This is a genomic window from Enterococcus sp. AZ156 (assembly GCF_051714165.1).
In the GTDB taxonomy this organism is placed as follows: Bacteria; Bacillota; Bacilli; order Lactobacillales; family Enterococcaceae; genus Enterococcus_B; species Enterococcus_B pernyi.
Genome location: NZ_JBIORI010000001.1, coordinates 57672 through 114441, shown reverse-complemented (window position 1 = coordinate 114441; position 56770 = coordinate 57672). Strand labels below are relative to the sequence as shown.

The 56770-nt window shown below is 39.0% G+C and carries 70 protein-coding genes, 1 pseudogene and 1 riboswitch (2 of these 72 only partly in view); of the genes and pseudogenes, 13 read left to right on the top strand and 58 right to left on the bottom strand.

Annotated elements, in window-relative coordinates:
- Positions 1-732 carry the beginning of a DAK2 domain-containing protein gene (locus IGJ95_RS00605; RefSeq protein WP_062805886.1) on the bottom strand. Its footprint begins 951 nt before the window's first position, so only the first 732 of its 1683 coding nucleotides appear in the window; it begins with the start codon at positions 730-732; its stop codon lies off the left edge, out of view.
- A gap of 51 nt (positions 733-783) precedes the next feature.
- Positions 784-1146 carry an Asp23/Gls24 family envelope stress response protein gene (locus IGJ95_RS00600; RefSeq protein WP_010720424.1) on the bottom strand — a complete coding sequence of 121 codons (363 nt, stop codon included), beginning with the start codon at positions 1144-1146 and terminating at the stop codon, positions 784-786.
- Positions 1147-1417: 271 nt separating this feature from the next.
- Between IGJ95_RS00600 and rpmB the strand changes: the two genes are divergently transcribed.
- Together rpmB and IGJ95_RS00590 are read left to right on the top strand one after the other, a co-directional pair.
- A complete protein-coding gene (rpmB, locus tag IGJ95_RS00595) occupies positions 1418-1606 on the top strand; it encodes a 50S ribosomal protein L28 (RefSeq protein WP_010734442.1) in 189 nt (62 codons plus the stop codon).
- Positions 1607-2052: 446 nt separating this feature from the next.
- Positions 2053-4725 carry a YfhO family protein gene (locus IGJ95_RS00590; RefSeq protein ID WP_137071905.1) on the top strand — a complete coding sequence of 891 codons (2673 nt, stop codon included), beginning with the start codon at positions 2053-2055 and terminating at the stop codon, positions 4723-4725.
- 43 nt (positions 4726-4768) lie between these two features.
- On the opposite strand, the gene truA is transcribed toward IGJ95_RS00590, so the two are convergent.
- From truA to rpsL, 37 genes are all read right to left on the bottom strand, one after another.
- A complete protein-coding gene (truA, locus tag IGJ95_RS00585; RefSeq protein ID WP_010734445.1) occupies positions 4769-5515 on the bottom strand; it encodes a tRNA pseudouridine(38-40) synthase TruA in 747 nt (248 codons plus the stop codon).
- A gap of 35 nt (positions 5516-5550) precedes the next feature.
- Positions 5551-6348 (bottom strand): energy-coupling factor transporter transmembrane component T family protein, encoded by a 798-nt coding sequence (locus tag IGJ95_RS00580; RefSeq protein ID WP_010734446.1) that lies wholly within the window; start codon positions 6346-6348, stop codon positions 5551-5553.
- Entirely contained in the window at positions 6338-7207 is an 870-nt protein-coding gene (locus IGJ95_RS00575; protein ID WP_153829983.1) for an energy-coupling factor ABC transporter ATP-binding protein, read from the bottom strand. The genes IGJ95_RS00580 and IGJ95_RS00575 overlap by 11 nt, the downstream gene beginning before the upstream one ends.
- Positions 7183-8022, bottom strand: coding sequence for an energy-coupling factor ABC transporter ATP-binding protein (locus IGJ95_RS00570; RefSeq protein ID WP_010734448.1), 840 nt, complete (start codon positions 8020-8022; stop codon positions 7183-7185). Before IGJ95_RS00570 ends, IGJ95_RS00575 begins: the two co-directional genes overlap by 25 nt.
- A gap of 268 nt (positions 8023-8290) precedes the next feature.
- The gene (rplQ, locus tag IGJ95_RS00565) at positions 8291-8671 is read right to left on the bottom strand and encodes a 50S ribosomal protein L17 (protein ID WP_010734449.1); all 381 of its coding nucleotides are present in this window, start codon (positions 8669-8671) and stop codon (positions 8291-8293) included.
- A 26-nt stretch (positions 8672-8697) separates the two neighbouring features.
- Entirely contained in the window at positions 8698-9636 is a 939-nt protein-coding gene (locus IGJ95_RS00560) for a DNA-directed RNA polymerase subunit alpha (protein WP_005880735.1), read from the bottom strand.
- A gap of 79 nt (positions 9637-9715) precedes the next feature.
- The gene (rpsK, locus tag IGJ95_RS00555; protein ID WP_010734450.1) at positions 9716-10105 is read right to left on the bottom strand and encodes a 30S ribosomal protein S11; all 390 of its coding nucleotides are present in this window, start codon (positions 10103-10105) and stop codon (positions 9716-9718) included.
- Between the two features lie 27 nt (positions 10106-10132).
- Positions 10133-10498: a 30S ribosomal protein S13 gene (gene rpsM / locus IGJ95_RS00550; RefSeq protein WP_010734451.1), complete on the bottom strand. Its 366-nt coding sequence runs from the start codon at positions 10496-10498 to the stop codon at positions 10133-10135.
- Positions 10499-10515: 17 nt separating this feature from the next.
- Entirely contained in the window at positions 10516-10632 is a 117-nt protein-coding gene (gene rpmJ, locus IGJ95_RS00545) for a 50S ribosomal protein L36 (protein ID WP_002288710.1), read from the bottom strand.
- 32 nt (positions 10633-10664) lie between these two features.
- Positions 10665-10883, bottom strand: a complete 219-nt coding sequence (gene infA, locus IGJ95_RS00540) for a translation initiation factor IF-1 (protein ID WP_002288695.1) — start codon at positions 10881-10883, stop codon at positions 10665-10667.
- 190 nt (positions 10884-11073) lie between these two features.
- Positions 11074-11721: an adenylate kinase gene (locus tag IGJ95_RS00535; RefSeq protein WP_023518902.1), complete on the bottom strand. Its 648-nt coding sequence runs from the start codon at positions 11719-11721 to the stop codon at positions 11074-11076.
- Positions 11722-11780: 59 nt separating this feature from the next.
- Positions 11781-13076 carry a preprotein translocase subunit SecY gene (gene secY / locus IGJ95_RS00530; RefSeq protein ID WP_023518901.1) on the bottom strand — a complete coding sequence of 432 codons (1296 nt, stop codon included), beginning with the start codon at positions 13074-13076 and terminating at the stop codon, positions 11781-11783.
- Positions 13076-13516 carry a 50S ribosomal protein L15 gene (gene rplO, locus IGJ95_RS00525; RefSeq protein ID WP_153829984.1) on the bottom strand — a complete coding sequence of 147 codons (441 nt, stop codon included), beginning with the start codon at positions 13514-13516 and terminating at the stop codon, positions 13076-13078. Before rplO ends, secY begins: the two co-directional genes overlap by 1 nt.
- A 48-nt stretch (positions 13517-13564) precedes the next feature.
- Positions 13565-13744, bottom strand: a complete 180-nt coding sequence (gene rpmD, locus IGJ95_RS00520) for a 50S ribosomal protein L30 (protein WP_010734455.1) — start codon at positions 13742-13744, stop codon at positions 13565-13567.
- A 14-nt stretch (positions 13745-13758) separates the two neighbouring features.
- Positions 13759-14259, bottom strand: a complete 501-nt coding sequence (gene rpsE, locus IGJ95_RS00515) for a 30S ribosomal protein S5 (protein ID WP_010734456.1) — start codon at positions 14257-14259, stop codon at positions 13759-13761.
- A gap of 20 nt (positions 14260-14279) precedes the next feature.
- On the bottom strand, positions 14280-14636 hold the full coding sequence (gene rplR / locus IGJ95_RS00510; RefSeq protein WP_010734457.1) for a 50S ribosomal protein L18: 357 nt from the start codon (positions 14634-14636) through the stop codon (positions 14280-14282).
- A gap of 164 nt (positions 14637-14800) precedes the next feature.
- The gene (rplF, locus tag IGJ95_RS00505) at positions 14801-15337 is read right to left on the bottom strand and encodes a 50S ribosomal protein L6 (RefSeq protein WP_010734458.1); all 537 of its coding nucleotides are present in this window, start codon (positions 15335-15337) and stop codon (positions 14801-14803) included.
- A gap of 31 nt (positions 15338-15368) precedes the next feature.
- On the bottom strand, positions 15369-15767 hold the full coding sequence (rpsH, locus tag IGJ95_RS00500) for a 30S ribosomal protein S8 (RefSeq protein ID WP_010734459.1): 399 nt from the start codon (positions 15765-15767) through the stop codon (positions 15369-15371).
- Between the two features lie 36 nt (positions 15768-15803).
- Positions 15804-15989, bottom strand: a complete 186-nt coding sequence (locus IGJ95_RS00495) for a type Z 30S ribosomal protein S14 (protein WP_002356214.1) — start codon at positions 15987-15989, stop codon at positions 15804-15806.
- Positions 15990-16007: 18 nt separating this feature from the next.
- Positions 16008-16547, bottom strand: coding sequence for a 50S ribosomal protein L5 (gene rplE, locus IGJ95_RS00490; RefSeq protein WP_010734460.1), 540 nt, complete (start codon positions 16545-16547; stop codon positions 16008-16010).
- A 28-nt stretch (positions 16548-16575) separates the two neighbouring features.
- Positions 16576-16884 carry a 50S ribosomal protein L24 gene (gene rplX, locus IGJ95_RS00485; RefSeq protein WP_010734461.1) on the bottom strand — a complete coding sequence of 103 codons (309 nt, stop codon included), beginning with the start codon at positions 16882-16884 and terminating at the stop codon, positions 16576-16578.
- A 36-nt stretch (positions 16885-16920) separates the two neighbouring features.
- Positions 16921-17289: a 50S ribosomal protein L14 gene (gene rplN, locus IGJ95_RS00480; protein WP_010734462.1), complete on the bottom strand. Its 369-nt coding sequence runs from the start codon at positions 17287-17289 to the stop codon at positions 16921-16923.
- A gap of 57 nt (positions 17290-17346) precedes the next feature.
- Positions 17347-17613 carry a 30S ribosomal protein S17 gene (gene rpsQ, locus IGJ95_RS00475; protein WP_010734463.1) on the bottom strand — a complete coding sequence of 89 codons (267 nt, stop codon included), beginning with the start codon at positions 17611-17613 and terminating at the stop codon, positions 17347-17349.
- Positions 17614-17637: 24 nt separating this feature from the next.
- Positions 17638-17826, bottom strand: a complete 189-nt coding sequence (gene rpmC, locus IGJ95_RS00470; RefSeq protein WP_002288664.1) for a 50S ribosomal protein L29 — start codon at positions 17824-17826, stop codon at positions 17638-17640.
- Positions 17816-18250 (bottom strand): 50S ribosomal protein L16, encoded by a 435-nt coding sequence (gene rplP, locus IGJ95_RS00465; protein WP_010734464.1) that lies wholly within the window; start codon positions 18248-18250, stop codon positions 17816-17818. The genes rpmC and rplP overlap by 11 nt, the downstream gene beginning before the upstream one ends.
- 2 nt (positions 18251-18252) lie before the next feature.
- Positions 18253-18909, bottom strand: coding sequence for a 30S ribosomal protein S3 (gene rpsC / locus IGJ95_RS00460; RefSeq protein ID WP_010734465.1), 657 nt, complete (start codon positions 18907-18909; stop codon positions 18253-18255).
- Positions 18910-18922: 13 nt separating this feature from the next.
- Positions 18923-19270 (bottom strand): 50S ribosomal protein L22, encoded by a 348-nt coding sequence (rplV, locus tag IGJ95_RS00455; protein ID WP_010734466.1) that lies wholly within the window; start codon positions 19268-19270, stop codon positions 18923-18925.
- A gap of 22 nt (positions 19271-19292) precedes the next feature.
- Positions 19293-19571, bottom strand: coding sequence for a 30S ribosomal protein S19 (gene rpsS / locus IGJ95_RS00450; protein WP_010734467.1), 279 nt, complete (start codon positions 19569-19571; stop codon positions 19293-19295).
- A gap of 42 nt (positions 19572-19613) precedes the next feature.
- Positions 19614-20444 (bottom strand): 50S ribosomal protein L2, encoded by an 831-nt coding sequence (gene rplB, locus IGJ95_RS00445; RefSeq protein ID WP_010734468.1) that lies wholly within the window; start codon positions 20442-20444, stop codon positions 19614-19616.
- Positions 20445-20482: 38 nt separating this feature from the next.
- Positions 20483-20773: a 50S ribosomal protein L23 gene (gene rplW, locus IGJ95_RS00440; protein WP_438761225.1), complete on the bottom strand. Its 291-nt coding sequence runs from the start codon at positions 20771-20773 to the stop codon at positions 20483-20485.
- The gene (gene rplD, locus IGJ95_RS00435; protein ID WP_010734469.1) at positions 20773-21396 is read right to left on the bottom strand and encodes a 50S ribosomal protein L4; all 624 of its coding nucleotides are present in this window, start codon (positions 21394-21396) and stop codon (positions 20773-20775) included. The genes rplW and rplD overlap by 1 nt, the downstream gene beginning before the upstream one ends.
- A 27-nt stretch (positions 21397-21423) precedes the next feature.
- Positions 21424-22053 (bottom strand): 50S ribosomal protein L3, encoded by a 630-nt coding sequence (gene rplC, locus IGJ95_RS00430; RefSeq protein ID WP_010734470.1) that lies wholly within the window; start codon positions 22051-22053, stop codon positions 21424-21426.
- 31 nt (positions 22054-22084) lie between these two features.
- Positions 22085-22393, bottom strand: coding sequence for a 30S ribosomal protein S10 (gene rpsJ, locus IGJ95_RS00425; RefSeq protein WP_010734471.1), 309 nt, complete (start codon positions 22391-22393; stop codon positions 22085-22087).
- A gap of 497 nt (positions 22394-22890) precedes the next feature.
- Positions 22891-24078 (bottom strand): elongation factor Tu, encoded by a 1188-nt coding sequence (tuf, locus tag IGJ95_RS00420; RefSeq protein WP_010734472.1) that lies wholly within the window; start codon positions 24076-24078, stop codon positions 22891-22893.
- A 172-nt stretch (positions 24079-24250) separates the two neighbouring features.
- Positions 24251-26335, bottom strand: a complete 2085-nt coding sequence (gene fusA / locus IGJ95_RS00415; RefSeq protein ID WP_010734473.1) for an elongation factor G — start codon at positions 26333-26335, stop codon at positions 24251-24253.
- Positions 26336-26413: 78 nt separating this feature from the next.
- Positions 26414-26884 (bottom strand): 30S ribosomal protein S7, encoded by a 471-nt coding sequence (rpsG, locus tag IGJ95_RS00410; protein ID WP_010734474.1) that lies wholly within the window; start codon positions 26882-26884, stop codon positions 26414-26416.
- Positions 26885-26975: 91 nt separating this feature from the next.
- A complete protein-coding gene (rpsL, locus tag IGJ95_RS00405; protein ID WP_010734475.1) occupies positions 26976-27389 on the bottom strand; it encodes a 30S ribosomal protein S12 in 414 nt (137 codons plus the stop codon).
- Between the two features lie 306 nt (positions 27390-27695).
- On the opposite strand from rpsL, the gene rpiA reads away from it, so the two are divergent.
- The 3 genes from rpiA to IGJ95_RS00390 all read left to right on the top strand — a co-directional run bounded on the left by rpiA (position 27696) and on the right by IGJ95_RS00390 (position 30038).
- Complete coding sequence (gene rpiA, locus IGJ95_RS00400; RefSeq protein WP_010734476.1) at positions 27696-28379, top strand: ribose-5-phosphate isomerase RpiA; 684 nt, start codon at positions 27696-27698, stop codon at positions 28377-28379.
- Between the two features lie 111 nt (positions 28380-28490).
- The gene (locus tag IGJ95_RS00395; RefSeq protein ID WP_010734477.1) at positions 28491-29075 is read left to right on the top strand and encodes a recombinase family protein; all 585 of its coding nucleotides are present in this window, start codon (positions 28491-28493) and stop codon (positions 29073-29075) included.
- Between the two features lie 276 nt (positions 29076-29351).
- Positions 29352-30038, top strand: a complete 687-nt coding sequence (locus tag IGJ95_RS00390) for a 2,3-diphosphoglycerate-dependent phosphoglycerate mutase (protein WP_010734478.1) — start codon at positions 29352-29354, stop codon at positions 30036-30038.
- A gap of 375 nt (positions 30039-30413) precedes the next feature.
- On the opposite strand, the gene IGJ95_RS00385 is transcribed toward IGJ95_RS00390, so the two are convergent.
- Together IGJ95_RS00385 and IGJ95_RS00380 are read right to left on the bottom strand one after the other, a co-directional pair.
- Positions 30414-30581 (bottom strand): helix-turn-helix transcriptional regulator, encoded by a 168-nt coding sequence (locus IGJ95_RS00385; RefSeq protein WP_375148586.1) that lies wholly within the window; start codon positions 30579-30581, stop codon positions 30414-30416.
- Positions 30575-31003: a response regulator gene (locus IGJ95_RS00380; protein ID WP_010734479.1), complete on the bottom strand. Its 429-nt coding sequence runs from the start codon at positions 31001-31003 to the stop codon at positions 30575-30577. The genes IGJ95_RS00385 and IGJ95_RS00380 overlap by 7 nt, the downstream gene beginning before the upstream one ends.
- Positions 31004-31490: 487 nt before the next feature.
- Between IGJ95_RS00380 and IGJ95_RS00375 the strand changes: the two genes are divergently transcribed.
- Positions 31491-32117: a hypothetical protein gene (locus IGJ95_RS00375; protein ID WP_010734480.1), complete on the top strand. Its 627-nt coding sequence runs from the start codon at positions 31491-31493 to the stop codon at positions 32115-32117.
- Between the two features lie 272 nt (positions 32118-32389).
- On the opposite strand, the gene IGJ95_RS00370 is transcribed toward IGJ95_RS00375, so the two are convergent.
- From IGJ95_RS00370 to IGJ95_RS00310, 13 genes are all read right to left on the bottom strand, one after another.
- Positions 32390-32641 (bottom strand): CPBP family glutamic-type intramembrane protease, encoded by a 252-nt coding sequence (locus tag IGJ95_RS00370; protein WP_080637952.1) that lies wholly within the window; start codon positions 32639-32641, stop codon positions 32390-32392.
- Between the two features lie 824 nt (positions 32642-33465).
- Positions 33466-34173 (bottom strand): purine-nucleoside phosphorylase, encoded by a 708-nt coding sequence (deoD, locus tag IGJ95_RS00365; RefSeq protein WP_010734481.1) that lies wholly within the window; start codon positions 34171-34173, stop codon positions 33466-33468.
- Between the two features lie 23 nt (positions 34174-34196).
- The gene (locus IGJ95_RS00360) at positions 34197-35012 is read right to left on the bottom strand and encodes a purine-nucleoside phosphorylase (RefSeq protein WP_010734482.1); all 816 of its coding nucleotides are present in this window, start codon (positions 35010-35012) and stop codon (positions 34197-34199) included.
- 85 nt (positions 35013-35097) lie between these two features.
- Positions 35098-36264, bottom strand: a complete 1167-nt coding sequence (gene deoB / locus IGJ95_RS00355) for a phosphopentomutase (protein WP_023518897.1) — start codon at positions 36262-36264, stop codon at positions 35098-35100.
- 94 nt (positions 36265-36358) lie between these two features.
- On the bottom strand, positions 36359-37315 hold the full coding sequence (locus tag IGJ95_RS00350; protein WP_010734484.1) for an ABC transporter permease: 957 nt from the start codon (positions 37313-37315) through the stop codon (positions 36359-36361).
- Positions 37315-38448 carry an ABC transporter permease gene (locus IGJ95_RS00345; protein ID WP_010734485.1) on the bottom strand — a complete coding sequence of 378 codons (1134 nt, stop codon included), beginning with the start codon at positions 38446-38448 and terminating at the stop codon, positions 37315-37317. Before IGJ95_RS00345 ends, IGJ95_RS00350 begins: the two co-directional genes overlap by 1 nt.
- Entirely contained in the window at positions 38441-40003 is a 1563-nt protein-coding gene (locus IGJ95_RS00340; RefSeq protein WP_019723072.1) for an ABC transporter ATP-binding protein, read from the bottom strand. Before IGJ95_RS00340 ends, IGJ95_RS00345 begins: the two co-directional genes overlap by 8 nt.
- A gap of 249 nt (positions 40004-40252) precedes the next feature.
- Complete coding sequence (locus IGJ95_RS00335; RefSeq protein ID WP_010734487.1) at positions 40253-41338, bottom strand: BMP family lipoprotein; 1086 nt, start codon at positions 41336-41338, stop codon at positions 40253-40255.
- 63 nt (positions 41339-41401) lie between these two features.
- Complete coding sequence (locus IGJ95_RS00330; protein ID WP_010734488.1) at positions 41402-41800, bottom strand: cytidine deaminase; 399 nt, start codon at positions 41798-41800, stop codon at positions 41402-41404.
- 18 nt (positions 41801-41818) lie between these two features.
- Entirely contained in the window at positions 41819-42481 is a 663-nt protein-coding gene (gene deoC, locus IGJ95_RS00325; RefSeq protein WP_023518895.1) for a deoxyribose-phosphate aldolase, read from the bottom strand.
- A gap of 13 nt (positions 42482-42494) precedes the next feature.
- On the bottom strand, positions 42495-43796 hold the full coding sequence (locus IGJ95_RS00320) for a pyrimidine-nucleoside phosphorylase (RefSeq protein WP_010734490.1): 1302 nt from the start codon (positions 43794-43796) through the stop codon (positions 42495-42497).
- A 141-nt stretch (positions 43797-43937) separates the two neighbouring features.
- Positions 43938-44954 carry a LacI family DNA-binding transcriptional regulator gene (locus IGJ95_RS00315; RefSeq protein ID WP_010734491.1) on the bottom strand — a complete coding sequence of 339 codons (1017 nt, stop codon included), beginning with the start codon at positions 44952-44954 and terminating at the stop codon, positions 43938-43940.
- A gap of 503 nt (positions 44955-45457) precedes the next feature.
- Positions 45458-46063, bottom strand: coding sequence for a class I SAM-dependent methyltransferase (locus IGJ95_RS00310; RefSeq protein ID WP_023518893.1), 606 nt, complete (start codon positions 46061-46063; stop codon positions 45458-45460).
- 330 nt (positions 46064-46393) lie between these two features.
- Positions 46394-46561, top strand: a riboswitch (M-box (ykoK) riboswitch).
- A gap of 406 nt (positions 46562-46967) precedes the next feature.
- On the opposite strand from IGJ95_RS00310, the gene IGJ95_RS00305 reads away from it, so the two are divergent.
- From IGJ95_RS00305 to guaA, 3 genes are all read left to right on the top strand, one after another.
- On the top strand, positions 46968-47894 hold the full coding sequence (locus tag IGJ95_RS00305; protein ID WP_438761222.1) for a LysR family transcriptional regulator: 927 nt from the start codon (positions 46968-46970) through the stop codon (positions 47892-47894).
- Between the two features lie 369 nt (positions 47895-48263).
- A complete protein-coding gene (gene coaA / locus IGJ95_RS00300) occupies positions 48264-49187 on the top strand; it encodes a type I pantothenate kinase (RefSeq protein WP_019723173.1) in 924 nt (307 codons plus the stop codon).
- A gap of 58 nt (positions 49188-49245) precedes the next feature.
- A complete protein-coding gene (guaA, locus tag IGJ95_RS00295) occupies positions 49246-50811 on the top strand; it encodes a glutamine-hydrolyzing GMP synthase (protein ID WP_438761220.1) in 1566 nt (521 codons plus the stop codon).
- Between the two features lie 326 nt (positions 50812-51137).
- Here guaA and IGJ95_RS00290 read toward each other — a convergent pair whose 3' ends face one another.
- Positions 51138-52019: a helix-turn-helix domain-containing protein gene (locus IGJ95_RS00290; protein ID WP_438761218.1), complete on the bottom strand. Its 882-nt coding sequence runs from the start codon at positions 52017-52019 to the stop codon at positions 51138-51140.
- A gap of 317 nt (positions 52020-52336) precedes the next feature.
- Between IGJ95_RS00290 and IGJ95_RS00285 the strand changes: the two genes are divergently transcribed.
- From IGJ95_RS00285 to IGJ95_RS00275, 3 genes are read left to right on the top strand one after another with little or no spacing between them, the layout of a single operon-like run.
- Positions 52337-53182 carry a hypothetical protein gene (locus IGJ95_RS00285; RefSeq protein ID WP_244063149.1) on the top strand — a complete coding sequence of 282 codons (846 nt, stop codon included), beginning with the start codon at positions 52337-52339 and terminating at the stop codon, positions 53180-53182.
- Positions 53183-53186: 4 nt separating this feature from the next.
- Positions 53187-53642, top strand: coding sequence for a thioredoxin family protein (locus IGJ95_RS00280; RefSeq protein WP_153829990.1), 456 nt, complete (start codon positions 53187-53189; stop codon positions 53640-53642).
- Entirely contained in the window at positions 53635-53799 is a 165-nt protein-coding gene (locus IGJ95_RS00275) for a hypothetical protein (protein ID WP_023518887.1), read from the top strand. The genes IGJ95_RS00280 and IGJ95_RS00275 overlap by 8 nt, the downstream gene beginning before the upstream one ends.
- Before the next feature lie 102 nt (positions 53800-53901).
- On the opposite strand, the gene IGJ95_RS00270 is transcribed toward IGJ95_RS00275, so the two are convergent.
- Together IGJ95_RS00270 and IGJ95_RS00265 are read right to left on the bottom strand one after the other, a co-directional pair.
- Positions 53902-54093, bottom strand: coding sequence for a hypothetical protein (locus tag IGJ95_RS00270; RefSeq protein ID WP_153829991.1), 192 nt, complete (start codon positions 54091-54093; stop codon positions 53902-53904).
- Between the two features lie 51 nt (positions 54094-54144).
- Positions 54145-54630 carry a tyrosine-type recombinase/integrase gene (locus tag IGJ95_RS00265; RefSeq protein ID WP_438761215.1) on the bottom strand — a complete coding sequence of 162 codons (486 nt, stop codon included), beginning with the start codon at positions 54628-54630 and terminating at the stop codon, positions 54145-54147.
- Positions 54631-54874: 244 nt separating this feature from the next.
- Between IGJ95_RS00265 and IGJ95_RS00260 the strand changes: the two are divergent.
- Positions 54875-54943, top strand: a pseudogene (locus IGJ95_RS00260) (YjbQ family protein); the annotation flags it as partial.
- A gap of 148 nt (positions 54944-55091) precedes the next feature.
- Here the strand turns inward: IGJ95_RS00260 and yicI are convergent.
- Positions 55092-56770 carry the 3' portion of an alpha-xylosidase gene (gene yicI / locus IGJ95_RS00255; RefSeq protein ID WP_153829993.1) on the bottom strand. The gene runs 583 nt beyond the window's last position, so the window shows 1679 of its 2262 coding nt (coding positions 584-2262); the start codon falls outside the window, past its right edge — the gene reads right to left on this strand; the stop codon is at positions 55092-55094.

Genomic DNA, 56770 nt, shown 5'->3' with positions numbered 1-56770 from the left:
ACCATAATGGATATCCTCAGTTGCTAACTGACCTTGCACACTACGATGATGCTCTGCATTTACCATATCGTCCATTTGAGCAGGAGATGGTTCATAGACCTCGTCTGCTTGGTATTCACCATTCAACGCAGTTAAAAAACCTTCGTATACGAATAATAGTCCTTGACCGCCACTATCAACAACGCCTACTTCTTTTAATACAGGCAATAAATCAGGTGTTTTTGCTAACGCACGTTTCCCACCTTTAACGACCGCAGTCATGACTTCGATCACATCATCTGTTGATTTTGCTTTTTTCTCACCAGCTTTGGCAGCTTCTCTTGCGACTGTCAGGATCGTTCCTTCGACAGGTTTCATTACTGCTTTATAAGCTGTTTCGACCCCATGAGTAAAAGCTGCAGCTAAATCTGTTGCTGTCAAAACAGTCACATCAGGGATTTGTTTTGAAAAACCACGGAACAACTGAGATAAAATAACCCCAGAGTTTCCTCTTGCCCCCATCAATAAACCTTTAGATAACAGCGCTGCTAATTCTCCTACCTTTTCAGAGGTAGAATCAACAACGGCTTTTGCACCACTTGTCATTGATAAATTCATATTGGTACCGGTATCTCCATCGGGAACCGGGAATACATTTAGGGAATTGACGTATTCTGCATTTTTTTGTAGCCGATTCGCACCGGACTGAACCATTTCCTGGAATTGGCTTGCACTAATTTCTGTTACACTCACCTAGATAATCCTCCTTCAGATCGACTGCTGAACAGTCAGCAAGTCTCCTGCCTAGTCTGGCAGTACACGAACACCTTGCACGAAGACATTTACTGAATTGGCTGTAACACCTAGTAAAGTCTCCAAGTTATATTTCACTTTTTCTTGGACATTACGAGAAACTTCTGAAATTTTTGTGCCATAACTAATGATTGTATAAACATCTACTGCGATCCCATTAGCTTCTTGGCGGACAACTACTCCTCTTGAGTAATTTTCTTTACGCAAAATTTCAGTGATATTATCTTTGATTTGATTCTTGCTAGCCATTCCTACAACACCAAATACATCTGTTGCGGCACCACCAACAACTGTTGCGATGACATCATTGGTAATTTCAATGGTTCCAGCTGACGTTTGAATTTTTACAGCCATGAATGAGCCTCCTTAACGGGTAAAATATTCCCATTTTTCTACTATCACATTTTATCATAGCGTCAACCGAAATAAAAGGTTGTTCCCTTAAAGTACTCAAAAACCATTGAAAAAAATTAGGAAAAGACTTTGTTCACGTTACAATTAATCACTGAAAATGTCAATCAATTCTATGAAAATATGCTTGCAAATTCCTACGCCATATGATATGTTATTCTGGTATGAGCTGAATTTACTATTGCTCCAAATCAAGGCAAAGGAGGAAATTTACATGGCAAAAGTTTGTTACTTTACAGGTCGCAAGACAAAAAGTGGAAACAACCGTTCACATGCGATGAACTCAACAAAACGTACAGTTAAACCTAACTTACAAAAAGTTCGCGTATTGATTGACGGCAAACCTAAAAAAGTTTGGGTGTCAACTCGTGCGTTGAAATCAGGAAAAGTTGAACGCGTATAATTGAATGAAATGATTTGAACCGTTCAACAAAATGAACGGTTTTTATTTTTTGCGAATCATTATCAAATGAGAGACATTTCCTCAACTACATGAAACTTAAGAAGAAAAAATAAAAAAGGCTTAAAACAATCAATCACCCAGATAATTGTTTTAAGTCTTCTTTTATGTGCCACTATCCCTCAGATAGTGATAAGTATATGTTTTTTTATAATTGTTACAAATAAAACATAACGTATTTGCAAACGCCTGTCAACACTTTATTTTAAAGTAGAAAGTGTTTTCTTATTTTGTGTTATTTTCTTAATGTAAATGTAATTTAAACTCACAAATGTTATTTAATTTCAAATGTAATTTTTTTATGAATTTGGTTGTATTTTCAGCAAGTAAAATCATGAATGTGATAAACTAATGATAACTTCAAATAGAAATTTGGTGACTGAATTGTAATGAAAACAACATTGAAAAAATTCTTAAAAGAAAACGGCCGCTATGCAGCTGCTAGCTTCTTTATCCCTTTGCTGATTCTTTTATTGGTTTATTTAAGTATCGGTATTTATCCAGGAAGTGATCGGAGCATCTTGGCTAGTGATGCTTTCTCACAATTTTCAAACTTTCATGCAAGCTTCCGTAATATGTTGTTAGGGAAACAAAGCATTTTTTACACGTGGAATGCCTCACTTGGCTTAAATTATCTATCATTGATTTCTTATTATTTAGGTGGACTTTTCACACCACTCGTTTTATTGTTCCCGAATCAATTGATGCCAGATGCCTTGTATCTCATCACCTTACTAAAGGTTGGTTCAGCAGGTTTATCCTTCTGGTTTCTAGCGCGTACCTATCGCATTCCACATTGGGGGCAAGTCGCATTAAGTGTCAGTTATGCGTCGATTTCATTTATCACTGCCCATTCAGAGATCATCATGTGGTTAGACACCTTCGTCTATCTTCCTCTGATCATTTTAGGTATCCATCGTGTGATGGACCAAAAGAAACCTATTTTATTGTTTGTTAGTTACTTGCTTTTGTTCTTATCCAGTTTTTATATGGGCTTCATGGTCGGGGTCTTCTCCTTTTTATACTTTGTTACACGACTACTGACGAATTGGCGGAGGTACAAAGGAACGATTTTACCTTATGGGATCACCTCTTTATTAGCAGGAGGTGCATCGATGGTGATCATCCTGCCTGCCATTCTCGATCTACGTGCCAATGGCGAAGCGTTGACGCAGATCACTTCATTGAAGACGGAAGCAACTTCTTATTTAGATTTATTGATGAAAAACATGGTGGGTGTTTATGACACGACGAAATATGGATCGATCCCATTTATCTATGCTGGGTTGTTTCCTTTAGCATTATGCCTCTTGTATTTTGTCAGTCGCAAATTCCCCTTGAAAAATAAGTTGTTGTTCGGTGGGCTATTCGCGATCTTGATTGCTAGCTTCTATTTCGTTCCTTTGAATTTATTCTGGCATGGGATGCACGCACCAAATATGTTCTTATTCCGTTATGCCTATCTCTTTTCATTTCTCGTACTCTTGTTAGCGGCTCATAGTTGGGAACAGCTACAGGAGAAGGATCAGAAGCGATTGCTAGGCGTCATCATTGTACTAGCGACTGCTTTTGCTACAGCATGGGGAATCAAACCAGATGGCAGTTACACGTATGTCACGCTCACATCCTTTGTTTTGACGTTAGTCTTTTTAGCGCTCTACGCATTGACGATTGGTTTATTCCAACAACACCCATTTGATCTGAAACGTTTGAGTATTCTTCTGTTACTATTGATGACAGCAGAAGCCGCAGTCAATACCAACAGTATGATCCATGGCATTCTCGATGATTGGAATTATGCCTCAAGAAGTTTGTATACCGAACCTTATCCTGAAATCAAAACGTTAGTTGATGCCTCGAAAAAGGATTCCGATACGTTTTATCGATTAGAAAACCTTGATCCTGTTTCACCGAATGATTCGATCAATTATGGTTATAGTGGAATCAGTATGTTCTCCTCAATCAGAAATCGTAACTCTTCCTCTTACTTGGATACTTTAGGCTTCCGTTCTAGAGGAACAAATTTGAACATTCGCTACAATAATAACACCTTGTTGATGGATGGATTTACGGGAATCAAATACAATATTGCTAAAAACGACAGTAGCTTTAATAAATACGGCTTCCAATCCGTCGAACAAACGGACAACTATACTTTGTACGAAAATAGTAATGCTGTGCCATTAGCCTTTAAAGCACCTTTGACGATCAATAAGATCGAACAGCCGATAGGTGATAATCTAACTAGTCAAACAAATTTGATGAATGCTCTTTCTGGGTTGAATCAATCATTCTTTACGTTTTACAAACCAACCCTAAAAAGTCAACAGAACACGAAGATCACAACAACGACAAATGGGGTCACTTATAGTGAAACAGCGAATAATCAACCAAAAGAATTGACTTGGGAAGTCCAAGTACCTGCGAATACCCAAGCATATCTCAGCCTGTTTCCAACGAATTTCGCACAGTTAGAAAGCTCTACAGCAACTATTACCGTCAATGGCGTATCTAGAAAATCTCAAATTAACATTACTGGCCAATATTATGATTTAGGTTATTACCCACAAGACACAACAGTTACCTTCACTGCAAGCTTCTATGGGACCAAAGAAGTCAGCTTTATGGAACCACAAGTGGTCGGACTTGATGTCGTAGCGTATCAAGCCGCAATCAACCAAATCAGAAATAACGGTGTAGAGATGACTACTACCGGTCGAACAGCTACAGGAAAAGTAACCGCGACTGAAAAAACGATGATAGCCACGACTATCCCTTATGATGGTGGTTGGACCGCTAAAATCGATGGCGAAAAAGTTCCTGTGAAGAAATTCCAAGATGCCTTTTTGATGGTGGAAGTTCCTGAAGGTGAACATACGATTACTTTTAGTTACATGCCAAAAGGATTCATTCCTGGCTTACTTCTCTTTATTGGATGTATTGCCTTGTTTATCTTGTATCTATGGTACCTTCGTAAACGTCAGCCGTTTCGCGGCGTTATTGATCCTATAAACGAAAACGATGATCACCGTCCAAGACGTGAACGTCGTCGCGTAAGATAAAAAAAGCGTTTCGGTGATTGCCGAAACGCTTTTTTCTTGTATGCTATTCATATTTTACTTCGTATAGGTATAACCCTTCCGGATGAGCAGTCGGACCTGCTGCATTGCGGTCTTTTTTTGCAATGATTTCCGGCAGACAATCTTCTGGCAAACGATCGTTGCCTATTTTTAACAACGTTCCAACTAAAATGCGAATCATTTTATAAAGGAAGCCATCACCACGAAACGTAAACGTCAACTCATCGCCTGCTTCATTGACCTGTAAACTGGCTTCATAGATAGTCCGTACTTTATCTTCAATGGAACTTCCAGAAGCACAAAACGAAGTGAAATCATGCGTACCAAGTAAATCAGGCAATGCTCGTTCAATCTTTGCTACATCTATTGGATAAGGAAAATAGCTTGCATAATGTCTACGGAAGGGACTACGTGGTTTTCCGATATCTACTTTGAATTGATAGGTTTTTTCTTTCACTAGATAGCGTGCGTGAAAAGTTTCTGGCACAATCTCCACACTTTTTACAGCAATATCTTCTGGCGACTGCGTATCTAACCCAAAACGCATACGTTCCAAAGGTCGCTCTTCTGGATAATCAAAGTGGATGACTTGACCGATTGCATGAACCCCTGCATCTGTCCGTCCAGATCCAAAAATCGTGATTTCTTTTCCATTTGCCATCTTCTTTAAGGTTTTTTCCAGTTCTTCTTGGACCGTTCGTCCGTTAGGTTGTTTCTGAAAACCATTGAACTGGGTACCATCATAGGCAATGATTGCTTTATAGCGTACCATTCATCTTCCCCTGTTCTCATTCATCTTTGATAAGTTTAGCTACGGATAAACACCAGTACGATGGTCATAAGCCCAAAAGCAACCATAACAATAGTATCTTGTAAGTGCCAGTGAAGGATACGGTATTTTGTCCGACCTTCCCCACCTTGGTAGCCTCTTGCTTCCATCGCTGTAGCTAGATCTTCCGCACGATTGAAACTGCTGACAAATAGCGGAATCAGTAAAGGAATCACCGCTTTCATTTTTTGCACTAGACTTCCTTCGCCAAAGTCAACACCACGCGCGCGCTGTGCATTCATGATTTTTTCGGTTTCGTCCATCAATGTCGGCACAAAACGTAAAGCGATCGAAAGCATCAACGATACTTCATGTACTGGAAAGCGAACAACTTTCAATGGTCGTAACAAATATTCGATCGCATCGGATAATTCTAAAGGTGGCGTTGTCAGTGTCAATAAAGTGGACATAAAGATGATCAAAACAAACCGACAAAAAATAAATAGTCCGTTCATGACACCAAATTGAGTGATATTGAAAATCCCCCAACTCCAATACGTTTCTCCACCACTTGTAAACAATACTTGTAAGCCTACAGTGAATAGGATCAACCAGATCAATGGACGGATACCTCGAATAAAGAATTTGATATCTACTTTTGACAAGAAAACAGCAAATAAGGTAAACGCCGCTAATAAGGCATATGTCTGCCAGTTATTGGCTAAGAAGATAATGCCGATAAAATAGAAACTTGCCAATAACTTTGCACGTGGATCTAACCGATGGATAAATGAGTCTCCAGGCATATAACGACCAAAAATCAATTTATTCATCATGAGCAGTACCTCCCACCAGTTTAACCAATTGGTCCGCTAATGCGTCTGCAGTAATCGGCAATTCATCAAAACGGATGCCTTTTACACGTAGTTCCTCTGCAAACTCAGTGGCTGTTGGTACCCCTAACTGCCGTTCTTTTAACCATTCAAGATGTTGGAAGACTTCTTTTGGTTCTCCGCACTTAACAATGCGACCTTTCTCCAATACATAAACAAAATCGGCATAGTTTGCCACATCATCCATCAAATGGGTGACTAATACAATCGTGATTTGCTGTTCTTTATGCAAACGCCAGAACATATCCATCATTTCTTTTCTTCCTTGTGGATCTAACCCAGCTGTTGGCTCATCTAAGACGAGAACTTCGGGTTTCATAGCTAGAACACCGGCAATCGCTACACGTCGCATTTGACCACCTGACAGCTCGAAAGGCGAGCGTTCTAAATACGTCTCATCTAAGCCGACTTGTTCTAAGGTTTCCTTTGCCAGTAGAGTCGCCTCTTCCTCACTTACACCAAAGTTTTTTGGGCCAAACGCAATATCTCTTGCGACCGTTTCTTCAAACAACTGTGCCTCTGGAAATTGAAAAACAATACCGACTTTTTTTCGAATCGGTTTCAAATTTTTATTATCTGTATCGGGTTTGATCTGACGATCGCCGATTTGGACGGTTCCTTCCGTCGGTTTGATCAACGCATTCAAATGCTGAAGCAAGGTGGATTTCCCACTTCCAGTATGACCCACTAATGCAGTGTAGCTGTTTTCTTTGATCAACAAGTCAATATCAAATAAAGCTCGTTGCTCGAATGGTGTGTTCGGTTGGTACGTAAAGTTTACTTTTTCAAAACGGATGTCCATAACCAATCCACCATCCTTTCTTCTGTCATGTATTCTTTAGGCACTTCAATGCCACGTTCTTTCAAGGCACTTTTTAGTTTTTCAGGAAAAGGCAAATCTAACCCTAGATTGATTAGTTCAGGTCCGGCAGAGAAAATCTCCTTCGGTGTTCCTTCATTCACTAGTTCGCCTTCTTTCATCACGAAAATACGATTTGCATTAGCTGCTTCATCAATATCATGCGTGATTGAAATAACGGTCAGTTGACTTTCCTCTTTGATTTCTTTGATCGTTGTGATGACTTCTTCACGACCTTCAGGATCTAACATACTTGTTGCTTCATCCAAGATGATGATTTCTGGTCGGAGGGCTACAACACCGGCAATCGCCACACGTTGTTTCTGTCCACCGGAAAGACGAACCGGTTCTCTTGTCGCAAAATCAGACATTCGAACTTTTTCAAGAGCATCTTTCACTCGAACGATCATTTCTTCTCGAGGAATGCCTTGATTCTCTAAACCAAAGGCCACATCATCCTCTACTGTTGATCCAACAAATTGATTGTCCGGATTTTGAAAGACCATGCCGACTTTTTGGCGGATCGTCCATATATTCTCTTCATTTAGTATTTGATTACCAACTTTGACCGTCCCAGACTCAGGAAGGAGTAAGCCATTGATCGTTTTTGCAAGCGTTGATTTACCAGAACCATTGTGCCCGATAATCGCGATCCATTCTCCTTTATTGATCGTGAAAGAAACATCTTTCAATGCTGGTCGTAAATCTTCTGGTTGGTATTTGTAATTAATCTTTCCTAATTCAATAATCGGCTCCATAAGTACTCCCTCTTCATCCTAAAGTTCCTATTAACCCTATCAAAAAACTGCTTAGTTTTCAATCATTTCTGATTTTTAAAATGTTTTTTTATACCTTCAAGACTGTCTTGACAGTTAATTGAAGGTACAAAAAAACACTTTATGATGAGTGCATACTCCCCAAACGAATCGCTTGGGGAGCAGCGCTGAGCTAGACTCGGAATAAGTAACTTCCAACATCATAACACTCTAAAAGAATCATCCATAAAGTGATGTTATTAGTGTGATTTTAGACAAGTTCTAAGACAACCATTGGTGCTCCGTCTCCGCGTCTTGGTTCTGTCTTCAAGATACGAGTGTAGCCACCTTGACGTTCAGCATAACGAGGTGCAATATCGTTGAATAACTTTTGTAAAGCTGATTCGATAACGATTTCCTCATTTTCTTCACGCACGCTAGCAACTTCATTACGTACGAAAGCCGCAGCTTGACGACGTGCATGTAAGTCTCCGCGTTTGCCTAAAGTGATCATTTTTTCAGCAGTTGAGCGAACTTCTTTCGCACGAGCTTCTGTAGTCACAATACGTTCATTAATTAATAAGTCAGTTGTTAAATCACGCAACATCGCTTTACGTTGGCTAGATGTGCGTCCTAGTTTACGATAACTCACGTTGGTTTCCCTCCTTCGTAAAAGGTTTAATCTTCTTTACGTAAACCTAAACCTAAGTCATGCAATTTTGCTTTAACTTCTTCCAATGATTTACGTCCTAAGTTACGGACTTTGATCATTTCTGGCTCAGATTTATTCGTAAGTTCTTGTACAGTATTGATTCCTGCACGTTTTAAGCAATTATAAGAGCGAACAGATAAGTCTAATTCTTCAATCGTCATTTCTAACATTTTTTCTTTTTGTGTTTCTTCTTTTTCGACCATGATTTCAGCGTTTTTCGCTTCATCAGTTAGGTTGACAAAGATGTCTAAATGTTCAGTCATGATTTTTGCAGATAAACTCATTGCTTCCAATGGTTCGATTGAACCATCTGTCCAGATCTCCATTGTCAATTTATCAAAATCTTCACGATGTCCAACACGTGTGTTTTCTACTTGGTAGTTGACACGACGTACAGGCGTGTAGATTGAATCGACTGGAAGAACACCAATTGGCATATCTTCTTTTTTGTTTTCATCTGCTTGAACATAACCACGTCCTGGTTTCACCGTTAGGCGAGCATGGAACGTAGCACCTTCAGATACACTGCAGATGTACATATCTTTGTTAAGAATTTCTACCTCACTATCAACGATAATATCGCCAGCAGTTACTGTAGCAGGTCCGGTAATATCGATCTCAAGGGTTTTTTCTTCTTGACCATACATTTTCAGTGCTAAACCTTTAATGTTCAAGATGATTTGAGTGACGTCTTCTCTAACACCTTTGATGGTAGAGAATTCATGCAGTACACCATCGATTTGAATATTAGTGATGGCAGCACCTGGCAAAGAAGATAATAAAATACGACGTAGGGAATTCCCTAAAGTAGTCCCATACCCTCTTTCAAGAGGTTCAACGATGAACTTGCCATAATCTTTTTCTTCATCAATTTTTGCGATTCTTGGTTTTTCGAACTCAATCATTCTTATCTTTACCCCTTTCAAAACGAAAAGTGTCTTGTTCAATGACGTTACTAATAGAACTCAAAATGAGAGGCACTCATTAAACACGACGGCGTTTTGGAGGGCGGGCACCATTATGAGGAACTGGAGTCACGTCACGAATTGCAGTCACTTCTAAACCTGTTGCTTGTAATGAACGAATTGCTGCTTCACGTCCAGAACCAGGTCCCTTAACTGTTACTTCAACAGTTTTTAATCCGTGTTCCATTGCTGCTTTTGTAGCTGTTTCTGCTGCCATTTGAGCGGCAAAAGGAGTTGATTTTTTGCTTCCTTTGAAACCTAATGAACCAGCTGATGACCACGCTAAAGCATTTCCGTGAGTATCAGTGATCATGATGATTGTGTTGTTGAATGTAGAGTGGATATGTGCAATCCCAGCTTCTATATTCTTTTTCACACGGCGTTTACGATTCACTTTTTTTGCTACCATGAAGATTTAACCTCCTTCACTTAAGAATTATTTTTTCTTGCCAGCGATAGCGCGAGCTGGGCCTTTACGAGTACGTGCATTGTTTTTCGTGTTTTGTCCACGAACAGGCAATCCACGACGGTGACGGATTCCACGGTAAGAACCGATTTCCATCAAGCGTTTGATGTTTAAGTTCACTTCACGACGAAGATCCCCTTCAACTTTTAATTTATCTACTTCTGCACGGATAGCATCTGTTTGTTCATTCGTTAATTCACGAACGCGAACATCTTCAGATACGCCAGCATTAGCTAAGATTTGTTTCGCAGTAGTGTTACCAATACCATAGATATAAGTAAGTGAAACTACTACACGTTTATCACGAGGAATATCTACTCCTGCAATACGAGCCATATTTAGTGCACCTCCATTTATCCTTGACGTTGTTTATGTTTTGGATTTGCTGGGCAAATCACCATAACGCGTCCTTTACGACGAATTACTTTACAATGTTCACACATTGGTTTTACTGATGGTCTTACTTTCATGATAATACCTCCTGTAGTTTTACGGAGTACAATTATTTAAAGCGATAAGTAATACGGCCACGGTTTAAATCATATGGAGACAATTCAACCGTCACTTTGTCACCAGGTAGAATACGAATGTAGTGCATACGAATTTTACCTGAAACAGTAGCAAGAACTTGGTGTCCGTTTTCTAGTTCAACTTTAAACATTGCATTCGGCAAAGTTTCGACGACTGTACCTTCGACTTCAATCATATCTTCTTTTGCCACGCACAGTACCTCCTTGTACTTGTTTCGCATTTTCACACGATAAAATGGCGGAAACTGCAGTTCCCACCTCAAAATTCTCAAAATGGATCATCTAGAGGATTCTCTAGAAGTCGGACTGACATATTCTATCATAATTTATTGAACTTGACAAGAGTAACTGCTTAATGCAAGTCGGCTACGGGCAATCGTGCTATTTTTCAATGATTTTTTGGACATCAGTAAATACAGCATCGATTTCACGATCACCATCGATAGTGTGTAGCAAACCTTGTTCTTTATAATAAGCCAAGATTGGTTCACTATTTTTGATGTTGATAGCCAGACGATTTTTAACCGTCTCAGGTTTATCATCTTCTCTTTGATAGAATTCATGCCCACCACAACGATCACATGTGTCTTCAACTTTTGTAGGGTTGAAAATTTTATGGTAAGTTGCTCCACAGTTACGGCAAATGAAGCGGCCTGCTAAACGCTCAACCAAAACTTCTTCACCCACGTGGATATCGATGACAGCATCAATTTGTTTATTTAAATCTTTTAACATTGCATTTAGAGCTTCTGCTTGCTCGATTGTACGAGGAAAGCCATCTAATAAGAAGCCTTTCTCTGTATCGGGTTCTGCTAAACGCTCTTTTACGATTCCATTTGTTACTTCATCAGGAACTAATGCACCTTTATCCATATAAGACTTTGCTTCCAAGCCAAGAGCTGTTTCATTTTTGATAGCTGCACGAAACATATCTCCTGTTGAGATGTGAGGAATCCCATAAGCGTCAATGATTTTTTCAGCTTGTGTTCCTTTACCTGCACCTGGCAGCCCCATTAAAATGAGGTTCATTGCTTTCCCTCCTAATAAATGTGAGAACGTGTGTTGAGGAAAAACCTCAACACGCTTTCTTACTCAATAAAGCCAACATATTTACGTTTCAGCATTAAGCCTTCTAACTGTTTCGCAGTTTCTAAAGCCACACCGATCACGATCAACAGACTTGTACCACCTAACCCGATTGATTGTGGCAGATCCCAAATCATTTGTGCAATGATTGGTAATAACGCCACTAAACCAAGGAATAGTGCTCCGACTGTACTTAATCGCATCAATAAGCTTGAGACATACTCTTCAGTTCCCTTACCAGGGCGTACACTTGGTATATAGCTTCCTTGCTTTTGTAAGTTCTCCGCTAATTTCTCAGGGTTTACTTGAACAAAGGCATAGAAGAATGTAAATGCGACGATCAATACCGTATAAATCGTTGCGCCAGGCACCGTATTATAGTTAAAGATCTCCATCATTATTTTATACCAATTTTCAGATCCGAATCGGCCACTTAACGCTTGTAACACAGCATTTGGTGTCGCAATAAATGAACTTGCAAAGATAACCGGAATTACCCCAGCAGCATTTACTTTCAACGGTAGATAACTACTTGTTGGCGCACCTGCTATACGTTTTGTGTACTGAATCGGGATCTTACGTTCAGCTTGTTGGAAAAATGTTACGAATGTCACGATTGCTAGAACCGCAACTAGTAAGATGGCAACGAAAATTGCAGATCTCCAGATATCGGAAGAATTGATATTTACGAAGTAATCTTCATAAATTTCACGTACACTTTCCGGTAATCTCGAAATGATCCCTGCAAAGATGATCATTGACACACCGTTACCGATACCTTTTTCAGTGATTTGTTCACCCAACCAAGTAACAAACATCGTTCCTGCAGTTAAGATCAAACCGATCGTTACATAAGTAGAGACATTTGGATTGTTGACAAAACCTAATTGAGCGTATTGGTTAAATCCTGCTGTGATACCGACAGATTGGATAAATGCCAATACTAACGTCAAATATCTTGTTGCCTGATTCAACTTTTTACGACCAACTTCACCTTGTTTCGACCATTCCACAAAACGTGGCACGATATCCATTTGTAATAATTGGATAACGATCGAAGCAGTAATGTAAGGCGAAACCCCCATCGAAAAGATCGAGAAGTTTTGCATTGCACTACCACTTACCAAGTTCAACATGTTGAAAAACGGTAAGCTAGATAGGTCTTGTAATGAGCTTGCATTTACGCCGGGAACAGTGATATGTGCCCCTAAACGAAAAACAAAGAGAACAAATACAGTAAAAAGGATTTTCGATCTAATATCTTTGACCTTAAAAGCGTCTTTTAATAGTTTAAGCATTAGATCACCTCAACAGAGCCACCAGCCGCTTCGATTGCTTCTTGTGCTGCTTTTGAGAATTTAGCTGCTTTCACAGTTAACTTTTTGTTCAATTCTCCGTTAGCTAAAACTTTGATTCCAGCTTTTTCGTTTTTCACGATTCCAGCTTCTACTAAAGCAACAGGAGTTACTTCAGCTCCGTCTTCAAAGCGATTCAAGACATCTAAATTAACGACTGCGTAGTCCTTACGGTTAACATTTGTAAATCCACGTTTTGGTAAACGACGGAACAATGGTGTTTGTCCCCCTTCGAATCCTAGACGTACACCACCGCCTGAACGAGCTTTTTGTCCTTTTTGACCACGTCCGGCAGTTTTTCCGTTACCTGAAGAAGTACCACGACCAACACGGTTACGTACTTGGCGTGAACCTTCAGAGGGTTTTAATTCATGAAGTTTCATAGGTTTGGCACCTCCTTAATTGTCCTAGTTCTTATTTTATTTGTTTAATTAAACTTCTTCAACGTCCACTAAGTGAGAAACAGTGTTGATCATGCCTTTGATTGCTTCATTAGCAGGCTTAACCACAGAACTGTTAATCTTTGTAAGACCTAACGCTTTAACAGTATCGCGTTGGTTTTGAGGACGTCCGATAATACTGCGTTTTAAAGTTACTTTTAATTCAGCCATTATGTTTGTCCTCCTTATCCGATTAATTCTTCCACTGATTTGCCGCGTAGAGCTGCAACTTCTTCAGCACGTTTTAATTGTTTCAAACCTTCAACAGTTGCGCGAACAACGTTGATTGGTGTGTTTGAGCCTAAAGATTTAGAAGTGATATCTGCTACCCCTGCTAATTCTAATACGGCACGAACTGGTCCACCAGCAGCAACCCCAGAACCTTCAACAGCAGGTTTCATTAGGATTCTACCACCACTAAAAGCACCGATTACTTCGTGTGGGATTGTTGAACCAACCATAGGTACTTCAACTAAGTTTTTCTTCGCATCTTCAATTGCTTTACGGATCGCTTCAGGTACTTCTTGTGCTTTACCAGTACCAAATCCTACGTGTCCGTTTTTGTCACCGACAACAACTAAAGCAGCAAAACGTAGACGACGTCCACCTTTAACAACTTTTGTTACACGGTTAATTGCAACAACGCGGTCTTCTAATTCCAAATGTTTTGGATCGATATAAACCATGAATGGTATTCCTCCTTCTTCTAAAATTCTAGTCCATTTTCGCGAGCAGCTTCAGCTAAAGCTTGCACACGGCCATGGTAAAGGTATCCACCACGGTCAAAGACTACGACTTTAATGCCTTTTTCAGTTGCGCGTTCAGCAACTAATTTACCGACAGCTTGTGCTGCTTCTGTTTTTGTTCCACCTGAAATTTCTTTATCCAAGGTAGAGGCACTTGCTAGCGTTACACCCGCTACGTCATCAATAAGTTGCGCGTAGATGTTTTTGTTAGAACGAAAAACGTTCAAGCGTGGGCGCTCAGCAGTACCAGAGATAGTGTTACGTACACGACGGTGTCTCTTTTGACGTGTTTTGTTCTTATCTGGTTTTGTAATCACAATTGTCACCTCTTTATTTTTATTTTTTCTACTGTCAGACAGTAGAAATGATCAGTTTTGAAAAAATAGAAGCTGCGGCACAAGTAAACTCTCTCTTAATGAAGAAATACTTCAGCAAAATCCTTTTTTCCTGCTGCTGGCTTCTATGAAATTTTTCGAAACGATTATTTACCAGTTTTACCTTCTTTACGGCGTACGAATTCGCCAACATAACGAATACCTTTACCTTTATAAGGTTCTGGAGGACGAGTACCACGGATGTTCGCAGCTAATTCGCCAACTTCTTCTTTGTTCGCACCCTTCACAATTACTTGTGTGTTAGATGGGACTTCAACAGTCACGCCAGCTGGTGGTGTGATTTCTACTGGATGTGAGTAACCAACGTTCAATACAAGTTTTGTTCCTTGCATTTGCGCACGGTACCCAACCCCGATTAATTCTAATCCTTTTTGGAAACCTTCACTAACACCTACAACCATGTTGTTGAAGTTAGCACGAGTTGTTCCATGGATAGTTTTCATTTCTTTACTGTCATTTGGACGAGTGAATGTCACTTCATTTCCTTCGATATTCATTTTGATATCAGCAGAAAATGTACGAGTCAATTCCCCTTTTGGTCCTTTAACTGTAACGTTGTTTCCATCTTGAGTGATAGTTACACCTTCAGGGATCACAACGATCTTATTTCCAATACGGCTCACTTAAAGACACCTCCTTGTAGATTCTACTTGATTACCATACGTAAGCGATAACTTCGCCGCCGATGTTTTTCTCACGAGCTTCTTTATCAGTGACAACACCTTCAGAAGTCGAAATAATAGCGATACCTAAGCCATTTAAAACTTTTGGCACTTCGCCAGCTTTAACATAAACACGTAAGCCTGGTTTAGAAATACGTTTTAAGTTTGTAATAACACGTTCGCCGCTTTTACCAAATTTTAGGAAAACGCGGATCACGCCTTGCTTGTCATCTTCGATATATTCAACATCACGGACGAAACCTTCACGTTTCAAGATTTCAGCGATGTCACGTTTAATTTTTGATGCAGGAACTTCTAAAGCCTCATGTTTAACCATGTTTGCATTACGGATACGAGTTAGAAAATCTGCAATTGGATCTGTCATGACCATTGAACTTTTACCTCCTTCTTATGCGAATTTACTTTTTTACCAGCTAGCTTTCTTCACGCCGGGAATTTGACCTTTATAGGCAAGTTCGCGGAAGCAAATACGGCAAAGATGGAACTTACGATAAACTGAATGTGGACGTCCGCAACGTTCGCAACGAGTGTAAGCTTGTGTTGAGTGTTTTGCAGGACGTTTGTTTTTAGCAATCATTGATTTTTTAGCCACGTAGTTCGCCTCCTTTAATTATTTTTGGAATGGCATGCCTAATTGTGTCAACAACTCACGAGATTCTTCATCTGTGTTCGCTGTCGTTACAATGACGATGTCCATACCACGTACTTTATCTACTAAATCATAATCTACTTCTGGGAAGATCAATTGTTCTTTAATACCTAAAGTGTAGTTTCCACGACCATCAAAGGCTTTTTTACTTACACCATGGAAGTCACGTACACGTGGTAGAGAAACTGATACTAATTTATCTAAAAATTCGTACATTCTTTCTCCGCGTAAGGTAACTTTTGCTCCAATTGGCATTCCTTCACGTAAACGGAATCCAGCGATTGATTTTTTAGCTTTTGTGATCATTGGTTTTTGTCCAGTGATCAAAGTTAGTTCTTCAACTGCTTTGTCTAAGTTTTTAGCGTTTGATACCGCATCACCAACACCCATGTTGATGACGATCTTTTCAACTTTAGGTGTTTGCATAACAGAGCTATAGTCAAATTTTTCCATCAATGATGGAGTTACTTCTTTAAGATATTTTTCTTTTAGGCGGTTCATTCAGTAAGACCCTCCTTCCTTAAACTTTTTATTTATCTAAAACTTCACCGGTTTTTTTAGAAACACGGACTTTTTTTCCGTCTACTTCTTTGTAGCCAACTCGGCCAGCTACACCAGTAGAGTCGATGACCATCACGTTAGAAACGTGAAGTGGCGCTTCCATCTCAACAATTCCACCTTGAGGAGCAGCTTGAGAAGGTTTTTGGTGTTTTTTGATCATGTTCACACCTTCGACAACCACTTTATCCTGTTTAGGAAACGCTGCTAATACAACGCCTTCTTTGTTTTTGTCTTTACCGGTGATCACTTTAACTTTATCGCCTTTTTTAACAAACATAACTGTTTCGCACCTCCTTTGTTAAGTGTCTCAAGATTATAAAACTTCTGGTGCTAGAGAAACGATCTTCATGAAGTTGTTTTCACGTAGTTCACGTGCAACTGGCCCAAAGATACGTGTTCCACGAGGGCTTTTATCATCACGAATAATCACTGCAGCATTTTCATCAAACTTGATATATGAACCGTCTGCACGACGAGCTCCTGATTTTGTACGAACGATAACGGCTTTAACGACGTCACCTTTTTTGACAACCCCACCTGGCGTTGCTTGTTTAACCGTAGCAACGATCACATCACCGATATTCGCAGTTTTGCGACCAGATCCGCCAAGGACTTTGATCGTCAAAATTTCACGTGCGCCTGAATTATCAGCGATTCTTAAACGACTTTCTGCTTGGATCACGTTGTGTATCCTCCTTTCAGATTTTGCATTCAATCTATATAGGAAAATCTCGTGTTATTAGATAATAACTGCTTCTTCGACTATTTCCAACAAACGGAAACGTTTTGTAGCTGATAATGGACGAGTTTCCATAATTCTCACGATGTCGCCAACTTTTGCTGTGTTGTTTTCATCATGTACTTTGTACTTCTTAGAATAGTTCATACGTTTACCGTAGATAGGGTGGTTTTTCTTTGTTTCGACAGCAACGGTAATTGTTTTATCCATTTTGTCTGATACCACGCGACCTTGATAAACTTTGCGTTGATTTCTTTCTTCAGTCATACGCTTAATGGCCTCCTTCCATAATTACTTAGCTTGTTCACGCAAAACTGTTTTGATGCGTGCAATCGATTTACGTACTTCTTTAATACGTGCAGTGTTTTCTAATTGACCTGTTGCTAATTGGAATCTAAGATTAAACAATTCTTCTTTTAATTGTTTTTCTTGATCAAGCATTTCGGCAGTGGTTAATTCTCTGATTTCTTTAACCTTCATTCGATTCACCACCCATTTCCTCACGTTTTACGATCTTAGTTTTCATTGGTAATTTGTGGGAAGCTAAACGTAATGCTTCACGAGCTACTTCTTCAGAAACGCCTGCAATTTCAAACATGATTTTACCACGTTTTACTGGTGCAACCCATCCTTCAGGAGCCCCTTTACCTTTACCCATACGAACGCCGATCGCTTTAGATGTATATGATTTATGAGGGAAAATTTTGATCCATACTTTCCCGCCACGTTTCATGTAACGAGTCATAGCAATACGAGAAGCTTCGATCTGACGGTTTGTGATCCAGTGTGATTCAACAGCTTGTAAGCCGTATTCACCGAATGCTACTTCTTTTCCGCCTTTTGCTTCACCGCGCATTTTTCCGCGGAATTCACGACGGTGTTTTACACGTTTAGGTACTAACATGTTTATTTCCCTCCTTTCTCAGTGTTTTTTTTAGTTGGAAGAATTTCTCCACGATAGATCCACACTTTAACTCCTAGTTTTCCGTATGTTGTATCTGCTTCTTCCCATGCGTAATCAATATCCGCACGCAAAGTGTGAAGAGGAACTGTTCCTTCTGAGTATCCTTCTGAACGAGCGATATCCGCACCGTTTAGACGTCCAGATACTTGAGTTTTGATCCCTTTAGCGCCAGAACGCATTGAACGTTGGATCGCTTGTTTTTGAGCGCGACGGAATGCAACACGGTTTTCTAATTGACGTGCAATTCCTTCACCTACTAATTTAGCATCTAAATCTGGTTTTTTGATTTCCACGATGTTGATATGGATTCTTTTACCAGTTAATTTGTTTAATTCTTTTCTTAGGTTTTCGACTTCAGATCCGCCTTTACCAATAACCATACCTGGTTTAGCTGTGTGGATTGAAATGTTTACGCGGCCAGTTGCGCGTTCGATTTCAATTGTTGATACAGCAGCATCAGCAAGTCTAGTTGAAATAAATTTACGGATTCTTAAATCTTCGTGTAAGAACTCTGCATACTCTTTTTCAGCAAACCATTTTGCATCCCAGTCGCGGATGATGCCTACACGCATTCCAATTGGATGTACTTTTTGACCCACAGATTATCCCTCCTTATTTTTCTGATACGACTACCGTGATATGACTTGTACGTTTGTTGATTGGTGAAGCTGAACCTTTTGCACGTGGACGGAAACGTTTCATTGTTGGTCCTTCGTTAACAAATGCTTCAGATACTACCAAGTTCTCAACATCTAAGTCAAAGTTGTTTTCTGCATTTGCAATTGCTGACATCAATACTTTCTCGATGATCCCAGCAGATTTGTTTGGTGTGAATTTCAAAATTGAAATTGCATCCGCAACACTTTTACCTCTGATAAGGTCAATTACTAGACGCGCTTTACGAGGTGAAGTGCGAACTGTTTTTGCAGTTGCTTTAGCTGATGTGATTTGTTCTGCCATTTGCTTTTATCCTCCCCTCGAATTAGCGTCTCGTTTTCTTGTCGTCAGCGACATGCCCACGATAAGTTCTAGTTGGTGCGAATTCACCTAATTTGTGTCCTACCATATCTTCTTGGATGTAAACTGGTACGTGTTTACGTCCATCGTATACTGCGATGGTATATCCAACAAAACTTGGGAAAATTGTCGAACGACGAGACCAAGTTTTGATTACTTTTTTCTTTTCGGCCCCTGCTTGAGCTTCAACTTTACTCATTAAATGCTCATCAACGAAAGGCCCTTTCTTTAAACTACGACCCATGGTGAACCTCCTCTCAAAATGTGCGACACATGGTCAAAGTAATTATTTATTTTTACGACGAACGATAAGTTTGTCTGATTTAGCTTTCTTGTTACGAGTTTTGTAACCAAGAGCTGGTTGACCCCAAGGAGAAACTGGAGCTTTACGTCCGATTGGAGCTTTACCTTCACCACCACCGTGTGGGTGATCGTTAGGGTTCATTACGCTACCACGTACAGTTGGGCGTTTACGCATCCAACGAGAGCGGCCAGCTTTACCAATATTGATAAGTTCGTGTTGTTCGTTACCTACAGAACCGATTGTTGCACGGCATGCAGCTAAGATCATGCGAACTTCACCAGAGTTCAAGCGGATCAATACGTATTTGCCTTCTTTACCAAGTACTTGAGCACTTGTACCAGCAGAACGGATCAATTGTCCACCTTTACCAGGTTTCATTTCAATATTGTGGATCACAGTACCAACTGGAATGTTTTCTAAAGGAAGAGCATTTCCGACTTTGATATCTGCTTCAGGACCTGAAACAAGTTTCATTCCAACTTGTAGTCCTTTTGGTGCTAAGATGTAAGCTTTCACTCCATCTTCATAATGTACTAACGCGATGTTAGCTGAACGGTTTGGATCATATTCGATCGTTTGAACAGTAGCAACAACGTTGTCTTTGTTACGTTTGAAATCGATCACGCGGTATTGGCGTTTGTGTCCGCCACCTTGATGACGTACAGTGATGCGGCCGTTGTTATTACGTCCAGCATGGTTTTTCAATGGCTGTAACAATGTTTTTTCAGGTGTTGATGTTGTGATTTCAGCAAAATCAGAACCTGTCATGTTACGACGGCCATTTGTGGTAGGTTTGTACTTTTTAATCGCCACGTTTTCCCCTCCTAATTTAATCAGTTATCGAGTGTTGCTTATTCAGCAGCTTCGAATAATTGGATTTCTTTTGAATCTTCAGTCAATGTAACGATCGCTTTGCGACGTTTTTTTGTATATCCTGCATATTTGCCCATACGTTTGAATTTCGCACGTACGTTCACGATGTTCACGTTTCTGACTTTCACGTCAAAAGCAGCTTCAACCGCTTGTTTTACTAAAGTTTTGTTTGCGCGAGTGTCTACTTCGAAAGTATATTTCTTGTCATCCATGGCAAGCATTGATTTCTCAGTGATCACTGGGCGTTTGATTACGTCTAGTAAGTTCATTATGCAAGCACCTCCTCAATTTGAGTAAGAGCAGTTTGTGTTGCTAAAACTTTTGTATTTGATACAACATCTAGAACGCTAACGTTGTCAGAAGTTACTACAGAAACGTTTGATAAGTTACGTGCAGATAAAGCTGCAAAGTCGTTACCAGGTTCTAGTACAACCAATACTTTAGAGTCAATAGATAATTTAGCAAGAACTTCTTTGAATTCTTTTGTTTTTGGTGCATCAAAGCTTAATCCTTCGATTGCTACCAAGTTGTTTTCTGCAACTTTTTCTGATAATACAGATTTCATTGCTAAACGACGAACTTTTTTAGGAAGTTTGTAGCTGTAAGAACGTGGTGTTGGTCCGAAGACTACGCCACCTCCACGCCATTGCGGTGAACGGATTGATCCTTGACGAGCACGACCAGTTCCTTTTTGACGCCATGGTTTACGGCCACCGCCTCGAACAGCGCTACGGTTTTTAACCGCATGTGTTCCTTGTCTTAATGATGCGCGTTGCATAACGATTGCGTCGTAAACAACACTTTCATTTGGTTCAATTCCGAAGATTTCTTCGTTAAGAGTGATTTCACCGTTTTGGCTTCCATCTTGTTTGAATAATGCTACATTCGGCATTCCTTAGTTCCTCCTTTCTTCCTACTATTATTTAGCTTTCACAGCTGATTTGATAGTGATTAATGATTTTTTCGCTCCAGGAACGTTACCTTTGATCAAGATTACGTTTCTTTCAGCATCTACACGTACAACTTCCAAGTTTTGGATAGTTACGCGGTTGCCACCCATACGGCCAGCAAGACGTTTGTTTTTGAATACACGGTTAGGTGCAACTGGACCCATTGACCCAGGACGACGATGGTAGCGAGAACCGTGAGCCATTGGTCCGCGGCTTTGGCCGTGACGTTTGATAACCCCTTGGAATCCTTTACCTTTCGTAGTACCTGTTACATCAATAATGTCTCCTGCTTGGAAAACATCAACTGTAATTTCTTTTCCTACTTCATATTCTCCTAGCTCAACATTTTTGAATTCACGAATGAAGCGCTTAGGAGCCGTGTTTGCTTTTGCAACATGACCTTTCGCAGGTTTGTTTGATAAAACTTCACGTTTGTCTTGGTAACCAACTTGAATAGCTTCGTAGCCATCAGTTTCCATTGTTTTTACTTGTAGTACTACGTTTGGCGTAGCTTCTACAACAGTAACTGGAATTAATTCGCCAGATTCAGTGAAGATTTGTGTCATTCCCACTTTTTTCCCTAAGATTCCTTTGGTCATGAGTACACCTCCATTATTATTAGTTTAGTTTTTATAGTTTGATTTCGATGTTAACACCTGATGGTAAGTCAAGCTTCATTAAAGCATCAACTGTTTTTGGTGTTGGGTTCACAATGTCGATAAGACGTTTGTGTGTACGCATTTCGAATTGTTCGCGTGAATCTTTGTATTTGTGAGTCGCACGAATAACTGTGTAAAGACTGCGTTCAGTTGGTAATGGAATTGGACCAGAAACGCCAGCTCCAGTTCTTTTTGCAGTTTCCACGATTTTATCCGCTGATTGATCTAAAATACGGTGTTCATACGCTTTTAAACGGATACGAATTTTTTGTTTTGCCATCTTGTTCCCTCCTTCGCCTATTTTGAAAAGTAGACATAGCTCCACGAAAATTTCCGTCACGCTCGTTCGTGGCAAAGCGTCCGGGCGTGTCGCAACCTCTCGTTTCTTAGCCGACAAAATCATTTTGATTTCGTCTGTGCCATTCACCTAAGGTAAACGCACCTTTGTCATTATAATATATCTAAATTCACAACGCAAGGTTTTTTTGCTGTAAAAAACAATTTATTTTCATAAATTTTCATTCAATTAAAAAAAGAGAAATCCTCCTCTTTTTTATAGAAGGATTTGTGGTTTTTCCTTCCAATTTCCATTCTCCTATTTAGAGGAAAAAGGCAATTCACTACATATTAAGAATATTTTTGGATATTCCTCTCTTTCATAGCCTCTCCTCTAATCAATTGTTTGCTGAAATAAAAAAAGTTCGAGGCAAAGGATCAAGATCCTTACCTCGAACTTCAACGTCCGAATAAATGTTACTTTGTTAGGCTTAAAATGAATTAAGCTTTGATTTCTGTAACGACACCGGCACCAACTGTACGTCCGCCTTCACGGATTGAGAATTTAGTACCGTTTTCGATAGCGATTGGGTGGATTAATTCAACTTCCATTGTTACGTTGTCGCCAGGCATAACCATTTCAGTTCCTTCTGGTAATTCAACAACACCAGTTACGTCAGTCGTACGGAAGTAGAATTGTGGACGGTAGTTAGTGAAGAATGGAGTATGACGTCCACCTTCTTCTTTAGTCAACACGTATACTTCTGCAGAGAATTTTGTATGAGGTGTGATTGTACCTGGTTTAGCTAAAACTTGACCACGTTGGATGTCTTCACGTGAAACACCACGTAATAACGCACCAATGTTATCGCCTGCTTCAGCGTAGTCTAATAATTTACGGAACATTTCAACACCAGTTACAGTTGTTTGAGCTGTTTCTTCTGCGATACCAACGATATCGATAACGTCACCAACACGAACTTGTCCACGTTCAACACGTCCTGTAGCAACAGTACCACGACCAGTGATTGAGAATACGTCCTCAACTGGCATCATGAATGGTTTGTCGTTATCACGTTCTGGAGTTGGGATATATTCGTCAACTGCAGCCATCAATTCAAGAATTTTTTCTTCGTATGAAGCGTCGCCTTCTAAAGCTCTTAAAGCTGAACCAGCGATTACAGGAACATCGTCACCAGGGAATTCGTATTCTGTTAATAGGTCACGAACTTCCATTTCAACTAATTCAAGTAATTCTTCGTCATCAACCATATCTACTTTGTTCAAGAATACAACGATGTATGGTACACCAACTTGACGAGATAATAGGATGTGTTCACGAGTTTGAGGCATAGGGCCGTCAGCAGCAGAAACAACTAAGATTGCTCCGTCCATTTGAGCAGCACCAGTGATCATGTTTTTAACGTAGTCCGCGTGTCCTGGGCAGTCAACGTGAGCATAGTGACGTGCGTCAGTTTCGTACTCAACGTGAGCTGTTGAGATAGTGATTCCGCGTTCGCGTTCTTCAGGAGCACCATCGATTTGATCGTAAGCCATTGCTTGGCCGCCGTTTTTCTTAGATAGTACAGTTGTGATTGCAGCTGTTAAAGTTGTTTTACCATGGTCAACGTGTCCGATAGTACCAATGTTAACGTGTGGTTTCGAACGGTCAAATTTTTCTTTTGCCATTTTAAAATATCCTCCCTAAAATTACAGTTTAATTTTTATTTGTCTGATAGGTATGTGATAGACAAAATTGCCGATCACATGCCCGTATCATCAAAAGTTATTTTACACGAAACTGCATAAAAAATACAGTCTCTAGATAAATCTCTTCACGAGACTACCTTGCTTTAAGAAATTATTCAGCTTTTCCGCCGTTTTTCTTAATGATTTCTTCTTGAACAGATTTCGGTACGTCTTCGTAGTGGTCAAATACCATCATGAATGTACCACGACCTTGAGTTGCTGAACGCAATGTAGTCGCGTATCCGAACATTTCTGCCAATGGAACGATTGCATTAACGATTTGTGAATTACCGTGTGCTTCCATTCCTTCGACACGTCCGCGTCGGCTTGTTACGTGTCCCATGATATCACCTAAGTAATCTTCTGGTACAGTAATCGTAACTTTCATCATTGGTTCAAGGATCACAGGACGTGCGTGTTTTGCAGCAGCTCTTAGAGCCATTGATGCAGCAACACGGAACGCTGTTTCATTTGAATCGACGTCATGGTATGAACCATCGTAAAGTTTTGCTTTGATATCCACTAATGGGTATCCAGCAAGAACACCGTTATTCATTGATTCTTCTAATCCTTTTTCAACTGCTGGGATGTATTCACGTGGAACCACACCACCAACGATTGCGTTTTCGAATTCGAAGCCTTTTCCTTCTTCGTTTGGTGTAAATTCAACCCATACGTGACCGTATTGACCTTTACCACCAGACTGACGTACAAATTTACCTTCCGCTTTTGTTGCTTCACGGAATGTTTCGCGGTAAGAAACTTGAGGCGCACCAACGTTTGCTTCAACTTTAAATTCGCGTTTCATACGGTCTACTAATACGTCCAAGTGCAACTCACCCATACCTGAGATAACTGTTTCACCTGTTTCAACGTTTGTTTCAACACGGAATGAAGGATCTTCTTCTGCAAGTTTTTGCAACGCAACACCCATTTTATCTTGGTCAGCTTTTGATTTAGGCTCAACAGCGACTTGGATAACTGGTTCTGGGAATTCGATTGATTCAAGGATAACTGGTGCATCTAATGCACACAATGTGTCCCCTGTTGTTGTATCTTTCAATCCAACAGCAGCGGCGATATCACCTGAATACACTTTGTCGATTTCTTGACGTGTGTTTGCGTGCATTTGTAGGATACGACCGATACGCTCTTTTTTGCCTTTTGATGCGTTCAATACGTATGAACCACTTTCAAGGACACCAGAGTAGACACGGAAGAAAGTTAGACGACCTACGAATGGGTCAGTCATTACTTTAAATGCTAATGAAGCAAAAGGAGCTTCGTCATCTGCAGGACGAGTTGTTTCTTCGTCTGTTTTTGAGTCAATACCTTTGATTGCTTCAATATCAAGTGGTGATGGCAAGTAATCAAGAACAGCATCCAACATCAATTGGACCCCTTTATTCTTGAATGCTGAACCAGCTAACACAGGGAAGAACTCAACGTTGATTGTTGCACGACGGATACCAGCAATCAATTCTTCTTGAGTGATTTCTTCACCTTCAAGATATTTCATCATTAGTTCTTCGTCTGTTTCAGCAACAGCTTCGACTAATTTTTCACGCCATTCTTGTGCTTGTTCTGCATATTCTTCAGGAATTTCAGTTTCTTGGATGTCTGTGCCTAGATCGTTTGTGTAGATCTCTGCTTTCATCGTTACCAAGTCAATGATACCTGTGAAGTTATCTTCAGAACCGATTGGCAATTGGATTGGATGCGCGTTCGCTTGTAAGCGATCGTGCAATGATTTTACTGAGTATAAGAAGTCTGCACCGATTTTATCCATTTTGTTACAGAATACGATACGAGGTACTCGGTACTCAGTTGCTTGACGCCAAACAGTTTCAGTTTGAGGTTCAACACCTGATTGTGCATCAAGTACAGTTACAGCACCATCCAATACACGTAGAGAACGTTGAACTTCGATTGTGAAGTCTACGTGTCCTGGTGTATCGATGATATTTACGCGGTAACCTTTCCACTGCGCAGTAGTGGCAGCAGATGTAATCGTGATACCACGTTCTTGTTCTTGTTCCATCCAGTCCATCTGTGAAGCTCCTTCGTGAGTTTCACCGATTTTATGGATTTTACCAGTATAGTACAAGATACGCTCTGTTGTTGTAGTTTTACCTGCATCAACGTGAGCCATGATACCAATATTACGAGTTTTTTCTAGCGAAAATTCTCTTGCCATTTTCTTACTCCTCTCTTTGTTTAAATCGATTGTAAATTGACTTTCTGCTGTGGGATTAGCCGACAGACAGAGAGGATCTTACCAACGATAATGAGCAAATGCGCGGTTCGCGTCTGCCATTTTGTGTGTGTCTTCGCGTTTTTTAACAGAAGCTCCAGTATTGTTTGCAGCGTCCATGATTTCTTTCGCTAAGCGTTCTTCCATTGTGTGTTCACCGCGCAAGCGAGCGTAGTTAACTACCCAACGTAGCGCTAAAGTCGTACGACGTTCAGGGCGAACTTCAACTGGTACTTGATAGTTTGAACCCCCAACACGACGTGCTTTAACTTCAAGAACAGGCATAACATTGTTCATTGCTTGTTCAAACACTTCTAATGGATCGTTACCTGTAGATTCTTTGATCAAATCAAAGGCATTATAGATAATATTAGCAGCAACACCGCGTTTTCCGTCAACCATTACACGGTTGATCAAGCGAGTTACTAATTTTGAGTTATAAATAGGATCTGGTAAAACATCACGTTTTGCAACAGGACCTTTACGTGGCATCCGTAACTCCTCCTTCCGAAATATTCTTCATAGTTGATCGAACGACTATTATATAGTAGGTTCGATTTTCATTTGTAGTAAATAATTAAAATTAAGCTTTAGGTCTTTTCGTACCGTATTTAGAACGGCTTTGTTTACGGTCGTTCACACCAGCAGTATCTAGTGCACCACGAACGATATGATAACGTACCCCTGGTAAGTCTTTTACACGTCCACCGCGTAATAGTACCACGCTATGCTCTTGTAAATTGTGACCAATCCCTGGGATATAAGCAGTAACTTCAATTAAGTTTGACAAACGAACACGAGCATATTTACGTAAAGCTGAGTTCGGTTTTTTAGGTGTCATTGTTCCCACACGTGTAGCTACCCCACGTTTTTGAGGAGAGTTCACGTTTGTTTGAGTTTTCTTAAAGCTGTTATATCCTTTGTTCAAAGCAGGTGAATTAGATTTTTCCACCTTTGATTTACGAGGTTTACGTACTAATTGGTTAATTGTAGGCATTCCTAGTTCCTCCTTCCCACGATTCACATCTAGTTCCACACATCCAGGTGGTTCTTTTTTTGCGATAAAAAATAAATGCAGTTATGCATCTTTATCAAATATGCTTTGATAAACAGTCAGCACGTCTCTTAACAGAGACCTGTAGATAAAGCACCTTGGTTAGAATATCACGGATAAAAAAGAATGTCAACCAAACATATACATTTTTTTCTATCCTATAAAAATTGTGTTATGCTCTCTATCTTTTTCGATTAAATCAAGCTAAAATAGCAGTTAAAGAGCTATAAAAATGCTGGAGGGATAGAAATGAACTTAAAGCAATTAGTAGGCATTAAAGCTGCAGAATTTGTTGAAGATGGCATGATCGTTGGACTTGGAACTGGTTCTACTGCCTATTATATGGTAGAAGAAATTGGCCGACGCATGCGCGAAGAAGGATTGAAAATCACTGGTGTCACTACTTCTAGCGGTACAAAAGCACAAGCAGAAAGCTTAGGTATCCCTTTGAAAAGTATTGATGAAGTCCCAGTCGTCGATTTGACGATCGATGGTGCCGATGAAATCAGTGCCGATTTTCAGGGGATCAAAGGTGGCGGTGCTGCTCTTTTATTTGAAAAGATCGTTGCATCTTATTCAAAACAAACGATCTGGATCGTCGATGGATCAAAAATGGTGGATCAACTTGGGCGCTTTCCACTCCCTGTCGAAGTCATCCCCTATGGTTCTCAACAACTGATGCGTCTTTTTAAAGAAAAAAACTATCAGCCTGTATTACGTCAAACAGAAACTGGTGAGACCGTCGTAACAGATAGTGGGCACTATATTATTGACCTTCATTTAGAACGAATCGAAGATCCCGAAAAATTAGCGACTTATTTGGATCAATTAGTCGGTGTCGTCGAACACGGCTTGTTTTTAAATATGGTTTCAAAGGTTGTCGTTGCCTCTGAAAATGGCGTGTCTGTACTCGATACTCCCTTTCAAAAATAATGCGAAAGAGATTCGTTGAAAATGCCTAAAAAAACTATCTTTTTCAGTTACTTTATGCTACATTTTTACTTGTCTCAAACACTTAGAAAACTTTGCTAGAAAGGAATCACCATGAAGATTATCGGTTATGCACGTACAACTATTAATGATGTCGATTCGACGGCTCAAATGCAAAAACTCTCTGATTTTGGTTGTCACGAAATTTTTCACGAAACGTATGGTCAAAAAGACAGTTTATCTGACGCCATTTGTTTAGAAAAAGTCATCGAAAAAATGGAGCAAGGCGATACATTAGTGATTTGCCAGCTTCATCATCTAGGAAAATCGACAAGACAACTAACAGAATTCACGAAATTATTTAAAGACCGTGGGTTACATCTAGTCAGCATCACAGAAAAAATCGATACTCGCGAACCTATGGGGACGGTCTACTTCCAATTGATGGAAGGATTAGCTGAGATGGAGTGTGCATTGATCAAAGAACGCACGCTGATTGGATTAGATGAAGCACGCAAAAAAGGAAAAATCGGCGGACGACCAAAAATCGATGCCAAAACAATCAAAAAAATTCGTCGTCTCTACTATGAAAAGAAAGAAACGATCCAATTTATTTCTTCAAAATGTGGCGTTTCAGTCGGCACTTGCTACAAATATATCAACCTACCTGAAAAAGAGCTTCAGCAATTATTCAATTAATTAGCAAGTACAAACCCGTTGATTTCAATAATTGATCGAAAGAACCCACACTAAACAAACAGAAATTATTTTACTTAATAGATAAAAAGGTTGTCAAACAAGTTTTTTGAGTGAAAGCTCTGTAATAACGCTTGTTTACAGCCTTTTTTTTAGTTCGTCTGTGGTCTTTTAAACAAACAGCTTTCATTTTACAATGGAAATCTTATGAAAAACATTGTACAATAAGGCAGAACTGAAATTTTCAGAAATAACACTTATTTTAAAGGAGAGTTAAACATGCCAAAATTAGTTTTTTCTCGTCACGGTCTTAGCGAATGGAATGCATTGAACCAATTTACTGGTTGGGCAGATGTAAACCTAGCACCAGAAGGAATCGAAGAAGCAAAAGAAGGCGGACGTAAAATCAAAGAAGCTGGAATCGAATTTGATGTTGCTTATACTTCTGTATTAACTCGTGCCATCAAAACTTGTAACTTGATTTTAGAATACTCAGATCAACTTTGGGTACCACAAATCAAATCATGGCGCTTGAACGAACGTCATTATGGTAAATTACAAGGATTAAATAAAAAAGAAACAGCAGAAAAATATGGTGACGAACAAGTTCACATCTGGCGTCGTTCATACGACACTCTTCCTCCATTAATGGAAGCAACTGATGAAGGTTCAGCAGCAAACGATCGTCGTTATGCAATGTTAGACAAACGCGACGTACCTGGTGGGGAAAACTTGAAAGTTACTTTAGAACGCGCATTGCCATTCTGGCAAGACGAAATTGCACCAGCTTTGTTAGACAACAAAACTGTCTTAGTTGCTGCACATGGTAACTCTTTGCGTGCATTAGCAAAACACATCGAAGGAATCTCTGATGAAGACATCATGGATCTTGAAATCCCAACAGGTCAACCGCTTGTTTATGAATTAAACGACGACTTGACTGTCATCAAAAAATACTACTTATAATCAATAAGCGGATTATAAGTAAGACAGCTCCCTCATTTCCTATTATTATAAGAGATGAAGGGACTGTTTTTTTTAGACATTGGATAAACTGTAGTCTTAGCTATTTAATGCTCAGAGTATCAATGTTACTAGGTAAAGAAGCTTATTCTTCATATACAAGTAATGACTAAAAAATAATATAGACACTACCCATATTATTCCCCAAGCGATAGTGTCCACTTTCTTTAATGTTTTATTGTTAATACTCATCTAACTAAACGAATAAATAGTAAGATTGACATCTAAACTTATATACTACTTAATGTGAAATTGTCTATTCGATAAAGTAGATGAAGATGATTATGTAAAAAATATGCTCATACTTTTAAATAAGAACTACATCTCAATTGTAATAATTCCTAACTCAATCCCACGTACTACAGCTGTAACGGTAGAGTGAACATTTAACTTGTTGAAAATGTGTTGCATATGAGTTGAAACCGTCCGTCGACTACTATAAATAATTTCAGCAATTTCTTGTTGGCTCTTACCTTGAGCTACCAACTGCAAAATTTTTTTTCCGTTTTTGTTAAACTTACATATATTTTTTCATATTCTGGAAAAATAGTATCTCCCCCATTTACTAGATGAATCTTCGTCACGAGATCTTCCACTGAACTTGTTTTATTGACAAATGCTTTTGCCCCCATGTTTATTGCTTCTTCATAATTTCTTATCAATGTGCTACCTGAAAGAAACATTAGTTTTGTTTCTGGAAACAACTTGAGTATTTTTTCCCCTTCTTCTAATCCATTTTTCTCACCTAACCGAATATCCATCAACACAATATCTGGTTTTTCTTGCTTGACTACTTCAAGACAATCTTTACGGTGATTACATGTAACAAAGTGATCAAAATACTTCCTTAAATATAATTCAAGGCTTTGTAAAAAAAGTTCATGGTCATCAAATAAAATAATTTTCATTACTATCTGTCATCCCTTTCGATTTAAATCGATGAAATACTCCGATAATTCTAAATAAAAACACAGTGCTATTTCTAAAGAGCATTGGTAATTTATATAAGGTGTGGAGAATAGCTAAGAAGATAAGCCAATAATTTCCCTTGAAAACTTTTTCTCAAGTTTCCTCTGTTGATTCAGTGACTATATTTATACCAAACTGTATCTCCCTGATAGTTCTCTATTACACAATAATTGAACACAAAAGCTTACAAAAAAACTCTCTATTTTTATGCCTACTCGTTTTTAAATAGGTAAAACGAGAAATAAAATAACTCACATTGCTTATTTTAAAAAGCATTTTTTTATTCTACAATTAATGTTGTCAAGAGATAGAACAACTCAGCATTTTAAAATAGTGGATACTTTTACATACAAGAAATGCATACTTTGATACAAAAAACACTATTATAAAATAAATAATTTTTTTGGAAAGAAGGAATAATTGATCATGAAAAAAATGTTAAAGAAGTATTTTATTGCTAATTTGGGACTACTCTGTATGTTATCCGTCATATTCCCCTCAACCTTAACCGCTTATGCTTCCGAGCTTCCAGAAGAACAAAAAGCTACTGTAACACGTGTTTCAAATGATACGTGGCTAGCATTTGAACAAGAGTTCAATCAAATGATTCAATCAAAAAAACAATTAACCGGAAATACTTCACTTTCTGAAGAAGAAGCATTTTACTTAATAAACAAATACGATGGGGCGCAATCAACTGTCTATATTTCAGGCAGAGCTTCCTACTCAGAAATGTTTAAAACAGGGGGTTATAATGCTTTTGCTTCTTCAAAATCTTCCATGGCTAATCTTCGCGACGACTATGGAACCTGTGCAACGTTACTACAATCTGTAGGGGTTCTCGGAGGAGCAATGGCTGGAGGACCAGCAGGCGCATTACTTGGATTAATTGGCTCTACAATATTAGGTACTCGCTTTAGAGATGCAAATTCTGATATGAAGAAATGGATCAATGTTGGATCATCAAAAGGTGGCTGTCGCATCACAGCTACAGATGAGTTCCCTATTGCAAGTTTGAATACACTAACACAAAGTCCAATTCAAAAGCTATGATCTTAGGAAAGATTTTAATAGTGGTAGTCTATCTCTTCTCGCTATACAGCTATTACTATTACAAGATCAAGAAAGGTAAGGAGACAAAATTAAGTAGAATCGGATTAGTTCTGTATACCTTGTTTGTTATGATTTGTCTTTGTATACTTTAAATTTCCTTTTTTAGGTTATGAATCAATCAGTAATCCATTCTGAATAACTCGAAAGATCCATAATATTAGACATTTTACTGATAGCCCAGCCTAGCTATTCTTTCTAAGCTGGGCTATTTATTAGCTCATAAATAGCGAGAGGACAAATAGATTATATAAGCTATGTAACATAATAGCAGGTAATATATTGTTGGTTTTCACGTATAGATATGTTGTAGCTAAAGTCAAAAATAGAATTTGGACCATTGCTAATAAATTTCCGCCATATGTAAAGCTATGCCCATAGAAAAACAATCCTGTTGAAACCAACCCATACACTATTTTTAACCAATTAGAATCAGTTATACTCAAAAATAGGTAACGGTAAACTATTCACTTATTAGGGCAATCACTATGACAGAAAATAGAACAACACTATCGTAATTTTGTGAGACTACTTCAAAACTACCAAATACAAGTACCATATATATAAAATTCATCACTAACAAAAGTAGCAAAGTGAATCCTACTTGTTTCAACATTGACAGATTCAGACCTTGTAATGCTCGATTTAATTCGGACATGCAAAGTAAGTAAATAAATAAAATCATTATCAGATTTAGAATCAATTGGTTATTTTCTAATAATATGAGAATGGTCTTACTTCTTATTATTCCGAAGTTTGTTATACAAAAAATGGTTATCCAGACAGTTAGAATGATACTTTTATTTAGAGTTAACCGAATGTGATCTACCTTCATCTTGACCACCAATTAATCGAACGATGAGTCATCTTGTCCCCCTTCTCACCGTCTCCTGAAAAAGCAAGCAGTAATCGCATAGATAGTTAAAACACTGTCATTCTCTTTCTTATCGCATTCCTAACATATAATGCTTATATTTATTAAACAAACAATATCTTCTTATATCTCCCCTCCAATTTATCAACTTACTATGTAAAAGTACTGTTTGTTGTTTTCATCCTACTTTTCTCAATTATCTAAAAACATTAAGTATTACTTATTTTCATTATACCCCTTCCTTTTTTTGTATAGCAAGGTGCAGAGAAAGAAACCTATTAGTAAAATCTTGTACAGATAACATTTGTATTTTTTATCTACTAGTAACCTACAGTAACACTTACGCAAAAAGCGTAAAAGCCAAAATAGTTCCCTATTATGACTTTTACGTTTAATCAAATTCTTTCATTACAATTACTACCCTTGAATCGCCGTTTCCAATCCTACTTCAATCATGTCATTGAATGTTGTCTGACGTTCGCTGGCAGTTGTTTCTTCACCGGTGATCAGATGGTCACTGACCGTCATGATCGCTAATGTTTGCACTTGGTATTTTGCACCTAGATAATACAACGCAGCAGCTTCCATTTCCACGCCCATCACACCAAGTTCTGCTAACTTGAATGTCTCTGTCAAATCGTCTTTGTAGAAAGAATCTTCTGATAGTACATTGCCAACGTGTGTAGTAAAACCTTTTTCTTTCGCTACTTCGTATGCTTTCAACAACAAGTCAAAATCACAGATTGGTGGAAAATGGAACGCGTTGAAATTCTTTTCGATCATAGAAGAACTTGTCGCGGCTCCTTGTGCTAAGACCAAGTCACGAACGTGTACGTCTTTTGACAAGGCACCACATGTGCCAACACGAATCAATTTTTTTACGTCATAGGAATTGACCAACTCATGCGCATAGATCATCGCTGAGGGCATACCCATTCCTGTTCCTTGAACAGAGACTCTTTCCCCTTTATACGTTCCAGTATAACCAAGCATACCGCGTACTTGGTTATAGCAAACGGGATTCTCTAAAAAAGTTTCTGCAATATACTTCGCTCTTAGTGGATCGCCAGGAAGTAAAATCTTGTCTGCGATTTCTCCTGGTTTTGCTTCAATATGAACACTCATTTCCGGACCTCTCAATCAATTTTTTATAGTAAAGAAAGTGTTTCTTTGATCAATGATTTAAATGTTTGTTTGACTCTCTCAGTTGTTTCAACGACTTCTTCGTGATTCAAGTTTGCTTGCATACCAGCAGCCAAGTTAGTGATACAAGAAATCCCTAAGACCTTCAATCCGCTATGAGCTGCAACAATGACTTCTGGTACAGTCGACATGCCCACTGCATCTGCACCCATCACGCGAGACATGCGAATCTCAGCTGGTGTTTCGTACGTTGGACCGGAATAGCCCATATACACGCCTTCTTTTAATTCTACGTCCAATGATGTCGCTGCTGCTTTTGCCATTTCGCGATACGCTTTTGTATAAGCTTCACTCATATCAGGGAAACGAGGCCCCATTTCTTCGTCATTAGGCCCAATCAATGGATTTTGACCTGTAAAGTTGATATGATCCGTGATCAGCATCAAATCACCTGGTGCAAATGATTCATTCACGCCACCACACGCATTGGTCACAACAACTGAATGCGCGCCTAGCGCAGCCATCACTCGCACAGGATAAGTGACTGTTTGCATAGAATGACCTTCATAAAAATGGAAACGTCCTTGCATCGCCAATACTTTTTTGCCTGAAAGTGTTCCGTAAACAAGTTGACCTGCATGTCCAACGACTGTCGAAGTTGGAAAGAACGGAATCTTATCATAAGGAATCACGATTGCTTCTTCGATCTCCTCTGCTAATTCACCTAAACCTGAACCTAAGATCATGCCAAAATCGATCGTTCCGACACCTTTGCTTTTGATAAACGCAGTCGTCTCTTGTAACATCTCATTTAATTTCATTGTTTTTCTCCTATATATAAAATTTTGATTATTCTATCTTACATAATAAAGCCAATGATGATTCATTGATGGATGATGCACGTCGTTATTTCAATAGTTTTAAAAAACTTTCGCCATTTTCAGTTGCTGCTACGTTAAAGTTTTCGGCAATCGTTGCAGAGATATCCGCATAATAACCTTGTGGTAAACTACCTTGCCCACTCATTTGTTTACTATAAGCAAGTAATGGCACGTATTCGCGAGTATGGTCAGTACCAGTGAAAGTTGGATCATTCCCATGGTCAGCGGTGATTAATAATAGATCATCGTCAGCCATTGCATCTAATAATTCTGGAATACGCAAATCAAAATCTTCGATAGCACGCGCATAACCAACCACATCGCGACGATGACCGTATAACGCATCAAAATCGACTAAGTTTGTAAAACTCAACCCAGTGAAGTCTTGTTTCATCACATTCAATAATTGATCTACACCGTCCATATTGCTCTTTGTACGAACAGAATCGGTGATGCCTTGGCCATTGAAAATATCATTGATCTTACCGACTGCAATAACATCTTTGCCGGCTTCTTTCAATGAGTCTAAAACCGTATGTCCAAATGGATCTAATGCGTAATCGTGACGGTTGCTTGTTCGCGTAAAGTTACCTGGCTCACCAAGATATGGACGGGCAATGATCCGACCGATCATATAAGGATCATCTTTTGTAATTTCACGAACATATTCGCAAATCCGATAAAGTTCTTCTAAAGGAATAATTTCTTCATGTGCAGCAATTTGTAACACTGGATCAGCTGACGTATAAACGATCAAGTCGCCGGTGTTCATTTGATGTTCACCAAAGTCGTCAATGACTGCTGTTCCGCTATAAGGTTCGTTACAAACAATTTTACGTCCAGAGAATTCTTCGATTTTCTTCAATAATTCATCCGGGAAGCCGTTTGGAAAAACACGAAATGGTGTTTTGATATTCAAGCCCATGATTTCCCAATGTCCTGTCATTGTATCTTTGCCGACAGAAACTTCTTCCAATTTGGTCGCATACCCTTGATGATCTTGCACTGCTTCGACCCCTTCTAAAGGACGAATCGTTCCTAATCCAAGTTGCTCCAAATTCGGTATCGTCAACCCAGCTTCTTTAGCAATATGACCTAATGTATCCGAACCTTTATCTCCGAATTTTTCAGCATCAGGTGCTTCTCCGATTCCGACTGAATCCATGACGATCAAATGTACGCGTTTAAACATGAGTATTCCTTCTTTCTATTTATTTTCTTTATAAAGTAAAAAGGGCGAGCCGAAAAAAACTTCCCGTAACCCGCCCTTTTTAATCACTAAACGATTATTTGGATTTTATATAATTCTTACCGTTGGCTTTTGGTCCAGATGCTTTACCTAAGAACGCCACTAAAACGATAATCGTTAATAGATAAGGCGCAATTTGTAGTAAAACTGGTGGAATTGAAGAAATCACTGGTAATTGCGCGCCGATGATACTCAAACTTTGTGCAAAACCAAAGAATAAGGATGCACCCATCGCACCTAGTGGATTCCACTTACCAAAAATCATTGCAGCCATTGAGATGAACCCTTGACCGACAATCGTTCCTGCTGAAAAGTTCCCAGAGATCGATTGAGCGAACACAGCTCCACCCATGCCTCCAAGAAGACCAGAAATCAAGACACCTGAATAGCGCATCGCATATACATTGATCCCTAGTGTATCTGCAGCTTGAGGATTTTCCCCAACAGAACGTAAACGTAAACCAAATTTAGTTTTGAAGATGACGAACCATGCGATAACAGCAATTAAAATCGCACAATACGCTGGTAAAAATGTATTTCTAAAGAAAATTTGACCAATCACTGGAATCTCAGATAATCCAGGAAATGAAAAGTAACCTAAGTTTTGTGAGATATTGTCTGTTTGTCCTTTACCATACCATGCTTTGATCAAAAATACACCTAAAGCAGGTGCCATCAAATTGATGACCGTTCCGCTGATGATATGGTCTGCGCGCAAGCTGATTGTTGCGACTGCATGGATCAAGGAAAAGAGAACACCAACTACGCCACCGACTAAAATAGCAATCCAAGGAGTCATTGAGCCTAATGTGTCACTCATCGTCAAGTTGAAGACGACCGCACTAAACGCCCCCATCACCATGATGCCTTCTAACCCAACGTTGACGATCCCGCTTCGTTCAGAAAACGTTCCGCCTAAGGAGGTTAAAATCAACGGTGTTGAATAAACAAGTGTTGATGTAAGGATCAAGGAAATCAGTTCTACTGTTGACATTACAGCTCTCCTCCTTCTTGATTTTGTTGATTTGGTTTCGTTTCAATCGTTGCGACGATTTCCTCTTGTTTTTTCCCTTGGAAGAATTTCGCCATAAGGAAACGAATCAAGAAGTTGATCCCCACGAAGAAGATGATCAAGGCAATCGATACATTGACGATTTCAAATGGTACTCCAGCACCAGTCTGCATTCCTAATCCACCGATTTTTAGGACACTGAATAATAGCGCAGATAACAAAATCCCAATCGCAGAACCAGAACCTAATAATGACACGGCCATACCATCAAACCCGATGGATAATGAGGTTGTCTGTACGAAGAAGTTTTGATATGTTCCTAGTCCTTCGACCACACCACCTAGTCCGGCTAATCCACCAGAGATAACCATAGATAAGACAATTGTTCGTTTACTACTCATTCCCGCATATTCAGAGGCATATGGATTCAATCCAACAGAACGGATCTCAAAGCCTAAGGTTGTTTTCTTCATGACGATCCATACAACCACTAACGCAATCAGTGCCAAGAAGAGTCCGCCATTCACACGAGAGCCTCCAAACATCTGGGTCAGCCAAGGAATACGTAAAGATGCATTCTCACTGATCATATTTGAAGAGTCTAAACTTGAACGATAAGATTCAGGCATTATTTCATGAAGTGTATACGTACTTAAATAGAGTAAAATATAATTCATCATGATCGTTACGATAACTTCACTTGTTCCAAAGAACGCACGTAACAATCCTGGAATAGCTGCGGCCATTGCCCCAGCAAGTGCACCTAAAATCACGCACATTGGCAAGAGAATGATTTTTGGTAGATCTGGAAAAGCTAACGCGGTCCAAATGCTTATGATCCAGCCACACAGTGCTTGTCCAGAAAGCCCGATATTAAAGAATCCGGCTGAATTTGCAACAGAAAAACCTAAGGCTGTAAAAATCAAAGGTGTTGCTTGTCTTAATGTTTCACCGATACTTCGTTGTGAACCTAACGAAGCATTCAACATGGAAGAATATCCTTGGATTGGATGGTAACCAAAGGCAACCATCAAAATAGCACCTAGAATCAACCCTAAAATAACCGAAAATATAGGCACTAGCAGATTACGGAACCTTTCGCTACGATCATTCATGTGTGTCACCAACCTTTTCTAACTCTCTACGTGCTTCTTCTAAAGTATACCCCGCCATCAATAGACCTAGCTCGTTTTCAGATGTTTCTTTTGGATCAACGATCCCCACGATTTTTCCTTGATGGATTACCGCAATACGATCGGACACATTTAAAATTTCTTCTAATTCAAAACTAATCAATAAAACTGCTTTGAACTTATCACGTTGCTCAATCAAACGTTTATGGATAAACTCGATTGCACCAACATCTAATCCACGTGTTGGATTCGCAACAATCAGTAGATCAGGGTCACGATCGATCTCGCGAGCAATGATGGCTTTTTGTTGGTTCCCACCAGATAAAGCTTTCGCTGGTACTAATTCGTTCGTTGTCCGCACATCATACTCATCGATTAAATCTCTAGCATGTTCATTCATCACACCATAGTTCAACAGACCATTTTTACTATACGGTTTTTGATAGTAGGTTTGCATGGCAATATTTTCAGATAAAGTCATATCAAGGACCAAACCATATTTATGTCGATCTTCTGGCACATGTCCTAGCCCAGATTCGGTGATTTTACGTGGTTTTTTATTCGTGATCTCTTCGTCTTTCAAACGAATCGTTCCACTTTCTACTTTACGTAAACCGGTTAACGCTTGAATCAACTCCGATTGTCCATTTCCATCGATTCCAGCAATACCTAAGACTTCCCCTGCTCGGACTTCCAGACTCAAATCTTTCACTGCTTCTAATCCGCGGTTTTCTTTAACTACAAGATTTTCAACAGAAAGCACCACTTCTTGTGGACGTGCTTCTTTTTTCATTGTTTTGAATGAGACGGTTCTTCCGACCATCATATCGGCTAACTGTTGCGAAGAAACATCTTTCACATTGACCGTTCCAATCCCTTGACCACGACGAATGACCGTACAACGATCGGCAACTGCTTTGATCTCATCTAATTTATGTGTGATCAAAATGATTGACTTTCCTTCTTTGACTAACTCTTTCATGATCACGATCAATTCATCGATTTCTTGCGGCGTCAGTACGGCTGTTGGCTCATCAAAAATCAAGACATCTGCACCACGATAGAGTGTTTTTAAAATCTCCACACGTTGTTCCATACCGACAGAAATATCACGAACGTACGCATCCGGATTCACTGCTAAGCCATATTGCTCAGATAATCGTTTGATTTCTTCCCGGGCTTTCTTACGGTTCAAGATACCGCCTGTACTTGGCTCACTACCTAGTACGATATTTTCTGTTACTGTGAATGCATCGACTAACATAAAGTGTTGATGCACCATTCCGATCCCTAATTGATTGGCTTTCGTCGGGCTCGTGATGTTTACTTCTTTGCCGTGCATCAAAATCTCACCTGATGTTGGCTCTAAAAGACCGGATAAAACATTCATTAACGTTGATTTACCTGCACCATTTTCACCAAGCAAGGCATGGATTTCTCCTGCTTTCACTTGAAGGTTGATGTTGTCATTTGCTTTGAAAGTACCGAATTGTTTCGTGATATTTCGCATTTCGATGACAATATTTTCTTGATCCACATTTTTCACATCCTAACAATTTATATCCAGACGACATTGTTTAAAAAATAAAAGGGACGATGACGATCGTTCACAAAACGTCGCTCATCGAGTAACCAAAATCCAAGGAGCTAAGCTACTTGTTACAAGTTGTTCCCTTATCCAAATCGGGATACCTAGCAACTTGCATAAAAAAACAACATGTAAGTAGATAACTAAACGATAGCCCTGTTAAACAATTGTCCAACAAGGCTATAGAAATGGTATTTATTAGCTTTCAGGAGTTTCAGGAACTTCGATGTCACCTGAAATGATTTTTTCTTTTGCTTCATCTACTGCTTTTTTCGCTTCATCAGAAAGTTGGCCTTCAGTGATACCTACACCGTCTTCTTTCAAACCATAAACAGTGTGTTCGCCACCAGGGAAGTCACCCTCTGCTGATTGTTGTGCTAAATCTTTTACAACTGTTCCTACACCTTTAAGTGTTGATGTCAATGTGAAGTTTTTGTCTTCACCATTCAATGTGTAGTTTCCTTCGTCAGATTGGTCACGGTCAACACCGATTACCCAAACTTTTTTGTCGCCTGATTCATTTAATGATTTTGCTTCTTGGAAGACACCGTTACCTGTACCACCTGAAGCATGGAAAATGATGTCAGCGTTTTGTGCGTACATACCTTGTGCGATTGAACGTCCTTTATCTGGAGCTGAGAAATCACCTGCGTATTGGTTCAATACTTCGATGTCTTTATTCAACGCTTCAGCGCCTGCTTTAACTCCGGCATTGAAACCAGCTTCAAAACGGTCGATTACTTCCCCTTTAACGCCACCGATAAATCCAACCACATTTGTTTCAGTTGTGTAAGCTGCTGCAACTCCAGCAAGATAAGAAGCTTCGTTATCTTTGAATGTTGCTGAAACGACGTTGTCTTTTCCTTCGATCACATCATCAATGATTGCAAAGTTTGTTTCAGGGTTACTTGTTGCTTGTTCTTCGATTGCAGGTTTCAATTTAAAACCAATCCCAAAAATTGTCTTGAAGCCAGCGTTTAACGCTTGATCGATATTTGGAATATAATCTGATTCATTGGCAGATTGGAAATATTGGAAGCCATCGTTTCCACGTGACAAGCCTTCCTCTTTACCCCAATCTTCTAACCCTTCCCAAGCTGACTGGTTGAATGAACGGTCGTCGACGCCACCTGTATCTGTAATCAATGCTGCAGTTGCTGTTCCTGATGCACTGTTTCCACCGGTTGAATCAGTAGAATCTGAACCGCCGTTACCGCATGCGCTTAAAAGTAAGCCTGCTGATAGTGCGATAGCACCTAAACCAAATAATTTTGCTTTTTTCATTTCTGTAAAGCCCCCTAAAAGTAGTTGTTTTTTCAACAGTCAGCTGACTGAATTGAACATAATTTATAAATCTTTTTCTGAAAATGCGTAAGGTAATAACTCTCTTACGGTCATCGTTTTCGTCACACCATTGTCGCCAACCAACGTGACTGGCATCTCTGGCTCACAAAATTCTGCCATTACTTGGCGACAAGCACCACATGGAGAAATCGGCTCAGGTGTATGACCTGCAACGACTAGATGTGTAAAGTCCATTTTTTTTTCAGATACTGCTTTAAAAAACGCAGTACGTTCTGCGCAATTCGTTAAGCCAAATGACGCATTTTCGATATTCAATCCTTGATAGGTTTTCCCAGATGCTGTCACTAAACAAGCACCTACTGGAAATTTGGAATAAGGCACATACGCTTTATCCAAAGCGTCGATAGCGATATCGATCCATTCTTGTTTGATTTCTGACATCTTTTTCTCCTTAGAATATTAATAGCCTTCGCCAGTTGAACCGGACATGATTGATACACCAGCACTTGTACCGATTCGTGTTGCACCGGCTTCGATCATTGCCAGGGCTTCCGCTTCATTGTGGATACCTCCTGAAGCTTTGACGCCCATTTCTGGACCAACCGTTTCACGCATCAAGCGGATATCTTCCACTTTCGCGCCACCTGTTGAGAAACCAGTAGATGTTTTCACAAAATCAGCTCCTGCAGCTTTCGCTAATTCACAAGCTTTGATGATTTCCGCTTGTTCTAACAAGGCTGTTTCAATGATTACTTTAACTAACGCGCGATCTTTGGCAGCTTCGACTACGGCTTCGATATCTTTTTTCACGACATCGTCTTGTTCAGATTTCAAGGCACCGATATTGATGACCATATCCACTTCATCTGCGCCATTTTCGATCGCATTCTTTGTTTCAAATGCCTTTGTTTCGGCCGTATTTGCTCCTAATGGGAAACCAATAACGGTACAAACAGCGACTGGCTCACCTTGTAATTCCTCTTTCGCCAAGGCAACCCATGTTGGATTGATACATACTGAATAGAAATGATGTTTTTTTGCTTCCTCAATAATGCGCATCACATCTGCTTTTGTTGCATCTGCTTTTAGAATTGTGTGGTCGATCATTCGATTTAATTCCATGTCTCTTCTCCTTCTACTCTGTAATGATGTCATGAATCAGGATAGGCTTCTCCGCCGTATCACCGATTTCAATATTTTTATATAACAAGTCGATCACTGGCGAAATGTCTTCTTCATTACTATAGATCGTCAATAGCGATTCGCCAGCTTCTACTTTATCACCGATTTTCTTATTCAATCGTAAACCAACAGCATGATCAATCGAATCTTCTTTCGTTTTACGTCCTGCACCAAGCATCATTGCTGCGATCCCTAATTCGTTCGCAACGATTTTTGTCACGACACCTGTTGTCTTCGCTGGCAGTTCATAAATATAACGAGCAGTTAATAACCGCGCAGGTTCATCGACAACTGTTGGGTCGCCCCCTTGGTTCTGGATCATTTCTTTGAATTTAGCTAAAGCTTTCCCTGATTCAAGGGCTTCTTTTAGCATTTCGCGCGCTTCTTCGATCGATTCCGCTTTTTTGGCTAAAACGACCATTTGACTACCTAAAGCATAGCACATTTCAACTAAATCTTCCGGTCCGTTCCCTTGAAGTGTTTCAATGGCTTCAACGACTTCTAAGCTGTTGCCGATTGCTTCACCCAACGGTTCAGACATATCAGAGATCACTGCTACTGTTTGGCGACCGGCTAATTTGCCGATCCGTGTCATGGTCTTCGCCAAGCGTCTCGCGTCATCGATATTTTTCATGAAGGCACCGTCACCCGTCGTCACATCTAGCACGATCGCATCCGCTCCTGCGGCGATTTTCTTACTCATGATCGAACTAGCAATCAATGGGATCGAGTTGACCGTTGCCGTCACATCACGCAAGGCATACAATTTTTTATCTGCTGGAGCGAGATTGCCCGATTGGCCGATCACCGCTACTTTACTTTCGTTCACGGTGCGGATGAATTCTTCATCTGATAGTTCGATCCGAAATCCAGGAATAGCTTCTAACTTATCTAATGTGCCACCTGTGTAGCCAAGACCACGCCCTGACATTTTTGCCACAGTTGCACCTACACTTGCTACTAAAGGAGCTAAAATCAGGGTAGTTGTATCCCCCACGCCTCCGGTAGAATGCTTGTCGACTTTGATCCCATCTAAGGAACTTAAATCGATCACATCGCCAGAATGAGCGATTGCCAACGTTAGATCAGTGATTTCTTCATCGGTCATATCCTGATAGAAAATAGCCATCAATAATGCGCTGATTTGGTAATCAGGAATGTTATCATTTGTGTAGTTCGTGACAATGTACGAAATCTCTTCCTTTGATAATTGGTGTCCATCTCTCTTTTTTTCGATCAAATCGACCATCCGCATGCCGTAATCCTCCTCGTTCTTCATTCGGTATTATACAGGAATTTCGAAAAAGGTAAACCACTTTAGTAAACCGGTTTACTATTTCCCCGCAATGTATCTTACCAACTTTGTAAACACTTACATAAGCAATATAACGCCCTACTAGACCTTTGTCAATGTTTTTACGCTCTCACGAATAATTAATTTTGTTTCAAAGACTTTGTTCGGAACTTTTCTTTGTGGAAATTCAATCGTGTCAATCAAAAAGCGAGCTGCATAAAAACCGATATCGAAACTCGGTTGCTTGACCGTTGTCAACTTAGGGATCATATACTCAGACAATTTTAATCCATCAAAGCCGATGACCGAAATATCCTCTGGAATACGCTTGCCCATTTCATCGATTGCTTGGTAACAACCAATCGCCATGGCATCATTCCCACAAAATACCGCCGTTACATCTTTATGACGTAACAAGCGCTTACTTGCTTCGTACCCACCTTGGACAGTCAGGTCTCCTTCTTCTACAAACTTACCGTTGAACGCCAGTCCATGATCTTTTAGTGCATGACGATAACCATTGAATCGCTCTTCTAACTGATAATAGCCAGTTGTCTCTTTTAGCATACCAATTTTAGTATGACCATTTTTGATCAATAACGAGACAGCTTGATAAGCGCCTTCATATTCTTTCACGATCAAGCGACCGTTATCTCGACGATTCAACCCACGATCGATCAGGATGATCGGCATGTTGTTATAAAAACTACTATCAAGTGCATACTCTTGAGGCAACACATTCGGCGTCGCTAACAATAAACCATCTACGGATCGATGAGAAAGCTCCCTTAAATACTTCAGTTCATTGTCTTGACTATGTCTGGAGTTACAAAGAATGATGACATATCCTAAGGGGTTTAAATAACTTTCAACCCCTTCGATCACTTTAGAAAAGAAGAAATCCGTCACATCTGGCACGATCATGCCAATCGTTTTTGAGTGACGATTGATCACATTGGAAGCAAAATAATCTGGCTTGTAATGATGTTCATTTACGATCGACAACACTTTTTTTCGTGTCTTTTCACTAAAACGGCTGCCTTTATTATTTAAAATCTGTGACACAGTCGTCACTGAAACACCTGCCATCTCAGCAATATCTCGAATTGTCAGTTTCACTTTTGTTCCCCCTTTATATATGTAAATTCCCTAACAGTGTACCAAATGGTTTTCGAAATGGATAGAGGGAAAAAAGGCTTGGTCAAAAGTAAATGAGTATCATATAGAGATTCACTAGATAAATTTTATAACAATGTCTTATGTTTCGTGGTTCACTCTCATTTCCCCTCATCCTACTTTATTTACCCATCACCGATGACGATTCGTTTATTTGATGTAGTAACATCTATACTCTAAAAATCGACCGCCCCACCCTAGTGTATGTAAATTGCTCTGATTTTATAGACTTTTAAAAAAGCTCGACGTGCTTTTTCACTGTTATTTTAGATATGTAAAAGCATTAAATAATATGTTATTTTTCTATCTTGCATTCCTTATTTTTCACTTTATTTGTCCTGTCATTTTCCTTCCACATCCATTGAGCAACTTCTTGTACAAACAAAAAAAGTCAAAGAAATACTGCTTATTTCTTCGACTGTTTCGTTGCTTTTATTCAGTTGCTTTCAGTCTTCTTTCACACTTCGGATAATATAATAGCCTTTATCTTTGATCACGATTTCTGCGTTCCCAAATGTTTCTTGCATTTTCTTTTGTGCGCTAGGTGCCCCTTGTTTTTTCTGAATGACGATCGTTAAAGTACCGCCCGTACGTAAACGAGGATACGCACCTGTCAAGATTTCATGTACGACTTTTTTGCCTGCACGAATCGGCGGATTGCTGACAATTGCAGCGTAATCTGTTTCTGTCACCTCTTCATAAATGTTTGACTGGTAAATCGCTACATTTTTGATTCGATTTCGCTTCGCATTTCCTTGGGCTAAATCAACCGCTCTAGCATTAATGTCTACCATCTCCACGAAACGTTCACTCGCATAGGCAAGAGAAAGTCCGATTGGACCATAACCACAGCCAACATCCAAAATTTTGCCATCTGGTAGCTGTGCCCATTCAAAGGCATCGATCAATACACGTGAGCCATAATCAACTGTTTCACGTGAAAACACACCCGAGTCCGTCACGAACTGAAAAGTTTTCCCTCTTAGCTCAAATGACCATTCGTCAAACTCATGAGCAATCTCTGGGTGTTCGGAATAATAATGATTCGTCATAGTTTCCATCCTTCTTATCTGTTAGTTGTTCATAGTCTAACGTGTTCCATGAGAAGGTGCAAGCGAAACTGTATGTCTTCGATTGTCTTTTACAAAATCAAGCGAATTAATGCAATACAGAAGGAAAAATCACATCCCTTAACATTTCTCTATTTGTCCTTTTTCGGTATTTGCGTAATCTGTTTCGTGAAAGTAGGAACAGGGTACATCGAACGAGCATAACCCTTGATATTATCGCCTTTATGATGACAAATCGTGAGAGAATCATCCAATTAAACAAATGAGCATTATTGACTCTTACTTCCGCTGACCGATATGATGTGGATGAAAAAATAATCATATTAGGTGAGGTTACTCTGAAGAACATAGGTTATCGCTCGGAAATGTCGAGAGACAGTAACGAGTAAAGCAGGGATTGTCGAATTAAGGCTTTTCCAAGATAACTAGAACTTGTTTCTTACGTCTCAGAAAGCCAAAGCTCAATCAACGTGATTACAATTTCGCACCACAATTGCAAATTACACGTTCCAATGTTTATTTGAGTACGCCGACCTTTATGTATTAAGGAGGCTTTTTTAGGTTGTCAGCAAAAATCGCACCACCGAGAAAACGATGACCATCGCTTGACGTAAAAATGGCTGTCTTGGTATCCTATTGCTATTTTCAACTATTTCGATTTCCTTACTTGGTTGAGATTCGCTTCATCCACTACAACAAATCAATGACTGTCCTCCCAGCAAAAAACTTATTAATGACCAACTCACATCCAATCTCATAGTGATTTATTTCACAGAATATTAAGGATTGTTTAATCTCTATGTGTGCTTCACGATAACTATTGTTTTTTTAAGAGGCCCATGAGACATTTAAAAGGAGAATAAAATGATAAAGGAGGCATAGCTGTATGTCGATCGAAAAATTAGAATATTTCTATATGATTGCCCGTTTCAACAGCCTCTCGCAAGCTTCAAAAGAGCTACATGTTAGTATTTCTTCGTTAAGTAGTTCTTTAAAAAGTTTAGAACAAGAAATCGGGACAGATTTGTTTGAACGTCACGGGAAAAAGATCATATTGAGTACCCATGGAAAATCAATCCTTCCTTCCGTAGAATTGATTTTGGCGGAAGCGAAGAAATTGAATATCTCATTAAATGAATCAGTAGACTATCCTTCTTTGCGTGTCGGTACAAGCGATGCTTCGTTTATCTTTGAAGCAAACAAATATCCAATCCGGCATCAAAACTTTACGATCGACTACCGTTATATTCCTTCATTGGATCTGCTAAATAAACTAAGCCAGAAAAAAATCGACTTTGCCATTACTTCTGCTACCTTAGATCACCCCAAATTTATTCAAACAAGGTTAGCCACTTTGGAACTTAAAGTAGCAATCAGTAACTATTTTGTAAAACCAGATGGGATATTATCCGCGGAAGTACTAGAAGAGTTACCTTTTATCTTTTTACTCGACCATGTAGAACATCAAGTGATTACGAAAAAAGTAGTCAAGCAGCTGATCAATGAACCAAAATATGTCGTCTGTCCAGATAGTTTAGGGGCAGCGAAAATGATTACAGAAGGAAAAGGAATGCTATTAGCCAATACCTTTGTGCAAGAACTTTTAGCTATTGAACCTGTTTGTTTTGTCTCTCTACCAACATTTCCAACCATTCATTTTTATCTTTATAAAAACAGTGAATCAGAAAATTTTTACTTCTATCCAGAGGTTGAAAAAGAAATCCAAGCGATTTTTAATCAAACATGTCACACTACACAAATGATGGACTCTGCTGATACTGGCACCTATTACTGCCAAAACGATAAATACTGAAATCAAAATAAAACTAGTATTTCAATGTCGTAAATGAACACCGATAAGAGATCCCAGAGAGATTAATCTTCGAAAAGTAAGGCGGCATCCACTGAATTTGTTCTTCAAATTTTGGTGGGTGTCTATTTACTTCCCAAAATGTTACTTCTATTCCTGCCATTTCAGCTAACTTTGAGTTAAACTGTTACTTTTTTCTTACACAATCCTCTATTCTCCTCGCCTCTTTTCAGTTATCAAAAAAGAAAGAACGCCTATTCTTCCATCCTCTGAAATGAGAAAAAACCAATTAGTTTCTCGCCTAAGTGGTAGGGTTTGACACGCATTTATGTTAAAATAGGTCCATTGATGGGAGAATCCAGGAGGCTATGTATGAATGATCCAATGAATTATTACCGTGTGGCAAGAGAAGAGTGGCGCGAATTTTACCGAAATGGTCAAGCTCCATTGACACAAGATGAACTAGATAGTATAAAAAGTTTGAATGACCGTATTTCCATGCAAGATGTTCGCGACATTTATGTACCACTTGCGCACTTGATTTTTCTGCATATGAAAGAGTTTGAATCCCTCTCTCTGAGCAAAGGGTTATTCCTTCATAAATATACTCAAGTCCCACCTTTTATTATCGGGATTGCCGGAAGTGTCGCAGTTGGTAAAAGCACCACCGCGCGCTTATTGCAAATGATTTTGTCTCGGACATTCAAACGAAGAAATGTCCAGCTGATCACCACAGATGGTTTTTTATATCCGAATAAAGTCTTAAAAGAACGTGGTATTATGGACCGGAAAGGATTTCCGGAAAGCTATGACATGGAAAGGTTGATCGATTTTCTTAATCAAGTGAAATCCGGTCAAGAAACAACCAAAGTTCCCGTCTACTCTCACGATGTCTATGATATTATTCCCGATGAATATGAACTGATCCAACAACCGGACATTTTGATCGTCGAAGGAATCAACACGCTTCAACTACCAGCTAATCAACAGATTTACGTCAGTGACTTTTTTGATTTCTCTGTCTACGTTGATGCAGATTCTGAATTGATCGAAAAATGGTATTTGGATCGCTTTGGTGCGTTACTTGATACAGCTTTTCAACATCCACAAAACTATTACTACCAATTTGCCATTGGTAATCGTGAAGATGCATTTAAAATGGCAAGAGATGTATGGAAAAATGTGAATTTGAAGAATTTAAACGAATATATCTTGCCTACTCGTGGAAGAGCCGATATAATTCTCCATAAAACTGAAAATCATATTATCGATTCGATTTTCATGCGAAAATATTAGCATTTTAAAATAGTTCAACTATTTTGAGATAAATTTTAAAGGGATAGGGGTAATAAATGTGACGAACGTTGCCGATATGACAAACGTTGAAAAAATTATCGTACTAGATTACGGTAGTCAATATAATCAATTGATTACACGACGCATCCGTGATTTAGGTGTTTTTTCTGAATTATTGAGCCACCGTATTACAGCTGAAGAAGTGAAAGCCATGAATCCGAAAGGGATCATCCTTTCTGGAGGACCAAACAGTGTCTATGATGAGAATGCTTTTGGCATTGATTCTGAAATCTTCAATTTAGGCATTCCAGTGTTGGGTATTTGTTATGGTATGCAATTGATCACGTACAAACTTGGCGGTTCTGTTGAGCCTGCGAAAAACCGTGAATACGGCAAAGCATTGCTTGAAGTAACAGCCGATGATGCGGCACTATTCAGCCAAACACCGAAACAACAAACCGTTTGGATGAGCCATGGGGATCTAGTAACCAAAGTACCAGAAGGTTTTGAAACTGTTGCTACAAGTAGCGATTGCCCAATTGCATCGATCCAAGACAAAGAACATAACTTCTACGGTATCCAATTCCACGCAGAAGTCCGTCATTCAGAATATGGGATCGAATTATTACGTCATTTTGCTTTTGACATCTGTCACTGTGAAGGCAATTGGACAATGAACAATTTCATCGACATGCAGATCGAAAAAATCCGTGAACAAGTTGGCGATAAAAAAGTCTTACTTGGTTTATCTGGCGGAGTGGATTCAAGTGTCGTTGGTGTCCTTTTACAAAAAGCGATCGGTGATCAATTAACATCGATTTTCGTTGACCATGGTCTATTGCGTAAAGGCGAAGCGGATCAAGTCATGGAAAGCTTAGGCGGAAAATTCGGCTTGAACATCATCAAAGTAGATGCAAGAGAACGTTTCTTAAATAAACTTGCAGGTGTCTCTGATCCTGAAGAAAAACGTAAAATCATCGGTAACGAATTCGTATACTTATTTGACGACGAAGCAACAAAGCTTGCCGGCGAAGAAGGTGTGTCTTTCTTAGCACAAGGAACACTTTACACCGACGTAATCGAAAGTGGAACAGAAACTGCCCAAACGATCAAATCACACCACAACGTAGGTGGCTTGCCTGAGGACATGCAATTTGAATTGATCGAACCATTGAACACATTATTCAAAGACGAAGTCCGCGAACTAGGGACACAGCTTGGTATGCCTGACTCAATCGTTTGGCGCCAACCATTCCCTGGACCAGGTCTTGGTATCCGTGTCTTAGGTGAAATCACTGAAGAAAAATTGGAGATCGTCCGTGAATCAGATATGATCTTACGCGAAGAAATCGCCGCTGCCGGTCTTGACCGTGACATCTGGCAATACTTCACTGTTTTACCTGGTATCCGTTCTGTTGGTGTCATGGGCGACGGTCGTACGTATGACTACACAGTCGGTATCCGTGCGGTCACATCGATCGATGGTATGACAGCTGACTTTGCACGTATCCCATGGGATGTGCTACAAAAAATCTCTGTACGTATCGTCAATGAAGTCGCACACGTGAACCGTATCGTGTACGATATTACCTCTAAACCACCAGCAACTGTGGAGTGGGAATAATAACAAACAGCCAACAAACTCTTTTAAATCAGTGTTTGTCGGCTGTTTGTTTTTTCATTATCACACTTTTATCACAGTTAATCGTTATTTCATTTCTTACATCTTTGGCAAAACTCTTTTTGATAATTCAGTATTTATATGATTATCCAGAAGTACCTAAAGTAAATTGAATGTCTTTATAGTCCCAGTGATCCTCAATTAATACTTAAGACTAATGAGTAGTTAATGTACTAATAAATTTAGTGAGAAAAAATTTCACTACTTTTCTAAATGATAGTGCAGTGCATGTTCCAGAATTGTTCCCGTTTCACCCACGCTTGTAATGATTAATCCACAAAAAATATTGGTGTAATATTGTAAATAAGTTCAAACTTCCTTAAATCGCTTTTAAAACGTCTGGATAAGCTATGAGAACCTATCATTTTTAACCCTTGAAAATACTGTAACAAGTCAGCAACTCGTCCAGATTCTTCTGTTAAATGATTGAAAAGTAATTTATAAAAATTATAGTAAACTCCTGTATCTCCAAAAAATAAAAGACTATGACGAACATCACTTATCTTCTCTAAATATTTTTTAGCTAAATTTGATTCTTTGCGTTCGAGCATTAATAAAAAAGCATTGTTATACATACCAAGTAATATTGAATGAAAAATCTCAAAATCTTTATTTTTTTCTATTTTCCTTTCAATATCTGCTAACCGACCTTTTATATAAGTTGTTTCAAATACAAATAAAAGTGTACTAAAGGTTGCTATTTCAAATCTACCCCATTCATCAACAGCTTCCAAATAATTTTTTAGCTTCAATAAATATTTTTTATCAGAATTACTTAATTTTCTTTCGCTATCTACTAATTGGTACCACTCCACTGTCTTAACAACTAAATAATTCCTAATATCTACTATATCATTTGTATCTCTAGCTTTCTCTCGAAGTACTCGCAATGTACGTTGGAAATTTAGTTCATCTTTCCTAATATTCTTTACTAATTTCTTTAAGCTCCAATTCTTTTCTCTTACACTATCCTTGTCTAGGTAAAAAATAAACTCATCTAAATTTAAATTCATTTTTTCCAGTAATCCAATTAAAATAACAAACGGAATATTTGTTTTGCCATTTTCGTATTTCACATAAGTTTCTCTGGTTGTTATTTTATCGGATAAATATTTTTGAGAAAGACCTCTTTCTACACGAAGTTTTCTCAATAGCTCATAAACCTCCATACATCCTCTGTTATTTTATTTTTTTTGATGTGAAAATTTTGACCATAATTTAAATTCCTTTTTCTTTGCTACTATAATACCATATGTGAAGAATAAAATAATAAGGTGGTGAAAATATGTTTGATTTTTTAATGCAACTATTCAGAGAGTGGTTCATTGATGTTCAATAATCAATGAATTACCTTGTAAAACAGAAGAATTTGAACTGATGACTGATGGATTAATATATCGATAATTTTCAGGAAATTAAGAGCAACTCCAATGGTTATGTAAATTCAATTTGTAAGGAGAATATTTATATGAAAAAATTCAAGTTCCTAACATTATTACTGACAGTTATTACGTTAGCTTCTTTTATAGTACCTTCAATGACAAGTATTGCTAAAGCATCAGAAATCAAAAATACTAATGAATTATCTAAAACCAAAGAATCAATCATGCAAGAGATTAAAAAAATGGGAGTTGACTTAACCTCACTTACTGATGAACAGAATACATTAGTAGATAAAATGGTAGAAACCTCTCAAAATACTTTTGAAGTAAGCCAAATCGAAAAAGAAAATGTAACCAACTATTTTTCAAAAGATTTAGCGAACAATAAAGTACAGCTGCACATCGATAACACCTACCTAGACAAAGCAAAAATAGTTGTTGTACAAACGATAGATAAAATAACAAATGAAGAATATTATGTAATTACTCTCCCTGTTGCTAGTGAAGACTATAGTTTCATTAGTAATGTTACTGCAACTTATTCTTCAAATGGAGAATTGAAAGCACTTCAAGAAACTTTGATTACTAAGTCACAAAAAAATACATTTGAAATTCATTCTTATTCAAACAATAACTTGGTAAATCATGAAATTTTAGATGATACATTCGTTTCTAACGAACAAATCAAAAATGACATTCAAAATGTTACAAATGAAGTACTAGAAAATTCCAAAAAAAGAGGAGCTGTGCAGATAATCGCTTGTCTTGTTGTTGTTTTGGGTGTTAGTTATTATTTAGCAGGAGTTATTCTTGCAGCTTGTAGCGCTTTATGTATTGCCACTTTAGGCACTGCTTGTGCAGCTTGTATCGGTGGATTTTGTGCATTTGCTGGTGTATCGTTGACAACAATCGGCGGTTGTTTCAAACTCTAAATATATGAGCAAAAGAAGAAAGAGTTTCATTATAAGTGTTTTTATTATTGTAATATCGTTAATATCTGTATTTTCTTATCGAAGTTTTGCTAGTTTATCAGATGTATTGCCACTAATTACATCCGAAGAATTACAGAACAAGCTGAATATGCACGAGGATATTATGGTTTACATCGGACGCCCCACTTGTCCAGATTGTCACGAATTTGAACCGGTACTCAGAAATGTTCTTAATGATGCTTCTGAAAAAATATTCTATTATAATACTGATGAAGCTAGGAAAATTGATTCAAAGAAATTAGATGACATTGCTGAAAACTTATCTATTGATGCAGTGCCCACTCTTATAAAAATTTCTGACGGAGAAGTTATTTACAAAAAAAGCGGGAAACAAACGAAAGCGTCAATATTGGAATTTCTTCATTTCGGAGATAACGGAAAGGAGCATGAAAGTGGATAATATTGTTTTTTTCGTTGTTATTTCAATTGTTATCTTGATGTTAATTTCTTGTATTGTCCAAATTCAAACTTTAATTTTGCAGAATAGAAAAGACTTTGACGATGTACTTCACAAATTAAATGAAATGCGTGACGAATTAAATAAGCTTAAGAATTGATATAGCCCCAGAGTGTGACATACGTTCATTAGTTACACTCTCTCCCCAAACAAGGAACACTCGAAAATCATGTGATTTTTCGAGTGCTCCTTGTTTTTCTTTTCATTTTGGGTAGATAAGGCACTGCTTTTTTTCAATTTCATCATGTTGATTGCTATAATGAGCAAGCCTAACTGTTGTATGCCGGGGAAGTTCTTCCTCCAAATAGCGGTAATTGCTTTCTGAACCATGGTCTGCATTGGCGACCAGATAATGTGGTGCCTTTTGTGCGATCTTCATTTTTTTAATCAACATTTGTCGGCTCTTTGTCTTTTCATTATCACACTTTTATCACAGCTACTCCTTTTATTTCTTAAATTGGTTCTTAACATCTTTTACTAAACTTTCTTTTGGCATCTCAGTCTTTATATAATTATTTAAAGATTCCGCAACTGTAAAATTCGTATTGGGATATAAATGCCCGTAAGTTCCTAAAGTAGTTTGAATGTCTTCATGACCCAAACGATCTTTTACCAAAAGAGCATTCATACCCATACTAATAAGGAGAGATTCATGAGAGTGTCTTAAACTATGTATTCGTATACTGTGTACTTTTGCAATGTCAGCATGTCTTCTTATAGTATGCCGAATCGTATGTTTTTGTGTTGGAACGCTATTATATGACAATACGAATGTAATTCCACCTTGTTCATCTTGCCGTTGTTTCCTTTCATGTAAATATTTAATTGTTACATCATCTAAAGCAATCACTCGTTTACTAGCTTTAGTTTTAAGCTCAACAAATTCATAAGTAATACTATTTTCATAGTGGAGTGGGAATAGAATAATCAAAATAACTGTGAATCCTTTGTTAATGAAGGGATTCACAGTTTTTTGTTTTGTAACTAATGGAATACGAAACAGGCTCTTTGTCAATAAAAGTTGGAATGAATACCAAAAAGACTGAGAGGTATCTAGGCTCTCAGTCTGTAATCATATTTAAATTTTCTCACTAAGCATCCCAATCACTTCAACGACCTACTTTTTACATAAAAGGTGAATCTATACGTATCAGTACCACATTTATCTCTTCTAATACTTTGTCGACTTTGACCAAAACCGTGTACGAAACCGAACCTGTCACGTCATGGTGATGGGAGAGTAATTTCTCTCTTTCGATTTCCCATTCATTCGGAACCACCATTGATAGCTAGACAAGACAGACGAAACAGCACGCACACTCTACCTACTCCCATTGGTTGATGTGAAAGTGTCGTTTCGTCTTTTTGGTTGTCTCAAATCAAACGACTCTTCTAGTGTTCAACGAGGATGGAACAGCCTAGTGGATGCTCCGTCCATCCTTGTACTTTCCGATTTCTAAGCACGACTTGAACATGTGATAACCCTTCTATCTTGACCTGATAGCTATCATCTTCAGGGGTAACAGTGATCGTACCAACTGGAACCCCCCGTTGATCTACCACTTGTTGCGTCACTGTGTCAGTCAGCTCAAAGACATGTACGGTCAAGTCTTTCGTGTAGTCATATGCAGCGGTCGTATCCACGGAACCTTCAATAATCAATGAATTAGGACGGACCATGAGGGGTAAGTGGAAGTAATCATAGGTCTGTGTGTGCCATTGTTGTCCTTCATATACATGATTATCTAAATAATTCGTCCAACGTCCCTCTGGTAAATAAAAAGTGACCTTTCCTTGCTCATTGAAAATCGGTGCAATCAACAACCGTTCACCGAACATATACTGTTTATCGATCGTATGCGTCGTATAGTCTTCTGGAAATTCCAGCATCACCGGGCGCATCATCGGGATACCTGTTTGCGCTGTTTCTACCGCTTGCTCATAGATATAAGGCATCAAGCGGTTTTTTAATTTAGAAAATCGTTGACTGACCAATACAGCTTCTTCCCCAAAGTTCCATGGCACTCGATACTCAATGTTGCCGTGGTAGCGACTATGAGTAGATAGTAATCCGAATTGTGTCCAACGTTTATAAATATCCGCTGTCGCATTCTCTTCAAATCCACCAATGTCATGGCTCCAGAAGCCAAAGCCGGATAACACAAATGAGAGTCCACCCCTTAATGATTCTGCCATGGACGGGTATTCCGATAAGTTGTCCCCACCCCAATGAACTGGGAATTTTTGTGAACCAACCGAAGCAGAACGAGCAAATACGACCGCTTCATCTGGGCGTAATTCTGCTAATAATTCAAAGACGACTTCGTTATAAAGATACGCATAATAGTTGTGCATTTTTTGCGGATCAGACCCATCGTGATAATTCACATCCGTAGGTATACGTTCACCAAAATCCGTCTTGAAGGAATCGACACCGATTTCTATGAGTTCCTTCAGCCTTTCTTTGTACCAATGACGCGCTTCTGGATTTGTAAAGTCAATGATTCCTTGACCCGCTTGCCAAAGATCCCATTGCCAAACTTCGCCATGTTTATCTTTGATGAAATAGCCTTTCTCTTTACACTCTTGAAAGGCCGCCGCTTTTTGTCCGATATACGGGTTGATCCATACGCAGACCTTCAAGCCCTTCTGATGGATTTTTTCAATCAGTTGTTGCGGATCTGGAAACAGCTCGCGATTCCATTCAAAACCGCACCACTCGAATTCTTTCATCCAAAAACAATCAAAATGAAAGACATCAAACGGAATCTCTCGTGTCTGCATTTCTTCAATAAATCCCATGACTGTTTCTTCACGATAGTCCGTCGTAAAGGAAGTTGATAACCACAAACCAAACGACCATGCAGGTGGCAATGCGGGTTTACCCGTTAAATCAGTGTATTTTCTTAAGACCGTTTTCATATCGGGTCCATAGATGACATAGTATTCCAATCGTTCACCTACTACACTAAATTGTGTGCGTGAAACATTCTCCGAACCAACTTCAAATGAGACATTTTCAGGATGATTGACAAAGACACCATACCCTTGGTTCGTTAAATAAAATGGGA

What these genes read in the sequence shown, in the direction of transcription:
- rplV (WP_010734466.1), bottom strand. Translation starts at nt 19,270, where the DNA reads ATGGCAGAACAAATCACATCAGCTAAAGCAACTGCAAAAACAGTTCGC.
- rpsE (WP_010734456.1), bottom strand. Translation starts at nt 14,259, where the DNA reads ATGGTTTATATCGATCCAAAACATTTGGAATTAGAAGACCGCGTTGTT.
- IGJ95_RS00580 (WP_010734446.1), bottom strand. Translation starts at nt 6,348, where the DNA reads ATGATGAATAAATTGATTTTTGGTCGTTATATGCCTGGAGACTCATTT.
- IGJ95_RS00560 (WP_005880735.1), bottom strand. Translation starts at nt 9,636, where the DNA reads ATGATTGAGTTCGAAAAACCAAGAATCGCAAAAATTGATGAAGAAAAA.
- rpsS (WP_010734467.1), bottom strand. Translation starts at nt 19,571, where the DNA reads ATGGGTCGTAGTTTAAAGAAAGGGCCTTTCGTTGATGAGCATTTAATG.
- IGJ95_RS00395 (WP_010734477.1), top strand. Translation starts at nt 28,491, where the DNA reads ATGAAGATTATCGGTTATGCACGTACAACTATTAATGATGTCGATTCG.
- rpsG (WP_010734474.1), bottom strand. Translation starts at nt 26,884, where the DNA reads ATGCCACGTAAAGGTCCTGTTGCAAAACGTGATGTTTTACCAGATCCT.
- IGJ95_RS00330 (WP_010734488.1), bottom strand. Translation starts at nt 41,800, where the DNA reads ATGTCAGAAATCAAACAAGAATGGATCGATATCGCTATCGACGCTTTG.
- IGJ95_RS00375 (WP_010734480.1), top strand. Translation starts at nt 31,491, where the DNA reads ATGAAAAAAATGTTAAAGAAGTATTTTATTGCTAATTTGGGACTACTC.
- deoB (WP_023518897.1), bottom strand. Translation starts at nt 36,264, where the DNA reads ATGTTTAAACGCGTACATTTGATCGTCATGGATTCAGTCGGAATCGGA.
- IGJ95_RS00600 (WP_010720424.1), bottom strand. Translation starts at nt 1,146, where the DNA reads ATGGCTGTAAAAATTCAAACGTCAGCTGGAACCATTGAAATTACCAAT.
- IGJ95_RS00270 (WP_153829991.1), bottom strand. Translation starts at nt 54,093, where the DNA reads ATGTTGATTAAAAAAATGAAGATCGCACAAAAGGCACCACATTATCTG.
- rpsL (WP_010734475.1), bottom strand. Translation starts at nt 27,389, where the DNA reads ATGCCTACAATTAACCAATTAGTACGTAAACCTCGTAAATCAAAGGTG.
- rpsM (WP_010734451.1), bottom strand. Translation starts at nt 10,498, where the DNA reads ATGGCTCGTATTGCAGGAGTAGATATTCCTCGTGATAAACGTGTAGTA.
- IGJ95_RS00380 (WP_010734479.1), bottom strand. Translation starts at nt 31,003, where the DNA reads ATGAAAATTATTTTATTTGATGACCATGAACTTTTTTTACAAAGCCTT.
- rpiA (WP_010734476.1), top strand. Translation starts at nt 27,696, where the DNA reads ATGAACTTAAAGCAATTAGTAGGCATTAAAGCTGCAGAATTTGTTGAA.
- rpsJ (WP_010734471.1), bottom strand. Translation starts at nt 22,393, where the DNA reads ATGGCAAAACAAAAAATTCGTATCCGTTTAAAAGCGTATGAACACCGT.
- rpsQ (WP_010734463.1), bottom strand. Translation starts at nt 17,613, where the DNA reads ATGACTGAAGAAAGAAATCAACGCAAAGTTTATCAAGGTCGCGTGGTA.
- rpmD (WP_010734455.1), bottom strand. Translation starts at nt 13,744, where the DNA reads ATGGCTGAATTAAAAGTAACTTTAAAACGCAGTATTATCGGACGTCCT.
- rpsK (WP_010734450.1), bottom strand. Translation starts at nt 10,105, where the DNA reads ATGGTAGCAAAAAAAGTGAATCGTAAACGCCGTGTGAAAAAGAATATA.
- rplC (WP_010734470.1), bottom strand. Translation starts at nt 22,053, where the DNA reads ATGACCAAAGGAATCTTAGGGAAAAAAGTGGGAATGACACAAATCTTC.
- IGJ95_RS00350 (WP_010734484.1), bottom strand. Translation starts at nt 37,315, where the DNA reads ATGTCAACAGTAGAACTGATTTCCTTGATCCTTACATCAACACTTGTT.
- rpmC (WP_002288664.1), bottom strand. Translation starts at nt 17,826, where the DNA reads ATGAAGGTTAAAGAAATCAGAGAATTAACCACTGCCGAAATGCTTGAT.
- rpmJ (WP_002288710.1), bottom strand. Translation starts at nt 10,632, where the DNA reads ATGAAAGTAAGACCATCAGTAAAACCAATGTGTGAACATTGTAAAGTA.
- IGJ95_RS00575 (WP_153829983.1), bottom strand. Translation starts at nt 7,207, where the DNA reads ATGGACATCCGTTTTGAAAAAGTAAACTTTACGTACCAACCGAACACA.
- rplP (WP_010734464.1), bottom strand. Translation starts at nt 18,250, where the DNA reads ATGTTAGTACCTAAACGTGTAAAACACCGTCGTGAATTCCGCGGAAAA.
- rplW (WP_438761225.1), bottom strand. Translation starts at nt 20,773, where the DNA reads ATGAACTTACTAGACGTAATCAAACGCCCAGTGATCACTGAGAAATCA.
- coaA (WP_019723173.1), top strand. Translation starts at nt 48,264, where the DNA reads ATGAATGATCCAATGAATTATTACCGTGTGGCAAGAGAAGAGTGGCGC.
- rplD (WP_010734469.1), bottom strand. Translation starts at nt 21,396, where the DNA reads ATGCCGAATGTAGCATTATTCAAACAAGATGGAAGCCAAAACGGTGAA.
- IGJ95_RS00280 (WP_153829990.1), top strand. Translation starts at nt 53,187, where the DNA reads ATGAGCAAAAGAAGAAAGAGTTTCATTATAAGTGTTTTTATTATTGTA.
- IGJ95_RS00535 (WP_023518902.1), bottom strand. Translation starts at nt 11,721, where the DNA reads ATGAACCTCATTTTAATGGGGCTGCCAGGTGCAGGTAAAGGAACACAA.
- tuf (WP_010734472.1), bottom strand. Translation starts at nt 24,078, where the DNA reads ATGGCAAAAGAAAAATTTGACCGTTCGAAACCACACGTTAACATTGGT.
- IGJ95_RS00390 (WP_010734478.1), top strand. Translation starts at nt 29,352, where the DNA reads ATGCCAAAATTAGTTTTTTCTCGTCACGGTCTTAGCGAATGGAATGCA.
- IGJ95_RS00310 (WP_023518893.1), bottom strand. Translation starts at nt 46,063, where the DNA reads ATGACGAATCATTATTATTCCGAACACCCAGAGATTGCTCATGAGTTT.
- IGJ95_RS00320 (WP_010734490.1), bottom strand. Translation starts at nt 43,796, where the DNA reads ATGCGGATGGTCGATTTGATCGAAAAAAAGAGAGATGGACACCAATTA.
- IGJ95_RS00285 (WP_244063149.1), top strand. Translation starts at nt 52,337, where the DNA reads ATGAAAAAATTCAAGTTCCTAACATTATTACTGACAGTTATTACGTTA.
- deoC (WP_023518895.1), bottom strand. Translation starts at nt 42,481, where the DNA reads ATGGAATTAAATCGAATGATCGACCACACAATTCTAAAAGCAGATGCA.
- IGJ95_RS00335 (WP_010734487.1), bottom strand. Translation starts at nt 41,338, where the DNA reads ATGAAAAAAGCAAAATTATTTGGTTTAGGTGCTATCGCACTATCAGCA.
- IGJ95_RS00590 (WP_137071905.1), top strand. Translation starts at nt 2,053, where the DNA reads ATGAAAACAACATTGAAAAAATTCTTAAAAGAAAACGGCCGCTATGCA.
- truA (WP_010734445.1), bottom strand. Translation starts at nt 5,515, where the DNA reads ATGGTACGCTATAAAGCAATCATTGCCTATGATGGTACCCAGTTCAAT.
- deoD (WP_010734481.1), bottom strand. Translation starts at nt 34,173, where the DNA reads ATGAGTGTTCATATTGAAGCAAAACCAGGAGAAATCGCAGACAAGATT.
- rplE (WP_010734460.1), bottom strand. Translation starts at nt 16,547, where the DNA reads ATGAACCGCCTAAAAGAAAAATATCTTAAAGAAGTAACTCCATCATTG.
- rpsH (WP_010734459.1), bottom strand. Translation starts at nt 15,767, where the DNA reads ATGGTCATGACAGATCCAATTGCAGATTTTCTAACTCGTATCCGTAAT.
- rplX (WP_010734461.1), bottom strand. Translation starts at nt 16,884, where the DNA reads ATGTTTGTTAAAAAAGGCGATAAAGTTAAAGTGATCACCGGTAAAGAC.
- IGJ95_RS00345 (WP_010734485.1), bottom strand. Translation starts at nt 38,448, where the DNA reads ATGAATGATCGTAGCGAAAGGTTCCGTAATCTGCTAGTGCCTATATTT.
- IGJ95_RS00360 (WP_010734482.1), bottom strand. Translation starts at nt 35,012, where the DNA reads ATGAAATTAAATGAGATGTTACAAGAGACGACTGCGTTTATCAAAAGC.
- rplO (WP_153829984.1), bottom strand. Translation starts at nt 13,516, where the DNA reads ATGAAACTTCATGAATTAAAACCCTCTGAAGGTTCACGCCAAGTACGT.
- IGJ95_RS00305 (WP_438761222.1), top strand. Translation starts at nt 46,968, where the DNA reads ATGTCGATCGAAAAATTAGAATATTTCTATATGATTGCCCGTTTCAAC.
- fusA (WP_010734473.1), bottom strand. Translation starts at nt 26,335, where the DNA reads ATGGCAAGAGAATTTTCGCTAGAAAAAACTCGTAATATTGGTATCATG.
- rpmB (WP_010734442.1), top strand. Translation starts at nt 1,418, where the DNA reads ATGGCAAAAGTTTGTTACTTTACAGGTCGCAAGACAAAAAGTGGAAAC.
- IGJ95_RS00570 (WP_010734448.1), bottom strand. Translation starts at nt 8,022, where the DNA reads ATGGAGCCGATTATTGAATTAGGAAAGATTAATTACAAATACCAACCA.
- secY (WP_023518901.1), bottom strand. Translation starts at nt 13,076, where the DNA reads ATGCTTAAACTATTAAAAGACGCTTTTAAGGTCAAAGATATTAGATCG.